The organism is Streptomyces sp. NPDC058457 (assembly GCF_042720695.1).
Lineage (GTDB): Bacteria > Actinomycetota > Actinomycetes > Streptomycetales > Streptomycetaceae > Streptomyces.
This window is the reverse complement of record NZ_JBHXLU010000080.1, coordinates 1-56,489: the sequence shown is the minus strand read 5'-3', so window position 1 is coordinate 56,489 and position 56,489 is coordinate 1. Positions and strand designations below refer to the sequence as shown.

The 56,489-nt window shown below is 73.8% G+C and carries 7 protein-coding genes and 2 pseudogenes; all 9 read right to left on the bottom strand.

The genetic code is table 11. The features are described from left to right. A partial coding sequence (locus ACFWPS_RS41060) for an acyltransferase domain-containing protein (RefSeq protein WP_383715566.1) occupies window positions 1-4,865 on the bottom strand: 4,865 nt, incomplete at its 3' end. 127 nt (window positions 4,866-4,992) lie between these two features. Further along, window positions 4,993-6,177 carry an FAD-dependent oxidoreductase gene (locus ACFWPS_RS41055; protein ID WP_383715563.1) on the bottom strand — a complete coding sequence of 395 codons (1,185 nt, stop codon included), beginning with the start codon at window positions 6,175-6,177 and terminating at the stop codon, window positions 4,993-4,995. Window positions 6,178-6,250: 73 nt separating this feature from the next. Beyond that, window positions 6,251-12,079, bottom strand: a pseudogene (locus tag ACFWPS_RS41050) (SDR family NAD(P)-dependent oxidoreductase); the annotation flags it as partial. Window positions 12,080-12,082: 3 nt separating this feature from the next. Beyond that, window positions 12,083-23,380, bottom strand: coding sequence for an SDR family NAD(P)-dependent oxidoreductase (locus ACFWPS_RS41045; RefSeq protein WP_383715561.1), 11,298 nt, complete (start codon window positions 23,378-23,380; stop codon window positions 12,083-12,085). A 12-nt stretch (window positions 23,381-23,392) separates the two neighbouring features. After that, window positions 23,393-32,941 (bottom strand): SDR family NAD(P)-dependent oxidoreductase, encoded by a 9,549-nt coding sequence (locus ACFWPS_RS41040; RefSeq protein ID WP_383715568.1) that lies wholly within the window; start codon window positions 32,939-32,941, stop codon window positions 23,393-23,395. An 88-nt stretch (window positions 32,942-33,029) separates the two neighbouring features. Continuing rightward, window positions 33,030-34,118 carry an arylcarboxylate reductase gene (locus tag ACFWPS_RS41035; RefSeq protein ID WP_383715557.1) on the bottom strand — a complete coding sequence of 363 codons (1,089 nt, stop codon included), beginning with the start codon at window positions 34,116-34,118 and terminating at the stop codon, window positions 33,030-33,032. After that, on the bottom strand, window positions 34,112-35,074 hold the full coding sequence (locus ACFWPS_RS41030; RefSeq protein ID WP_383715555.1) for an ACP S-malonyltransferase: 963 nt from the start codon (window positions 35,072-35,074) through the stop codon (window positions 34,112-34,114). The genes ACFWPS_RS41035 and ACFWPS_RS41030 overlap by 7 nt, the downstream gene beginning before the upstream one ends. A 139-nt stretch (window positions 35,075-35,213) precedes the next feature. Then, window positions 35,214-41,123, bottom strand: a pseudogene (locus ACFWPS_RS41025) (type I polyketide synthase); the annotation flags it as partial. A gap of 60 nt (window positions 41,124-41,183) precedes the next feature. Continuing rightward, window positions 41,184-56,489: SDR family NAD(P)-dependent oxidoreductase (locus tag ACFWPS_RS41020; protein ID WP_383715552.1), on the bottom strand; the 15,306-nt coding region annotated here is incomplete at its 5' end.

Here is a 56,489-nt window from a genome sequence, read left to right as displayed (position 1 = left end):
CGCACACCCAACCCCGCATCCAACACCCCCTGAAACACCCCCAACACAAACCCCAACCCCCCACCACCACCCGGCACCAACACCACCACCCCCGCCGGCGACAAACCACCCGCCGCCAGATCGGCCAGTTCCCGGGCGACGGTGACGCGGTCCGGCTCATGGAGGCGCAGCACCGCGGTCCGTTCCCCGAAGGCCCCGACCACGGCCGACGTCCACGAGTCCTCCGCTGCCCCGTCAAGCAGCACGAGCAGCCACGTGCCAGAGCTCTGGCCCGTGATCCGCAGCGGCGTCCAGGTCTCCCGGTAGTGCCACCCGTCCACGGTCGACTTCTCGGTGCGGCGTGCCCGCCACGACGAGAGCGCGGGAAGCACGGGCGACAACGCCTCGTCGGCCACGCCGAGCGCGGCGGCGACGGCGCCGAGGTCCTCCTGCTCCACCGTTTCCCAGAACTCGGTGTCGACGACGTGGTGCCGCGGCACCACGCCCGCCTCGGGCCAGTAGCGGCGGTGCTGGAACGCGTAGGTGGGGAGCTCGACCTCACGAGCGTCGCGGAAGAGGGCCTCCCACCGGACGCCGACTCCGTGGGCGTACAGATGGGCCAGCGACAGCAGGAGCCGACGTGGTCCGCCGTCGTCCCGGCGCAGGGTGCCGAGGGCCGTGCGACCCGGTCGGGCGGGAGCGGCTGCTTCGAGGGTCTCCTGCAGGGCGGTCACCAGCACCGGGTGCGGGCTCACTTCCAGCAGCACCGACACGCCCGCGTCCACCATGGCCCGGCTCGCGGACGCGAATCGGACCGTCTCCCGGAGGTTGCGGTACCAGTACCCCGCGTCCCAGGTCCGGGTGTCCGCCTGCTCGCCGGTGGTGCACGAGTACACGGGTACGGACGACGCCCTGGGCGCCACCGGCGCGAGGTCGGCCAGCAGCCGGTCGCGGATCCGCTCCACCTGGAGCGAGTGCGAGGCGTAGTCCACCGGTATCCGGCGGGCCCGTATCCCCGCCGTCTCGCAGGCCACGAGCAGTTCGTCCACGGCTGAGGCCTCACCCGAGACGACCGTGGAGAAGGGACCGTTGACCGCCGCGAGCGACAGGCGCCCCGCCCACCGGCCGAGCAGGTCTGTCGCGGCATCCTGGGACAGGGGCAGGGCGACCATGCCGCCGAGTCCGGCCAGGGATTCCGCGATGGCCCGGCTGCGCAGGGCGACCACCCGGGCGCCGTCCTCCAGCGAGAGGACGCCGGCCACGCAGGCCGCCGCGATCTCGCCCTGGCTGTGGCCCGCCACCGCGGCCGGTTCGACTCCGTACGACCGCCACAGCCCGGCCAGCGACACCATGACCGCCCACAGCACCGGTTGGACGACGTCGACGCGCTCCAGCGCCGCGGAGTCGTCGACGACGTCGAGCAGCGACCAGTCGACGAACGGGGCGAGCGCGGTGTCGCATTCGGCCATCGCGCGGGCGAACACCGGTGAGGTGTCGAGGAGTTGCCGCGCCATGCCGGCCCACTGGGAGCCCTGCCCGGGGAAGACGAACGCCACCTTCGCGGCGTCGTCCGCCCGGCCCTCGACCATGTGGGCGGCCGCCTCGCCGGCGGCCAGGGCCCGCAGTCCGGTGAGCAGTTCGCCGGGTGCCGCGCCCACCACGGCGGCCCGGTGCTCGAACGCCGGGCGGGTGGCAACCAGCGACCAGCCGATGTCGGCGATATCGGCGATGTCCTGCGCGGGCCCGGCCTCCAGGTGAGTCAGCAGCCGGGCCGCCTGATCACGCAGCGCCTCCGGTGTCCTGCCCGACAGCACCCACGGCACCGCGTCGGCGGAGGGCTCCGGCGCCGCGGCGGCAGAGGGCCCCGGCGCCGCGTCGGCCAAGGTGTCCCGTGGTGCGGCGGACTCCAGGACGACGTGCGCGTTCGTGCCCGAGATACCGAAGGACGACACGCCGGCCCGCCGGGGGCGATCCGTATCCGGCCACGGCGTCTCCCGCGCCAGCAGTTCCAGGCGGCCCTGCTCCCAGCCCACCCGGGACGACGGCCGGTCCACATGCAGGGTCCGGGGCAGCGACCCGTGGCGCATCGCCAGCACCATCTTGATCACACCGGCCACGCCCGCGGCGGCCTGGGTGTGGCCGATGTTGGACTTGAGCGAGCCGAGTCGCACCGGCGGCCGCCCGTCCCGGTCCTGACCGTAGGTGGCCAGGAGGGCCTCCGCCTCGATCAGGTCACCCAGGGTCGTCCCCGTGCCGTGCGCCTCCACCGCGTCGATGTCGCGTGCGGCCAGTCCTGCGGCGGTCAGGGCGTCGCGGATGACCCGCTGCTGCGACGGACCGTTGGGCGCGGTCAGCCCGCTGGACGCGCCGTCCTGGTTCACCGCCGAGCCGCGTACCAACGCGAGTACCCGGCGGCCCTGGGCACGTGCGTCCGACAACCGCTGCAGCACCAGTACGGCCGCGCCCTCGGCCAGACCGAAGCCGTCCGCCGTGTCCGCGAACGCCTTGCACCGGCCGTCCGGGGCGAGCGCGCCGAGCTGGGAGAACTCCAGGAACATGCCGAGCCCCGGCATCACGGTCACCCCGCCGGCCAGGGCCAGGTCCGACTCGCCGGACCGCAGGGACTGTGCCGCGAGGTGCAGCGCGACGAGCGACGACGAGCAGGCCGTGTCCACCGTGACCGCCGGCCCCTGCAGACCGAGCGCGTAGGCCACCCGCCCCGAGGCGACGCTTCCCGTGGTGCCGGTCAGCAGGTGACCGGCGAGGTCCGAGACGTCCTCCAGCGCCGGTCCGTAGCCCAGTGCCATCAGTCCGGTGAAGACGCCGGTCCTGCTGCCGTGCAGCGCGTCCGGCCGGATACCGGCGGCTTCGAGCGCCTCCCAGGAGGTCTCGAGGAGCAGCCGCTGCTGCGGGTCCATGGCGAGGGCCTCGCGCGGGGAGATCCCGAAGAACTCCGCGTCGAACAGCGGGGCGTCGTGGAGGAATCCGGCTTCGCGCTGGTAGTACCGTCCGGCTGTCCTCGGCCGGGCGTCGTATGCCCCGACCGTGTCCCAGCCCCGGTCCGCGGGGAAGGCCGAGACGGCGTCCCGGCCCTCGTCCAGCAGCAGCCACAGCTCCTCGGGGCTGCGCACCCCGCCAGGCAGCCTGCATCCCATGCCCACGATGGCGACGGGTTCGTCGGCCGGGGCGGGACGGCGGGACGGCCCGGCGCCGGAAGCGGGTGAGGGGGCGGCGGCGGGGGCCACCAGTACGGTGTCCAGATGCTCGGCGAGCAGCGCGGGGGTCGGATGGTCGAAGACCGCCGCGGCGGTCAGGGGAAGGCCGGTGGCCTCGATGATCCGGTTCCGTACCTCGATCGCGGTGACCGAGTCCAGCCCCAGTTCCAGGAACGGACGCCGCCGTTCGGGCGACTCCAGGCGGTCGCGGCCGAGGATCGCGGCCACTTCGGCGCAGACCAGATCCGCCAGTGCGGTGCGACGCTGCCGGGCCGGGAGACCGGCGAGGGCGGCGGCCGTGCTCGCGGACGCGTCCGCGGCCGGCTCGTCGGAGTCCGCGGCCGGCTCGTCGGGATCCGGGGCGGGCCGGTCCACCAGTGCCGCGAGATCCGCCGGTGCGGGCTCCGCCGGGGCGGACGGCCAGTCGGCTCGCGCTCCGGCTGCCCACAGTTCGCCCAGGGCGGCCGCCATGCGATCGGGTCCGCCGTGCTGACGGCGGAGGGTTGCCACCACGGAGCCGGGGGCCCGGAGGTGCTCGACGGTGTCCTGCATCGCCGAGGTGAGCACCGGGTGCGGGCTGACCTCCAGGAGGACGTGGCGGCCCGAGGCCAGCAGGCCCCGGACGGTCTCCTGGAAGCGGACCGGTCGGCAGAGGTTGTCGCACCAGTGGTCGGCGTCCAGCGGGTGCCCGGACACCTGTCCCGCCATCAGCGAGGAGTGGAACGGCAGACGGGGCGCGCGGGGCCGCAACACTGCCAGGTCCGCCCGGAGCCGGGGCCGGATCGCCTCGATCTGCGGTGAGTGGGCGGCCAGGCCCACGGACGTCCGCCGCGCGGACACCCCGTCGGCTCCCAGTGCCTCGACCAGTTCGGCCGCCGCCGCGGTCCCGCCGGAGACGAGCACCGAGGAGGGCCCGTTGTCGGCGGCGAGCACCAGTTCGCCGCCCCAGGCGGGCAGCCGCTCCCGGACCTCGTCCGCCGAGGCCCGCACGGACACCATGTCGCCCCGGCCCGCCAGAGTTGCCTGGGCCTTGCTCCAGAGAGCGGCGACCCGGGCCGCGTCGTCCAGGGACAGGGCCTCGCTCACCGCGGCCGCCGCCACCTCTCCGAGGCTGTGGCCGACGACGGCGGCCGGTTCCACGCCGTACGAACGCCACAGGTCCGCCAGCGAGACCATGACGGCGAAGAGCACCGGCTGGACGACATCGGTGCGCGCGAGTTCCGCGCCCGCGTCGGGATTCCGGGCCAGGTCGATCAGTGACCAGTCGACGTGGGGTTCCAGCGCCTGGGCGCAGTCGTCCATCCGGGCCCGGAAGACGGGCGAGGAGTCCAGCAGTCCGGCGGCCATGCCCGGCCACTGGGATCCGGCGCCGGGGAAGACGAACGCGACGTCGCCCGGCGCCCCCCTGCCGGTGTTCAGGCCGTTCGATCGACCGCCCTTCGCCAACGCGGCCATTCTCTCCAGCAGTTGCGTCCGGTCGCGGAAGCTCACCGCCGCCCGGTGGGGGCCGTCGATGACCGCGTGCCCCGTCAGCCAGCGCCCGACGTCTTCGAGGGCGGGCTCGCGGCCTTGAAGGTAGGCGTCGAGCCGGCGGGCCTTCTCCCGCAGCGCGTGGGCGCTGTCCGCCGACAGCAGCCAGGGCAGAGGTGTGCGGTCCGAGGTGTGCGACATGCTTGCGGAACCTTCCGAGCGTCAGGTGCTGCCAGTGGGTGGTGGCGGCCGACCGGAAACGGCTGGTGCCCCGTCCACCACGGACGGAGCGCCGGTCACAGGGGCCTGCAGCCCCTGGTGGGAGGTCTCAGTCCTGGGGGCGGACCGTCTGCTGCCAGTCGATGTGGTGTCCGTAGAGCCAGTCCATGGAGACCAGCGAAGGCATCCACTTCATGAGCAGCGGGCCGAAGAAGTCGCGCAGGTGCATGCCCCATGGGGTGCGCACCTTCACCGGTTTGGCGTTCATCTCGCCCCACTTGACGACCTTGTCGACCCGCGGGGTGCGCAGCGCCTGGTAGGTGGCGAAGGCACGCTGCGGAGATTCGATGTCCCGCAGGCACTGGGCGAGGACCACGGCGTCCTCCATCGCGAGAGCCGTGCCGGCGCCGATCCGCCCGGTGATCGCGCACGCGTCGCCGATCAGCACGGCCCGCCCCCGGTGGCGGGCCGGGGGCTTGGGCAGTCGTTCCATGAGGCGGACGTCGATGGGGCCGGTGGCGTTGGCGAGTATCTCGCGAACGACGGGCATGTCACGGCCGTAGACGTCCAGCAGCCACTCCTGCCACTCCTTCTCGGTGGTGCTGTCATCCGGCCCGACCGGCTCCCGCCTGGGCGCGAACGCCAGCCACTGGACGCTTCCGTCGGCCTCGACGTGGTAGTTGAAGTGCCCCTCGTACCCGAAGGAGGTCACGCACACCCCGGGTGTCGGTTCGACGGTGCCCGGGCGGGAACGGCCGCCCAGTCCGAGGACGCCGGTGTAGGTCGCGTCCGCGGTCTGCGGGAACAGGGACCGCCGGACGCGGGAGTGGGCGCCGTCGGCGCCGACGATCACGTCCCCCTCAGCGGTGGTCCCGTCGGTGAACTCGGCCGTGGCGCCGTCGTCGTCGACCGTGCACGATGCCAGTTCCCTGCCGTACTCGATGCGGATCCCCCGCTCGACGCACAGGTTCCGCAGGGTCCGCTCCAGCGTTCCCCGGCAGATCAGCAGGCTGGTGGGGGCCGTTTCGGAGACGGCGTTGTTGTACAGCGTGCCCATGTACTTCCCGCTGCCGGTGTACATGGGCAGGTTGGGGATGGGAAAACCGTCCAGTTCGACCCCGAGAGCGGCCAGGGCGTCAAGACCGTTGGAACCGACGCTGAGCAGGTGTCCTTCGTAGGTGTGGGAGTCGCTGTCGCGCTCGTACACGACGGCCTCCACACCGATCCGGTGCAGGGCCAGGGCCAGCGTGGTACCTCCGGCGCCGCCGCCGATGATGAGTGTCTTCAGGTTCATGGATCACTTTCCGCAGTCGTGAACGAGTGGGGTCGGCTGTTTCAGAACGCATGGGGTTCAGATCTCATGAGGTTCAGAACGCATGGGGGAATTCGGCACGCAGCCATGCGTGCACGGCCAGCGCCGTGGACTCGGCATGCCTCTCCACCATCGTGAAGTGATCACCGGGAACGGTCCGTTCGGCGTGTTCGGGGCGCCACCGTGCCCGCTGCCACTCCGGTCCGTCACCCAGCGGGTCCGCGGCGTGGACGAAGAGGGTCGGAACCGAGAGGGGTCCGGGCTCCCATTCCTGGAACAGGCGCAGGTAACCGCCCATCGCGGTGAGCTGTTCGCCTGTCAGCAGACCGTCGGTGATCTCGCGGCGCGCCACATGACCTTCGTCGATCAGCCTGGTGACCATGGCGTGGCCCATCGGGCCGGCCGGTTCGTAGGTGTCGAGGAGTACGACGGCCAGGGGCGCGGCGCCCGCCGCCTCCAGGGCGCTCGCCGTGGCGTGCGCGAACCAGCCTCCCGCCGAATGTCCGGCCAGTACGCAGGGCGTGTCCCCGGCCGCCTCCCGGACTGCGGCCGCCATGGTGCTGATCGAGACCCCGGCGCCGGCGGGCAGCGGTTCCTCCCGCCCGTATCCCGGCAACGGCAGGACCGTCACGTCGCACACGCCTCGCAGGCCCGCGGCGAACCGCGTGTACTGGTGGGCTCCCGAGGGAGCCACGACCGACGGGAAGCAGAGGATCCGCGGGCCGGTGGTTCCCCGCACCAGGTGTACCGGCTGGGGTGGGGTGACGGGTTCGGTGAACACGGTCCGGAACGTGGCCGCCGTCCTGAGCAGTTCCATGGCCTCGACCGCCCGGTTCCCGGCCACGGCGTTGCGGTACATGGACACCAGCAGGTCGGAGGGGGCCGGGCCGGCAGCCGGTCGGTCCCCGGTGGCCAGTGCCTCGGCCACGGTGGTCGCCAGGGCACGCGGCGACCTGTGCTGGAGGACCACGCCGGCGGGGAGGCGCAGGCCGGTCTCCGCGTTGAGCAGGTTGCGCAGATTGATCGCGGCCAGCGAGTCGAGGCCCAGCTCCGGGAAGTTCCGGTCGGGGGCGACATGCTGGGCATCGGCGTGGCCCAGAACCGTGGCGGCCAGCCCGGTCACCAGCGCGAGGGCCAGGTTCTCGCGGTCGGCGGGCGGCGCGTCGAGGATGCGGGACAGGCGTCCGGCGCGGGCGGGACGTGTCGGAACCCGGCTCGGGACGAGGTCGTCGAGCAGCGCGGGCACCTGTTGCCCGGCGAGGGCCGCCGGGTCGAAACGCATCGGTACGAGCTGAGGTTCGTCGGCCGCGAGGGCCGCGTCGAACAGGGCGAGGCCCTCCTCGGCGGAGAGGGCACCGATCCCGGCCTGGTCGAGCCGGTGCCGGTCCGCCTCCCCGGCCATGTCGCTCTCCGACGCCCACAGGCCCCAGGCCAGGGACTGGGCCGGCAGGCCGAGGTCCCGGCGGTGCTGGGCGAGGGCGTCGAGGAAGGCGTTGGCCGCCGCGTAGTTGGCCTGGCCGGCGCCGCCGAGGACACCGGCGGCCGAGGAGAACAGCACGAACGCCGACAGGTCGGCCTCGCGGGTCAGCTCGTGCAGGTTCCAGGCGCCGTCCGCCTTGGGGGCCAGCACCGCCGCCAGGCGGGCCGGGGTGAGCGACGCCACGAGTCCGTCGTCCAGGACCCCGGCGCAGTGCACCACGGCGCCCAGCGGGTGTGCCGGTGCGATCGCGCCCAGCGCGCCCGCCAGTTGTCCGCGGTCGGTGACATCGCACGCCACCGAGGTCACCGCCGCGCCGAGGGCGGTGAGGTCCGCCTCCAGTCCGGCGGTCGCCGTCGGGCCCCGGCGGCTCACCAGCAGCAGGTGCCGCACGCCGTGCTCGGTGACCAGGTGGCGGGCCACCAGCCCGGCCAGGCCGCCCGCCGCGCCCGTGATCAGTACCGTCGCCTCGCCGGGGAACTCCACGGGCCGGCCGGCCGCGGGGGCGGTACGTACCAGACGCGGTACGCGCAGTTCGCCCCCGCGGATCGCGACCTCGGGTTCACCGGTGGCCGCGGCCGCCCTGACCAGGTCCGGATCGGCGTCCTCCGGGCACTCCACGACGGTGAAGCGGCCGGGGTGTTCGGCCTGGGCGGAGCGCAGCAGACCACGGGCCGCCGCGCCGTCGAGGCCTGGCGCCACGCATACGGCCAGCGGTGCCGGCCGGTCCGTGTCGAGCCGCGTGCGGACCGCGTCGAGCGCGTCGAACGCCGAGCCGACGCGCACGGTCTCGACCGCCGCGCCCTCGGTGACGGCGGACGGGACCCAGTGGACGCGGAACAGCCGGTCGGCCACGTTCGGGCGCAGCAGACGTGGTGGGAGCGGACGGGTCTCCAGCGTGTCCACGGACGCGATCAGCGTCCCCGCGCCGTCTGCGACGTGCAGGCTCACCGCTTCGGGGCCCTGCGGCGTGATCCGCACCCGGACCCGCCCGGACGGCGCGGCGCCGTGGGAGACGCCCGACCAGACGTACGGCAGCCTGACCTCCTTGGCGTCCAGGACGAGGGGATGCAGAGCGGCGTCCAGCAACGCGGGGTGCACGGCGAATCCGCCGGCCGGTACCTGCTCCGGCAGCTCCACCTCGGCGAACAGCTCGTCGCCGGACCGCCAGACGGCACGCAGCCCGCGGAACGCCGGGCCGTAGCCGACTCCGGCCTCCGCACTGCGTTCGTAGAGGCCCTCGATGTCGACCGGCCGCGCGTTCGGAGGCGGCCACGACCGCGGCTGTTCCGGGGCGCGCCGTGCGGGCCCCGCGGCGTCCAGGGTGCCGTCGGCGTTGCACAGCCACTGCCGGGCGCCCGCGGGCCTGGACGACACGGTCACCGCGCGGCCGTCGGCGCTCACCCGTACCCGGAGTGCGACAGCGCCGTCCTCCGGCAGCACCAATGGTGCGTGCAGGGTCAGTTCCGCCAGGCGGGGGCGCCCGACCCGGTGTCCCGCGGCCAGCGCGAGGTCCACCAGCAGCGTGCCCGGTACCAGGACGTTTCCGAGGACACGGTGATCGGCGAGCCAGCTGTGGGTGGCCGGGGAGAGCCGCCCGGTGAGGACCAGGCCGTCCTCACCGAGGTCGACCTCGGCCTTCAGCAGGGGGTGCGGGTACGTTTCCCAGCCCAGGCCCGCGGCGTCGGCGGTCGCCGGAACGGCATCGAGCCAGTAGCGGTCACGCTGGAACGGGTAGGTGGGCAGGGCGATCGGGCGTGCGTCGCCCGGGGCGTGCACGGCCTGCCAGTCGACGGGCACGCCGTGTACGTGGGCCTCGGCCAGCGCGCGCAGGAAGCCGTGTTCGTCACCCTGACCGCGCCGCAGCGTGGCGAGGACCGCGCCACCGCCCGCGGGGCCCTCGTCCAGCACCTCCTGCATGCTGGTCGTCAGCACCGGGTGCGGGCTGACCTCGACGAACGCCCCGAAGCCGTCCTCGGCCATCGCCTGGACCGTCTGCTGGAAGACGACCGTACGGCGCAGGTTGGCATACCAGTGGTCGGGACCGAGGTCGGAGCCCGCCACCCGTCCGCCCGTGACCGTGGAGTACATCGGAACGGAGGTGTCGCCGGGCCGGATTCCCGCGAGCTTCCGGACGAGGTCGTCGTGCAGGCGGTCCATCTGGTGGGAGTGGCTCGCGATATCCGTACCGGGGACCGGCCGGTGGAAGACTCCGGCGGCGGTGAGTCGCGCGCCCAGTTCCGCCAGCGCGGCCGGCTCACCGGAAACGACGGCAGAGGACGGCCCGTTGACAGCGGCGACGCCGATCCGGCCGTCCCAGGCGGTGATCCGCTCGCGCAGCGGCACGGCCCCCGTCGCCACGAACATCATGCCGCCCTGGCCGGCCACCTCGACGAGGGCCTGGCTGCGCAGCGCGACGATCATCGCCGCGTCCTCCAGGCTCAGCGCCCCGGCCACACACGCGGCGGCGATCTCACCCTGGCTGTGCCCGACCACCGCGTCGGGCTCGACGCCGCAGGACCGCCACAGCGCCGCCAGGGACACCATCACGGCGAACAGCACGGGCTGGATGCGGTCCACCTGCTCGTACTCGCCGCTGCGCAGCACCTCGGTCAGCGACCAGTCCAGGTGGGGGGCCAGCGCCCCTTCGCACGCGGCGAAGCGCTCGGCGAACACCGGGGCCGTATCCAGCAGTTCCACCGCCATGCCCGTCCACTGGCTGCCCTGGCCCGGGAACACGAAGGCGACCTTGCCGGTGCCCTCGGCGCTGCCGCGGACGAGTGCGTCGGACGTGCCGCCCTCGGCCAGGGCGCGCACCGCCTCGGCCGTCTCGGCGCGGGTGCGGCCGCAGGCGGCGGCGCGGTACTCGAACGCGTCGCGGTGCAGCGCGAGAGTGCGTGCGATGTCGTCCCAGCGGTGCCGGGCCAACTCGGGCAGCAGGGCACGCGCCTGAGCGCGCAGCGCCTCGGGGTCGCGGGCGGACAGCAGCAGGGGAAGCAGACGTGCGTTGTCGGGTGCGGGCTCCCGGGCCGGTACGGCCGGCGGAGCCTCCAGAACCACATGCGCGTTGGTACCACTCACCCCGAACGACGACACCCCCGCCCGCCGAGGCCCCTCCCACACCTGCTCCCCCGTCAACAACCGCACCGCACCCGACGACCAGTCCACCCGCGACGACGGCTCCCCCACATGCAACGTCCGCGGCAACACACCATGCCGCATCGCCAACACCATCTTCATCACACCCGCCACACCCGCCGCAGCCTGCACATGACCCACATTCGACTTCAACGACCCCAACCACAAAGGCCGCTCACGACCCCCACCAAAAACCGCCGACAACGCACCCGCCTCGATCGGATCACCCAACCGCGTCCCCGTCCCATGCCCCTCCACCACATCCACCTCCGACGGCCCCAGACCGGCATTCGCCAACGCCTGACGAATCACCCGCTCCTGCGCCACACCACTCGGCGCCGTCAGACCGTTCGACGCACCGTCCTGATTCACCGCACTACCCCGCACCACCGCCAACACCGGATGCCCCAACCGCTCCGCATCCGACAACCGCTCCAGAAGGACCATGGATCCGCCCTCGGCGAAGCCGGTGCCGTCGGCGCCCTCCGCGAACGCCTTGCACCGCCCGTCACGGGAGAGCGCCCGCAAGCGGCTGTACTCCACGAGGGCGCCCGGGGTGGACATCACCGCCACGCCTCCCGCCAGAGCGAGCGTGGACTCCCCAAGGCGCAGCGACTGGCAGGCCAGATGGAGGGCGACGAGCGAGGAGGAACACGCGGTGTCGATGCTCACCGCGGGCCCTTGGAAGCCGAAGGTGTAGGCGATCCGCCCGGACGCGATGCTGGCCGAACTGCCGTTGCCGAGATAGCCCTCGAAGCCGTCGGGCGCGGTGGAGTGACGGGACCCGTAGTCGTTGTACATCAGTCCGGCGAACAGCCCGGTAAGGCTGCCGCGCAGCGAGCGGGGTGCGATGCCGGCGCTCTCCGCCGTCTCCCAGACCAGTTCCAGCAGGAGCCGCTGCTGCGGGTCGACGGTCAGCGCCTCGCGGGGGGACATTCCGAAGAAGCCGGGATCGAAGTCGGCGACGTCGCGCAGGAATCCGATGTCGCGCACGTAGAGGGTGCCCTGTCGGCCGGGATCCTCGTCGTACAGTGCGTCGATGTCCCAGCCGCGGTCCTCCGGGAGTCCGCCGACCGCGTCCCGGCCTTCGCGGAGCAGCTCCCACAGCCCGTCCGGGGTGTGGACTCCGCCGGGGAGCCGGCACGCCATGCCGACGATCGCGACGGGTTCGGCCAGACGTGCCTCCGCCTGGTCCGCGCGCGAGCGGGCCTCGTGCAGTTCCAGGGTGACCCGCTTGAGGTAGTCGAGGAGTTTCTGGTCGTTGCTCACGCGTCACCCGAGTTCCGTGTCGATGAGAGCGAAGATGTCGTCGGCTGTCGCGGCCAGCACCCTGGCCCTGAGATCGTCGCCCCCGGCCGGGGCCGCCGCGGCGGGCTGCTCGGACCGGAGCAGCAGTGCCTGCAGCCGCTCGCGCAGCTGCCCGCGCACCGGGTCGCCGGGTGACAGCCCTGCCAGTACCGCGCCGACCCGGTCCAGGTCCCGCAGGGCCGCCTGGTGCACGGCGGGCACGACCAGGCCCGTCAGGTGCTCGGCGAGGCCCGCGGGGTCGGGGTGGTCGAACAGCAGCGTCGCGGGCAGGTCCTGGCCGATGGCGGCGGCCAGGGCGTTGCGCAGTTCGACGGCGGCCAGCGAGTCCAGTCCGGCGTCGGTGAACGACTGGTGCGCGTCGATGCGCGTCCCGGCCCGGTGGCCGAGTACCCGGGCCGCTTCGCTCCTGACCAGGTCCAGCAACGCACGTTCGCGTTCCGCTTCCGGGAGGGCCGCGAACCCTTCCGCCCGGGCCGCTCCGCCGGGTTCGGCGGCCGACGGCGGGCCGGACGGGAGGACGTCGCGCAGCAGATGCGGAACGCTGTCGGCACGGGGGGTGGCCCGGTTCAGGTGGACCGGTGCCAGTACGGGGTGGTCCAGCGAGAGCGCGTCGTCGAGCAGGGACAGGGCGTCGTCGGCGGGCAGCGGCAGGAAGCCGGAGCGCCGCAGCCGCAGTTCGTCGGTCCGGCCCAGGTGAGCGGTCATGCCGTCCGTGGTCTCCCAGGGACCCCAGGTCAGGGAGTGCGCCGGCAGACCCAGACGGTGCCGGTGTTCGGCCAGGGCATCGAGGAAGGCGTTCGCCGCGGCGTAGTTGGCCTGCCCCGGGCCGCCCAGGGTGGCGGCGAGCGAGGAGAACATCACGAAGGCGCTCAGGGGCAGGTCCCGGGTCAGCTCGTGCAGGTACCACGCGCCGTCCGCCTTCGGCGCCAGCACCGCGTCGAGGTTCTCCGGCGTCATCGCCGTGACGGTGGCGTCGGCGAGGAGGCCCGCGCAGTGGACGACCGCGGTCAGCGGGTGCCCGGCGGGCACGGATGCCAGCAGGCGGGCGAGCGCGTCCCGGTCGGAGACGTCGCACGCCGCGGTGCCGACGGTCGCGCCCAGCTCCTCCAGTTCCCCGGCCAGGGTGCCGGCCGGTGCCCGGCGGCCCACCAGAAGCAGTCGCCGTACGCCGTGGTGCGCGACGAGGTGGCGGGCGACGGTGCGGCCGATCGCGCCCGCCCCGCCGGTGATCAGGACCGTGCCCTCCGGGTCGAACGGCCGGTCTGAGCCGTCCGGGTCGAACGGCCGGCCTCTGCCCTCCGGGTCGAACGGCCGGCCTGTGCCGTCCGGGAGCCCGGCCGGCGTCCAGCGCGGCACGCGGACCGCGTCACCGTGCACGGCGGCCTCGGGCTCGCCTGTGGCCACGGCGGCGGCGAGCCGGTCGTGCGGACCGTCGAGGTGCACGAGGACGAACCGGCCGGGATGCTCGGACTGCGCGGACCGGACCAGGCCGGCGACCGCTCCGCCGACCGGATCCGCGATGCCGGGGACCGCCACGGCCAGCGGCGAGGTGCGGGTGCCGTCGGCGAGCCTCTCCTGAACGGCTGCCAGGACGCGCCGGGTCGCGCGGCGGACGGCGGTGGGGACATCTCCGGTGTCCGGGGCGATGACCAACTGGTCCTCGGCGGCCAGTGATCCGGGGGCGGTGGCCTCGGGGGCGGCGGTCTCGGGGGCGGCGGTCTCGGGGACGGCGGTCTCGGGGACGGCGGTCTCGGGGACGGGGACCCACTGCGTGCGGAACAGTCCGCCGACGGGACGCGCACCCGTCGTGACCCCGCCTGTCACCTCTCTCGTGGTCAGCGACAGCGTTGTCACCGGCCGGTTCTCCCTGTCGGCGGCGACGATGCGCACGGCCCCCGAGTCCGACGGCGAAAGGCGGACCCGCAGCGCCGTCGCGCCGCGCGCGGTCACCGACACCCGGGACCAGGTGAACGGCAGCCGCAGGCCTGTGGCGTCCAGGGCCAGGGCATGCAGGGCGGCGTCCAGCAGCACCGGGTGCAGGGTGAAGCCGTCGGCATCGGAGCGGGCCAGGGCGACCTCCGCGCAGACGTCCCGCCCGTCCCGCCAGGCGGCGTGCAGCCCCCGGAACGACGGGCCGTAGGCGAGGCCGGCGTCGGCGAGCCGGTCGTAGAGGCCGGTCAGTTCCAGCGGCACGGCCCCCGCCGGGGGCCACGGCCCGGACACCACCGGCTCGTCCGGTGCGTCGGTGCCGGCGGCGGCCAGCGTGCCCTCGGCGTGCAGCGTCCACGGGTCCGCGTCGGCGCCTTTGGCGCGGGAGGAGATCGTCAGCGCGCGCCGTCCGGCGTCGTCGGGCGGGGTGACATGCACCCGGAGCAGGGCCGCGCGGCGGTCGGGCACCACCAGGGGCGCGCGCAGCACGAGTTCGGCCACCTGGCCGGCGCCGGCCTGGTCGGCCACGTGCAGCGCCAGATCGAGCAGGGCGGTGCCGGGGACCAGGGTGGTGCCGGCGACGACGTGATCGGCCAGCCACGGGTGAGACGCCGTGGACAGGCTGCCGGTGTGGACGCGTCCGCCGTCGGGCAGGTCCACCGCTCCGGCCAGCAAAGGGTGTCCGGCCGGTGTCAGACCCGAGTCGGCCGGTCCGCGCCCGGCGCCCGAGTCCCTCAGCCAGTACCGGTCCCGCTGGAACGCGGTGGTGGGCAGGTCGACGGGGCGCGCGCCCGGCAGGAGTGCCGTCCAGTCCACGGCGGCACCCCGTACATGGAGCCGCGCGAGAGCGGTCACCGCGTCCCGCGGCTCCGTCAGGCCGCCGCTGGGCCGCAGGGCGGGGACGAACACCGCGTCCGGCACGCACTGCGGTCCCATGGCGCTCAGTACCGCGTCCGGCCCCAGTTCGGCGAAGGTGCGTATGCCGCGGGAGCGCAAAGTGCGCAGGGTGTCCAGGAACCGGACGGGCTCACGGACCTGGCGGACCCAGTACTCGGGGTTGCCGACGTCGCCGGGCAGGGCGATCACGGGCGGGGAGAAGGTCAGCTTCCGTACGGCATCGGTGAATTCGCCGAGCATGGCGTCCATGTGGTGCGAGTGGAACGCGTGGCTGACCCGCAGCCTCTTCGGGCGGGGCCAGTTGTGGGCGTACGCCGCCACCGCCCGGGCGTCACCGGAGAGGACGACGGAGTCCGGTCCGTTGACCGCGGCCAGGCACACCCCGTCGGGCAGTCGGGCCGTCACCTCCGCTTCCGAGGCGCGCACGGCGATCATCGCGCCGCCGGCCGGCAGCGCCGCCATCAGCCGGCCGCGTGCGTCCACCAGCGCGCACGCGTCGGCGAGTGAGAGCACACCGGCCACGTGGGCGGCCGCGATCTCGCCGACGGAGTGCCCGGCGACGGCCCGCGGCTCGGCTCCCCAGGACTCGTACAGCCGGAACAACGCGACTTCGAAGGCGAACAGGGCCCGCTGGGCGTGATCGGTGCGGTCCAGGAGTTCGGCCGTGTCCGGGATGTCCTCCGCCCAGTGGGCGGTCACCGCGTCATGGGCGGTCGCGAACACGGGACAGGCCGCGTACAGCTGGGCTCCCATGCCGGGCCGCTGTGCGCCCTGGCCGGTGAAGAGGAAGGCGAAGCCGCCGGGCGCGGGTTCACCGGTCACCACCGCGGCGGAGGGCTCGCCGGCCGCCAGTTCCCGCAGGGCGTCCGGATGGTCGGCCAGGACGACCGCCCGGTGCTCCCAGGTGGCGCGGGAAACGGCGAGGGCGTGTCCGATGTCGGTCCGGTCGCGGTCGCCGACGGCGGCCAGCAGGGAGCGGGCCTGCGCCCGCAGTTGCCCGGGCGTCCGGCCGGACAGCGGCCACGGTACGACCGGCGGCGCCGCGGGGCGTGCGTTGTCGGGTGCGGGGTCCCGGGCCGGTACGGCCGGCGGAGCCTCCAGAACCACATGCGCGTTGGTACCACTCACCCCGAACGACGACACCCCCGCCCGCCGAGGCCCCTCCCACACCTGCTCCCCCGTCAACAACCGCACCGCACCCGACGACCAGTCCACCCGCGACGACGGCTCCCCCACATGCAACGTCCGCGGCAACACCCCATGCCGCATCGCCAACACCATCTTCATCACACCCGCCACACCCGCCGCAGCCTGCACATGACCCACATTCGACTTCAACGACCCCAACCACAAAGGCCGCTCACGACCCCCACCAAAAACCGCCGACAACGCACCCGCCTCGATCGGATCACCCAACCGCGTCCCCGTCCCATGCCCCTCCACCACATCCACCTCCGACGGCCCCAGACCGGCATTCGCCAACGCCTGACGAATCACCCGCTCCTGCGCCACACCACTCGGCGCCGTCAGACCGTTCGACGCACCGTCCTGATTCACCGCACTACCCCGCACCACCGCCAACACCGGATGCCCCAACCGCTCCGCATCCGACAACCGCTCCAGCAGCAGGACGCCCACGCCTTCGGCGAAGCCGGTGCCGTCGGCGCCCTCCGCGAACGCCTTGCACCGCCCGTCGAACGCCAGGCCGCCCTGCCTCTCGAACTCTCCGAAGACGGCCGGTGTGGCGAGCACGGTGGCGCCGCTCACCAGGGCCATGGAGCTCTCGCCCTGCCGCAGGGACTGCGCGGCCAGGTGCAGCGCCACCAGGGACGAGGAGCAGGCGGTGTCGACCGTGACCGCCGGTCCCTCCAGGCCCAGGGTGTACGCCACCCGTCCCGACGCGACGCTCACCGCACTGCCGTTGCCGAGATAGCCGCGCAGGTCGTCCGGAACGTGGTGGAGCCGCGCCAGGTAGTCGTTGCCCCAGACGCCGGCGAAGACGCCGATCGCCTGGCCGCGTACCGAGGACGGGTCGATCCCGGCTCGCTCGATCGCCTCCCAGCTGGTCTCCAGCAGGAGTCGCTGCTGGGGGTCCATCGCCAGCGCCTCACGCGGCGAGATCCCGAAGAACCTGGCGTCGAACTCGTCCGCCGCGTCGAGGAATCCGCCCACCCGCGCCGGGTCGTCCAGCTCCCAGCCACGGTCGGTGGGAAAGGGGGTCAGGGCGTCACGGCCCTCGGCGACCAGGTCCCACAGCTGCTCCGGCGTCGTCACACCGCCGGGCAGCCGGCAGGCCATGGACACGATGGCGATGGCCTCGCCCCCGGCGCCCGACCCGGTCGCCTGTGCTGTCGCGACGGGCGGACGGGCCGCCTGGGCACCGCTGATCGCCCCGTGCAGATGGGCCGCCAGGGCGGTGGGGGTGGGGTGGTCGAAGACCAGCGTGGCGGGGAGTTTGAGGCCCGTGAGGGCGGCGAGCCGGTTGCGCAGTTCGACGGCGGTCAGTGAGTCGAAGCCGAGTTCGCGGAAGGCCTTGCCGTCGGCCAGTGCGTCCGGTGATGCGTGGCCGAGAACAGCCGCCGCCTCGGCCCTGACCCGATCCGTCAGGTGCCTGAGCCTCTCCGCGTCCGGCAGTGCGCTCAGCGAGCGGACCAGCGCCGGCCGTGCGCCGCGACCGCGAGCCGGACCCAGGGCGCTGAGCAGTGGAGGGATCACCGTCATCCGGCTCGGTGCCAGGTGGGCCGGCACCAGCAGGGTGTCTCCGGCCGCCAGCGCGGCGTCGAAGGCGGCCAGCCCGTCGGCCACGGACATCGGCAGCATGCCGCTCCTGGCCATACGGTCGACGGCGGCCTCGTCGTATCCGCCACGCATGTCGCTGGCGCCCGACCACACACCCCAGGCGAGCGACTGGGCGGGCAGCCCGGCGGAGCGCCGGCGGACGGCCAGCGCGTCCAGGAAGGTGTTCGCGGCGGCGTAGTTGCCCTGCCCCGGGGAGCCGAGGACACCGGCACCCGCGGAGAACAGCACGAACGCGGCGAGGTCCAGGTCCCGGGTCAGCTCGTGCAGGTGCCAGGCCGCGTCGGCCTTCGGCCGGAACACGGGGGCGAGCCGGTCCTCGGTCAGCGACTGCACGAGCCCGTCGTCCAGCACGCCGGCCGCGTGCACCACGGCGGTCAGCGGATGCCCGGCCGGGATCCGCGCCAGGGCCGCCTCCAGTTGCCGGCGGTCGGAGACGTCGCAGGCGGCCACCGTCACGTGGACGTCGGGGCCGTCCAGTCCGGTCAGGTCGGCGCGCCCCCGGCGGCCGAGCAGCAGCAGGTGCCGCACGCCGTGGACGGCGACCAGGTGACGGGCGAGGTGTCCGGCGAGGACACCCGTGCCGCCGGTGATGAGTACGGTGCCCTCCGGGTCCAGGGGACGCGGCATCGTCAGTACCACCTTGCCGACATGCCGGGCCTGCGCCATGTGGCGGAACGCCTGCCGCGCCGAGCGGACGTCCCAGGCGCGGTGGGGCAGCGTGCGCAGGGCACCCGAGTCGAAGAGGGCGACCAGTTCGTCGAGCATCGCCCGGATGCGGTCGGGGCCGGCCTCCATCACGTCGTACGCCTGGTACGTCCCGGCGGGCAGGCCGGTGCGGATGTCGAGCTTGCCCATCTCCAGGAAGCGCCCGCCGTCGGCCAGCAGGTTCAGTGAGGCGTCGGTGAACGCGCCCGCCAGGCTGTTCAGTACGACGTCGACACCCCGGCCGCCGGTCGCGTCCCGGAAGCGTTCGGCGAAGTCGAGGGCGCGGGAGGAGGCGATCCGCGCCTCGTCGATCCCCGCGGCGCGCAGCACGTGCTGTTTGGCGGGGGCCGCCGTCGCGTACACCTCGGCACCGAAGTGCTGAGCGATCTGCACCGCCGCCATGCCGACTCCGCCCGCGGCCGAGTGGATCAGTACGGACTGCCCCGCGCGCAGTCGGCCGAGGTCGGTCAGGCCGTAGTAAGCGGTGAGGAACGCCGTGGGCACGGCGGCGGCCTCGGTGAAGGACCAGGCGGCGGGCATCCGCCGCACCAGTCGGTGGTCCGTGACGGCGGTGGGACCGAAGGCGTCGGCGAACAGGCCGAACACCCGGTCGCCGACGGCGAGTCCGGGCACGTCCGGTCCGGTCTCGACGATCACTCCGGCGCCCTCGTTGCCGATGCCGGCGGCCCCCGGATAGGTGCCGAGAGCGATGAGGACATCGCGGAAGTTCAGTCCGGCGGCGCGCACCGCGATGCGGACCTCACCGGAGTCCAGTGGTGCGAGGGCTCCGGGCGCGGACTCCAGTCTCAGACCGTCGACCGTGCCCGTTTCCGCGGCGGACAGCCGCCATGCCGCCCCGTCCGGGGGTGCCAGTTCGGCGCTGTTCCGGGTGAGCCGGGGCGCGAACATCGAGCCGGCCCGGATGGCGATCTGCGGCTCTTCCGTCGCGGCGGCCGCGGCGGCGAGCCCGGCGGACTCCGCACCGCCGTCCACGTCGACCAGCACGAGACGGCCCGGGTGTTCGGCCTGGGCGGCCCGCAGGAGTCCCCAGACCGCGGCGCCGGCGCAGTCGGGCATGTCCTCGCCGGAGGCGGCCACGGCGTTCCGTGTCACCACCACGAGCCGCGCGTCGGCATACCGGTCGTCGGCGAGCCAGGAACGCACCAGGTCCAGGGCGCGCGCGGTGAGGGTGTACGCCCCCTGGACGGGATCCGCCGCATCGGAATGGCAGGACGCCAGTACCGCGTCGGGCACCGTTCCGAGCGCGGCGAGCCCTGGCAGCAGTTCGGCGTGTGCGCCCGCGTCCGCGAGGCCGAACGGGTCGGGCGCGAGCACGGCGAAGGCGGGGCGCCGGTCCGGGAGCGGGACGGGTGTCCAGGAGATGCGGTACAGCCGGTCCGGGCTGGTGGCCGGTGGACGGGTGACGAGCGAGCCCACCGAGGCGACGCGCGCTCCTGAGGCCGCGTCGAAGGCCCGGAGCGTCACGGCGTCCGCACCGCTCCGCGAGAGGTGGACGCGCAGGGCGCGGGCCGCGCCGGGCTCCAGGGTGACGTCACGCCAGGAGTACGGCACCGACAAGCCGTCGGCGCCGGTGGCCAGCGCGTGCAGAGCCGCGTCCAGCAGCGCGGGGTGCACGCCGAAGCCGGAGGGCTGCTCGGTGTCCGGCAGTTCGACCTCCGCGAAGACGTCGTCGCCTCGCCGCCAGGCCGCGCGCAGGCCGCGGAAGCTGGGCCCGTAGCCGTATCCGGCGTCCGTGAGCCGGTCGTAGAAGCCCTCCAGGTCGACGGCCGACGCGCCTGGCGGTGGCCATTCCGGTGCGGGTGCTGCCGGAGCCGGCCGGGTGCTCAGCGATCCCTCGGCGTTGCGGACCCAGTTCCCGTCACCGGTCCTGGTGGAGACCGACACGGTGCGGGTGCCGTCCTCGGCCGGTCCCACCCGCACCTGAACCGCCGCCTCGCCCGCGGGCGACAGCGTGCACGGGGTGGTCAGGGTCAGCTCCGCCACCTGCGGGCTCCCGGCCAGGCGGCCGGCATGGGCGGCGAGTTCCAGCATGGCCGTGCCGGGCAGCAGGACGCGGTCGGCCACGACGTGGTCGGCGAGCCATGGCTGGGTCTGCGGGGACAGGAGGCCGGAGAGGACGCAGCCCTCCTCGCCCAGATCCAGGAAGGCGGCGGCGAGCGGGTGCCCGGTGACGTCCATGCCGAGCCCGGTGACGTCCGCGGCGTGTCCCCGGGCGGGCCGGGCCCAGAAGCGACGGCGCTGGAAGGCGTAGGTCGGCAGGTCGAGACGCCGGCCGCCGGCCAGGAACCGCCCCCAGTCCACTTCGACGCCGTGCACGTACGCCCCGGCGGCCGAGTGCAGGAACCGGTCGAGGCCACCGTCGTGCCGGCGGAGGGTACCGGTCGCACCGGTACCGGAACCGACCGCCTCGGCCGTGGCCGCGATGTCGACGGTGAGAATCGGGTGCGGGCTGACCTCGATGAACGCGTCGTAGCCGGAGTCGATCAGCTGGTGGACGGCCTGGCCGAACTCGACGGTCCGGCGCAGGTTGCGGTACCAGTACGCGGCGTCCAGATCTTCTCCGGTGGACCACCCGGTGTCCACCGTGGAATAGAGCGGGACGGTGGCCCGCCGGGGCGAGATCCCGTCACAGGACCGCAGGATCTCCTCTCGGATCTCCTCCACGTGCGCCGAGTGCGACGCGTAGTCCACGGGCACCCGCTTCGCCCGCTCCACCGACGCCAGCACCGCGTCCAGACCGGTCGGGTCACCGGAGACCACCACCGACGACGGACCGTTCACCGCGGCGATGGACACGCCCTCCGGCAGCAACTCCCGGACCTCGTCCACCGGGAGCGGCACCGACACCATCCCACCCCGACCCGCCAGCGCCGTGATCGCCCTCGACCGCAGCACGACCACCCGCGCACCGTCCTCCAACGACAACGCACCCGCCACCACCGCGGCAGCGATCTCACCCTGGGAGTGACCCACCACCGCGTCCGGCCGTACGCCTACGGACTCCCACAGTGCGGCGAGGGACACCATCACCGCCCAGAGCACCGGCTGCACCACATCCACCCGGCCGAACTCACCCGACCGCACGACCTCCGTCAGCGACCAGTCGGCATACGGGGCCAGCGCGCGCTCGCATTCGGCGAACCGCTCCGCGAACACCGGCGACGACTCAAGGAGTTCCACCGCCATCCCCGCCCACTGCGACCCCTGCCCCGGAAAGACGAACACCGTCCGGCGCGGTACGGCCGCCTCGGTTCCCACGACCAGACGGGGAGTGGGGTTGCCCTGGGCGAGTGCCGTCAGTCCGTCGCGGAGTTCGGTCTCGGTGGCACCGATGACCACGGCACGGTGCTCCAGTGCGGAACGGGTCGTCGCCAGGGAGAAGGCGACGTCGCGGGGGTCCCGGCCGGCGGCGAAGTCGGCGAGTCGGCGGGCCTGTGCGGCCAGCGCCGCCTCGCTGCGCGCGGACACCGTCCAGGGCAGCGCCGGCGGCACCGGCGGCACCGGCTCGGGGTCCCGAGCGGGTTCGGGTGCGGGCTGGGGGGCCGCTTCCAGCACCACGTGCGCGTTGGTACCGCTCATGCCGAACGAGGACACGCCCGCCCGCCGTGGTCCCTCCGGCCAGGGCCGTGCTTCGGTCAGCAGCCGGACCGCGCCCAGGGACCAGTCCACGTGCGGGGTGGGCTCGTCCACGTGCAGGGTCCGCGGCAGCAGGCCGTCGCGCATGGCCATGACGGCCTTGATGACGCTACCCACCCCGGCGGCGGCCTGGGTGTGCCCGATGTTGGACTTCAGCGATCCCAGCCATGCCGGACGTTCTCTGTCCTGGCCGTACGTCGCCAGCAGGGTCCGTGCCTCGATCGGATCGCCCAGCGTGGTGCCGGTGCCGTGCGCCTCGACGAGGTCGACCTCCGCGGCCCGCAGGCCCGCCGCGTCCAGCGCCTGACGGATCACCCGTTCCTGGGCGGGCCCGTTGGGCGCGGTCAGACCGTTGGAGGCGCCGTCCTGGTTCACCGCGCTCCCGCGCACCACGGCCAGCACCTGACGACCGTTGCGCCGGGCGTCCGACAGCCGCTCGACCAGCAGCATCCCCACCCCCTCGGACCAGCCGGTACCGTCCGCCGCCGCCGCGAACGCCTTGCACCTGCCGTCCTCGGCGAGCCCACGCTGCCGGCTGAACTCGACGAACGCGTTCGGTGTCGCCATGACCGCGGCCCCGCCGACGAGCGCCAGCGAGCAGTCGCCCTGCCGCAGTGACTGCGCTGCCAGATGGAGGCCGACCAGCGAGGAGGAGCAGGCCGTGTCGACCGTGAGTGCGGGGCCGGTGAGGCCGAGGGTGTAGGCGATACGTCCGGACAGCACGCTCGCGGAGATGCCGCCCGCGGCATGGCCGTCCAGCCCCGCGGAGGCGTGGACGACCAGGCCGTAGTCCTGGCCGTTGGACCCGACGAACACCCCGATCCGCTTGCCGCGCACGGTGTCCGGGCGGATGCCCGCCCGCTCGAACACCTCCCAGGAGGTCTCGAGGAGCAGCCGCTGCTGCGGGTCCATCGCCGTCGCCTCGCGCGGGGAGATCCCGAAGAAGTCGGCGTCGAACCCGGCCATGTCGTCGATGAATCCGCCGGTGCGCACATAGCTGGTGCCCGGCACGTCCGGGTCGGGGTCGTACAGGGCGGGCAGGTCCCATCCGCGGTCGTCGGGAAAGGCGGACATGACGTCCCGGCTGTCCCGGACCACCTGCCACAGCTGCTCCGGTGTGGTGATGCCGCCCGGGTATCGGCAGGCCATGCCGACGATGGCGACGGGTTCGTGCCAGGCCGCGGCCAGTTCCCGGTTGCGGGTTCTGAGCTGTTCGTTCTGCTTCATCGACTCGCGAAGAGCTTCGATGAACTGCCCCGAGGAGTCCGTGCGCATGTGGATCAGTCCTCACGAGGTCTGGTCGAGGACCCGGCGGAGCAGGTCCTCCGGGGAAAGGGAGTCGATGTCGGATTCCGTGGCGCCGGTGGGGGGAGCGGACGGTGCGTCGTTCGTGGCCAGCGCGAGGAGGGAGTCCAACAGCCCTGACACGCGCAGACGGCCGAGGGGGATGGTGGCGAGGAGTTCCCGCAGGCGCGCCTCTTCTCCGGCCTCGGCCGTTTCCTGACGGTCCTCGGTGAAGAGGGCGAGCCGCAGATGCTCGGCCAGCTCGGCCGGGGTGGGGTGGTCGAAGACCACCGCCGCGGACAACTGGAGCCCCGTGGCGGCACCCAGCCGGTCGCGCAGCTGCACGGCGGCCAGCGAGTCGAATCCCAGCTCGCGGAAGGCCGTCCCGGCGGGCACCTCCTCGGGCCCGGCGTGTCCCAGCACCACGGCGGCCTCGGTCCGCGCCAGGGTCAGCAGCGCCGGCCCGCGTTCGGCCGCCGGGAGCCCGGTCACCCGCCGCAGCCACGCGGACCGGCCGCGGGACGAGGAGCGGTCCTGGGTGAAGCCGGCCAGCAGAGGGCTCGGACGCTGGACGGTGAACCCGGCGGTGTAGGTGTCCCATCGGACGTCGGCCACCAGGGTGCAGGCGTGCTCTCCGCCCACCGCCGCCGCCAGTACCGCCACGGCGTGTGCGGGGTCAATCGGCGGCAGGCCGAGGCGCTCGTTGCGTGTTCCGCTCTCGCCCGACGACATGCCGTCCCCGGCCCATGGCCCCCAGGCGAGGGACGTCGCGGGCAGGCCCTGGGCGCGGCGCTGCCGGGCCAGCGTGTCCAGCAGGGCGTTGGCGGCGGCGTAGGCGCCCAGGCCCGTGCTGCCCACCGTGCCCGACATCGAGGAGTAGAGCACGAACGCCGAGACCTCCCCGCACAGTTCGTGCAGGTTGCGGGCGCCGTCGACCTTGGCTCGGAGCAGGTGTTCGAGCCGCTCCGGGGTGAGTTCCGTCAGGGTGGTGTGGTCCGCGGCGCCCGCCGCGTGCACGACCGCGTCGGCCGGGTGGTCGGCCAGCAGACGGCGCAGCGCGTCGCGGTCGGCGACATCGCACGCCGCGAGAGTGACCGTGACTCCGGCTTCTTCCAGCTCGGCGGTGAGTGCGCGGGCACCCGGGGCGTCCGGCCCCTGTCGGCTGGTGAGGACCAGGTGGTCCGCACCGTTGCGCGCGAGCCAGCGGGCGGTGTGCGCGCCCAGGGCGCCGGTCCCGCCGGTGACCAGAACCGTGCCGCTCGGCCGCCAGGCGGCACCGTCCGGCGTGGCCGGGCGCAGCCGGTGTCCGTACGTCCCGTGGCGGCGGAGGGCGACCTGGTCCTCGGTGCCGTCGGCGAGGATGCCGGCCAGTCGCCGGGCGGCTTTCTCGTCGAACTCTGCCGGCAGGTCCACCAGTCCGCCCCAGCGGTGCGGGTACTCCAGTGCGGCGGTACGGCCCAGGCCCCACACGGCGGCCTGCTCCGGCGAGGTGACGTCATCGGCGTCGTCCACCGCGACGCTCCCCCGGGTGAGACACCACAGGGGCGCGTCCGTACCGGCCTTGAGGAGAGCCAGCGTGTCCGCGAGCTGTCCTACCGCGGCAGCCGGCTGCGTGAGCAACGACACCACGCCCGCCGGGCGCGTGCCGGGAACCTCCTCCGGGGAGTGCACCCGGCGCACCTCGGCACCGTGGGCGGCCAGTGCGCGGTCCACGGCGGTGTCGTGGTCCCCGGACTCGGCCACGACGATCCAGGTGCCGGTCAGCCGCGGGGCGACGGGCTCGGGCAGCGGTTCCCAGCCCGCCCGGTACCACCAGCCGTCCTGCGGCGACGGTCCTTCCGCGGCGAGCCAGTGACGCTGGCGCTGGAAGGCGTACAGCGGCAGGTCCTGCCGGCGCGCGCCGGGGAACATCCGGCCCCAGTCCACGGCCTCGCCCCTGACGTGCAGCCGGGCGAGTGCCTCCAGCAGGGTTCGCCGCTCCCCGGGGTCACGGCGGTGCGCGACCGCCACGAAGGCGGCGTCGGGGAGCGTCTCCGGGCCCAGCGCGGTGAGCGCCGCGTCGGGACCCACTTCCAGGAACGTCGTGGCTCCCGCCTCGTCCAGACGGCGCAGGGCGTCCATGAACCGCACGGGTTCGCGGACCTGGCGCACCCAGTACTCGGGATCGCCGACCGCTCCCGGTATGACGATGGCGGGCGGGGAGAAGGTCAGGCCCCGCACCACGTCGGCGAAGGCGTCGAGCATGCCGTCCATGTGGTGCGAGTGGAAGGCGTGGCTGACGCGCAGTCGCCTCGGATCCGGCCACCGCTTCGCATACCGCTCGACCGCCCCCGCGTCCCCGGACAGGACGACGGAGTGTGGTCCGTTCACCGCCGCGACGCAGACGCCTGGCGGGAGGTCGCCCGCCACCTCGGCCTCCGCGGCCCGGACCGAGAACATCTCGCCGCGGGCGGGCACCTCCTCCATCAGCCGGCTCCGCGCCTCCAGCAGGGCGCAGGCGTCGTCCAGGGTGAGTACGCCGGCCGCGTGAGCCGCCGCCACCTCGCCCACCGAGTGCCCGGCCACGGCGGCCGGTTCGACCCCCCACGACTCCAGCAACCGGTGGAGCGCGACTTCGAACGCGAAGATCCCCCGCTGCGCGTTCACCGTGCGCTCCAGGGCGTGCGGGTCGTCCAGCGGCACACCACCGAGCCGGGCGGACACCGCGTCGAAGGCCGCCGCGAACACCGGATGGGCGGCGTGGAGTTCGCGCCCCATGCCGGCCCGTTGCGCGCCCTGGCCGGTGAACAGGAGTGCGAGTCCGCCTGTCACCGCCGTACCGGTGACGGCGCCCCGGGGTGTCTCCCCGCGGGCCAGCGCCTCCAGGGCAGGACCGTGTTCTCCGGGCTCGGCGACGACGACCGCGCGATGGCGCAGAACAGCTCGCGTGGTGGCGAGCGACAGGGCCACGTCGGCTGTGTCGGCCGCGTCGCGGCCCCGCATGTGCAGCGCCAGACGGCGGGCCTGGGCCCTGAGCGCCCCCTCCGACCGGGCGGAGAGCAACCACGGCACGGGGCCGGGCGCGGTGGGCGCCCGGTCCGGCCGCGCTACCGGCTCGGGCGCCTGCTCAGGGGCTGGCTCGGGCGCCTGCTCAGGGGCTGGCTCGGGGGCCCGCTCGGGGGCCTGCTCCAGCACGAGGTGGGCGTTGGTGCCGCTGATCCCGAACGACGACACGCCCGCCCGCCGCGGACGGCCGGTGTCCGGCCACTCCTCGTGGCCGGTGACCAGGCGAACGGAGCCGCTGTCCCAGTCCACCTGCGGGGTGGGCGCGTCCACATGAAGTGATGCGGGCACCTCTCCGCGTTGCAGGGACAGCACCGTCTTGATCACGCCGGCCACTCCGGAGGCGGCCTGGGCGTGTCCGATGTTCGACTTCAACGAGCCGAGCAGCAGGGGTCGTTCGCGCTGCTGCCCGTATGCCGCCAGCAGTGCCTGCGCCTCGATGGGGTCGCCGAGGTGGGTGCCGGTGCCGTGCGCCTCGACCACGTCCACCTCGGACGCGGCGAGTCCGGCGGCTTCCAGTGCCTGCCGGATCACCCGCTGCTGTGCGAGGCCGTTCGGTGCCGTGAGGCCGTTGGAGGCGCCGTCCTGATTGACGGCCGAGCCGCGCACCACGGCCAGCACCCGGTGCCCCAGGCGTTCGGCGTCCGACAGCCGCTCGACCAGAAGCATGCCCACGCCCTCGGACCAGCCGGTGCCGTCGGCCGCCTGGGCGAACGACTTGCAGCGGCCGTCCGGGGAGAGCCCTCCCTGCCGCGAGAACTCGACGAAAGCGCTCGGGGTGGCCATCACCGTCACCCCGCCGGCCAGCGCCTGCGTGCACTCGCCACGGAGTACCGCCTGCACCGCCAGGTGCAGGGCGACCAAGGACGAGGAGCACGCGGTGTCCACGGTGACCGCCGGGCCTTCGAGCCCGAAAGTGTACGAGAGACGCCCCGAGGCGAGGCCGCCCGCGTTGCCGTTGCCGAGGTAGCCCTCATAGCCGTCGGGGGTGACGGAGAAGCGGGCCGCGTAGTCGTGGTGCATCACCCCGACGAACACCCCTGTTCGCGTGGCGCGGGCGGACAGCGGATCGATGCCCGCGCTCTCGAACGCCTCCCAGCCGGTCTCGAGGAGCAGCCGGTGCTGCGGGTCCATCGCCGTCGCCTCGCGCGGGGAGAGTCCGAAGAAACCGGCGTCGAAGTCCGCCGCCCCGTAGAGGAAGCCGCCTTCGCGGACCGTGCTGGAGCCGGTGCGTTCACCGGTCGGGTCGTAGAGTTCCGCCACGTTCCAGCCCCGGTCGGCGGGAAAGCCGGAGACGGCGTCGCGGCCGTCCTTGAGCAGCTCCCAGAGCTCCTCGGGGGTGGCGACCCCGCCCGGGAGGCGGCAGGCCATACCGATGATCGCGACCGGTTCGTCACTGGCGGACCTCGGGGGTACGGACGCCACTTCGGGCCGGCTCCCGGCGAGTCTGTCGGCCAGGTGAGCGGCGAGCAGCTGCGGGGTGGGATGGTCGAACACCGTGGTGGGCGGCAGGGTCAGGGCCGTGGCGGCGGCGACGCTGTTGCGCAGTTCGACGGCGGTCAGCGAGTCGAAGCCGCTGTCGAGGAAGGAGCGCTCCACGGCGATGCGGTCGGGGCCGGGGTGGCCGAGGACCGCGGCGGCGTGCGCGCGCACCACCTCGGTCAGCAGGCGCAGGCGCTCGGCCGCCGTCGCACGGGCCAGCCGGTCCCGCAGGGCACCGTCGGCGCGGGCCTCCGACGCCGGGCGGCGGCGGGCGGCGGACCGGACGAGTCCGCGCAGCAGAGGCGGCGTTTCGGCGGCGGGAGCGGTCCGGTCGAGCCGGAGCGGTACCAGGACGGGCTCGTCGCTGAGCAGTGCGGCGTCGAGCAGTTCCAGTCCCTCCCGCGCCGTCATCGGGGCGAGACCGCCGCGGGCGAGCCGGGCCCGGTCGCCCTCCGCGAGGTGTCCGGTCATACCGCTGGGCGGGGCCCACCAGCCCCAGGCCAGTGACTGCCCGGCCAGGCCCTGGGCTCTGCGCTCCCGCGCCAGGGCGTCTACGAACGCGTTCGCGGCCGCGTAGTTGGCCTGCCCCGCACTGCCCAGGACGCCGGCGGCCGAGGAGAACATCACGAACACCGGTACCTCGCCGCACAGGGTGTGCAGGTTCCAGGCGCCGTCGGCCTTCGACCGGAGGACCTCGGAGACCCGGTCGGGAGTGAGGGAGGTGAGAACTCCGTCGTCCAGGGTTCCGGCCGCGTGCACCACCGCGCCCAGCGGGCGCCCCTTCGGAACACGCGCCAGGACGGCGGCCAGCTCCGCACGGTCGGCGACGTCACAGACGGCCGTGCCGACCTCCGCGTCGAGATCGCCGAACCCCGTGACGGCGTGTCGCCCCACGAGGAGCAGGTGCCGTACGCCGTGCGCGGTCACCAGATGCCGGGCGACGAGCCCGCCCAGCAGTCCCCCCGCGCCCGTGATCAGCACCGTGCTCGCCGGGTCGATCCCCGTGACCCGCCGGGAACCGGGCGCCGGCAGCAGCCGTGGCGCGTGCAGCCCGTCCGGACCGACGACGACCTGCGGTTCGTTCGACTGCTCCGCCGCGGCCACGGCGGCCGGGAGCTCGGACAGGCCGTCGTCGGGGCATTCGACCCACAGCAGCCGTCCGGGGTGCTCGACCTGTGCGGACCGCACCATCCCGCCGATCGCGGCGGCGGACATGTCGCCGGGTTGCGCGACGAACACGAGCGGTACCGACAGCAGCCGTTCGTCCGCCAGCCACGTGTGGAGCAGGCCCAGTGCCCAGCGCGCGGCGTCGTGGGTGCCGACGACCGGGTCGGCATGCCCCTGGGGTACCCGGACGGCCACCACGTCGGGGGCGGCCTCGGCGGCGGAACGGACATCCGGCACCGTCCAGTGGGCGCCGACCGCCTCGGCCAGTTCCCGGTGCTTCTCTCCCAGGACGGCCCACCGCCGGGACGGCACCGGCACATACGGCAGGGCCGTCGTCGCGGGCCGCAGGAGCGAGGTGGGCGCGGGCTTCAGCACCGCACCGGTGACGGGCCTGGCCGTCACCGCCGCGATAGACGCCACCGGGGTCCCGGAGTCGTCGGCGACCAGGACCGATACCGCGCCGTCGGCTGCGGGAGCGACGCGCGCCCGCAGCCGGGATCCGGTGTACGGGCCGAACCTCGCGCCGCTGAAGGAGAACGGCAGCCGCACACCCTCGTCCCGCCCGTGCGAAGCCGTCGCCTGCAGTACGGCGTCCAGCAGCGCCGGGTGCAGGGCGAAGCCTTCCCCGGACGCCTCGTGCTCGACCTCGGCGAAGACCTCGTCCCCCTTGCGCCACAGGGCCCGCAGGCCGTGGAACGCCGGGCCGTAGTCGATGCCGGCGGCGGACCGGTCCTCGTAGAACCCGGTCAGGTCGACGGGTTCCGCGCCCGGCGGCGGCCAGGCCGAGAGTGCCTCGCCGTCGGGCGGTTGTTCGCCGACCAGTACGCCCTCGGCGTGGTACGTCCAGTCCGCCTGCCCGTCGGACCGCGAGGACACGGTCACCGGTCGACGGCCCCCGGCTTCGGGGCCCACTTGTATGCGCGCGGCGACCCCGCCTGACGCGGGTATCACGAGAGGGGTGCGCAGGGTCAGTTCGGCCACCTGGCCGAAGCCCGTGCGGCGGCCTGCGGACACCGCGAGTTCCAGCAGTGCGGTGCCCGGCAGCAGCACGGAACCGAGCACCGCGTGATCGCCCAGCCAGGCGTCCCGTTCCAGGGACAGCCGGCCCGTCAGGACACAGCCGTCGTCGAGTTCCACCACCGCGCCGAGCAGCGGGTGCCCTGGCGATTCCAGTCCGGCACCTGCCACGTCCGTGCGGCTCCCGGTGTCCCGCAGCCAGAACCGGCGGCCCTGGAAGGCGTACGTGGGCAGGGCCACCCGGCGCCCGCCGAGTACCGAGGGCCGTACGGGAAGGCCGCGAACGTACGCCTCGGCCGCGGAGCGCAGGAACCGGTCCGGCCCGCCCTGGTCCCGCCGCAGGGTGCCCATGGCCACGGCACCCGGGCTGTCCTCGATCGCCACGCTGAGCACGGGGTGCGGGCTGACCTCCACGAAGTGCCGCATGCCGTCCGCGAGCAGGGCCCGGATCCCGGCTTCGAACTGCACGGTCTGCCGCAGGTTCCGATACCAGTACCCGGCGTCCAGTTCGGTGCCGGTCACCCACCCGGTGTCCACCGTGGAGAAGAAGGGGACCGTAGCCTCGCGCGGCGACACGCCTTCCAGCACCCGCAGGATCTCCTCACGGATCTCCTCCACGTGGGCCGAATGCGACGCGTAGTCCACCGGCACCCGCTTCGCCCGCTCCACGGACGCCAACACCTCATCCAGACCCGCAGGGTCACCGGACACCACTACCGATGACAGGCCGTTCACCGCCGCGACGGACACCCCCTCCGGCAGCAACTCCCGGACCTCGTCCACCGGCAACGGCACCGACACCATGCCACCCCGACCCGCCAACGCCGTGATCGCCCTCGACCGCAACGCCACCACCCGGGCGCCGTCCTCCAACGACAACGCACCCGCCACCACCGCGGCGGCGATCTCACCCTGCGAATGACCCACCACCGCGTCCGGCCGCACCCCCACCGACTCCCACAACGCCGCCAGCGACACCATCACCGCCCACAACACCGGCTGCACACGGTCGACAGGGTCGAAGTCACCCGACCGGACGATGTCCGTCAACTGCCAGTCGACGAACGGGATCAGCGCCCGCTCACACTCCGCGAACCGCTCCGCGAACACCGGCGACGACTCCAGCAGCTCCACCGCCATACCCGCCCACTGCGACCCCTGCCCCGGAAAGACGAACACGGCGGAGGGACTGTCCGCCGCCTCGCCGAGAGCCAGGTGACCGGCGGGCTCACCGGCCATGAGCGCGGCCAGGCCTCGGCGGAGATCGTCCGTGGTGAAGCCGACGACGGCGGCACGGTGGCGCAGCGCGGCGCGGCCTGTGACGAGTGAGTGGGACAGGTCGGCCGGGTCGAGGCCGCTCGCGGCATCGGACAGGCGTCGGGCCTGTTCTTTCAGGGCCTCGGGGCTCTGTGCCGAGAGAGGCCACAGGAGGCACTGGCCGGACGGAGGTGCCTCGGCCGGTGCCTCGGCCGGCGGGGCTTCGAGGATGACGTGCGCATTGGTCCCGCTGACTCCGAACGAGGACACGGCCGCCCGGCGCTCCCCGGCCCACGGTACTTCCTCCGTCAGCAGCCGTACCGCGCCCGAGGTCCAGTCCACCCGGGTGGTGGGAACCTCGGCGTGCAGCGTGCGCGGCAGTACACCGTGCCGCATCGCCAGCACCATCTTCATCACACCGGCCACGCCGGCGGCGGCCTGTGTGTGGCCGATGTTGGACTTCAACGACCCCAGCCACACCGGCCGTTCGCGTCCCTGGCCGTACGTCGCGAGCAGGGCCCGCGCCTCGATCGGGTCGCCCAGTCGCGTCCCCGTCCCGTGCCCCTCCACCACGTCGATGTCCGGGCCAAAGAGCCCGGCGGACGCCAGCGCGTCCCGGATCACCCGTTCCTGCGCGGCACCGTTGGGCGCCGTCAGGCCGCTGCTCGCACCGTCCTGGTTGACCGCGGAACCCCGGACGACGGCGAGGACCTCGTGTCCGTTGCGGCGGGCGTCGGAGAGCCGTTCGAGAAGGAGGAGGCCCACTCCCTCGGCGAAGCCCGTGCCGTCGGCGCCTTCCGCGAACGCCCTGCACCGCCCGTCCGGCGAGAGTCCGCGCATGCGGCTGAACTCCACGAGGCTCAGCGGCGACGCCATGACCGACGCCCCGCCCGCCAGGGCGAGCGAGCACTCCCCCTGGCGCAGGGCCTGCGCCGCCAGGTGCAGGGCCACCAGGGACGAGGAACACGCCGTGTCCACCGTGACCGCCGGGCCCTGCAGGCCCAGCGTGTAGGCGACCCGACCGGACGCGACGCTGCCGGCGCTCCCGTTGCCCAGGTAGCCCTCCACCTCTCGGGGAATCCCACGCACGAGCCCGGCGTATTCGTGGTGCATCAGGCCGAAGAAGACTCCGGTGCGGCTGCCCTTCAGCGTGTGCGCGTCGAGCCCGGCCCGTTCGACAACCTCCCAGGAAGTCTCCAGGAGCAGCCGCTGCTGCGGGTCCATCGCCAGGGCCTCCCGGGGCGGGATACCGAAGAAGTCCGCGTCGAAGCGGGTCGCGTCGTGGAGGAAGCCACCCCCGAGCGCGTAACAGGTGCCCGGCTTCTCGGAGTCGGGGTCCCGGAGGGCCTGAAGGTCCCAGTCCCGGTCCGTGGGGAACGGGGTGATGGCATCGCGGCCTTCGGCGAGCACGCTCCAGAGGTCGTCGGGAGTGGCGATCGCGCCGGGCAGCCGGCAGGCCATGCCGATGATGGCGACCGGCTCGTGTTCCCCGGCCTCGGCCGCTCTCAGCCGCTCCTTGGTGCGGCGCAGATCCGCGGTCAGGCGCCTGAGGTAGGTGAGCACCTTCTCGTCCGTCGGTTCCGGCATACCAGCCATCAGTTCCCGGTCCTCCACCGTGTATCGGGAGAGCGGGCCTCCCGACCGGGTACCGGCTCGGGAGGCGCGCGCAAGCAGATCAGTAGAGCCCTTCGACCGCGGTGCCGGCGGTCTCCAGCGGGCGCACGTTGGCGACACCGTCCGTGGGGAAGCGGTCGCCGGTGTCGTAACGCACCGCCTCGTCGCGCTCCAGCACGTTGGGCAGGAAGAGGTCCTCGTGGAGCACGGTCAGCCGGACCCGGCCCACCGATCCGTACGGCACCGGTGCCATCGGGTCGGCCTTGTCGACGACCGCCATCGTCACCTGCGGGAAGTTCGGCAGATACGGCATGAGTTCGCCGTCCCGCTCCACGGGCAGACCGGCCGCGTTGCCGAAGGTGTTGCCGTAGCTCAGGCCGCAGATGCCGCCGTCCAGGGCGGCCACGATCTGCCGGTAGACGGAGGGGACCAGGTGGGTACCGCTCAGCCGGACGCCGCGCAGGGCCGCGACCTGCTCGGGGGCCCGCTTGATCAGCGCCACCATCAGCGCCGGGGTGGTGTTGAGGTAGTCCACCTCGCGGGTCTCCAGCACGTCCAGGATCTGGTCGAGCAGGTGCTCGGTGTAGTCCCGCGCGACGGGCATGCGCGCGGTGCGCAGCAGCCGCTTCACCCAGCGGGGGTCCATGTCGATCGCGTACACGACCCCTTGGTGCAGGTCCCCGGCCTCCCAGACTCCGTTGCCGATCAGGTGCGGTCCGGTGGGCGTCGCCTGGAGCCAGGTGCGGTGCGGCTCGAAGCCCTCGGTCGTGAACGACCAGCGGCGCCACACACCCCGCTGGACGATCATCTCCGGGGTGTAGAAGACCCGGCACGGCGCGCCCGTGGTGCCGCCCGACTCCCACACCCTGCCGGTGAGCGGGCGGTCCACGGCCAGCGGTACGAAGTCCCGCGGGTCGCGCGTGCGCAGCACGTCCAGGTCGAACGGCCCGAACGTGGTCAGGTCGGCGTGGCGCGTGATGTCCCTCGGGTCGAACGGCAGTTCCTTCGCCCGCTCCAGCCAGTACGGGCTGCCGGTCTCCGGGTCGAAGTGCCGCCGGACCACCCGCCGGGTCCACTCGTCGAGATCCGTGTCCAGCCAGCCGTCTACGAGTTTGTCGCAGTCGGCCGCGGACAGGCCCGAGCTCAGCACGGCGCGAGTCCGGTCTCGGGGTACTCGATGCCGAGCTCGAACACGGTGGAGACGACCTTCTCGATGTGCTCGGGCTGCTCGACGTGGACCACGGGGAAGGGTATGCGCAGCAGTCCGGCGGGGATCGCCGGGCCGACCACCACACCGAGCTGGACGCCCAGTTCGTGCATGCCGTCGTACACGTACGGCAGGCTGATCGGGGTGGTGGGGTTGCGCTTGAACAGGTCCCGCACGTCCTCGCCCGAGGCCAGCTGCCTGGGATCCAGGCAGGACAGCACCGGCAGCTCGGGGGCGCCGAAGTCGATGGCGTCGATGTGCGGCTCGACGAACTTCCGGAACGGGGCGCGCAGCGGGGTGTGCTGGGCGATGCCCCGGCCCGGCATCAGCGTCACCAGGCCCTCGGGCAGCGAGCCCGCCAGCGCGGCCATGGGCTCGTGCAGACCGCCCAGCATGTAGATGCGGAGCGCGCCGTCGGCGGTGTCGCCCATGTCACCGGCGACGTACACGCCCTCGGCGCCCCCGACGAACGCCTCGATGGTCTGCCCGGCCGGGACGGCGGCGATGGCGAGGGCGTGCGCCGGCTCCGACGGGTCCGGGTCGGGGCACAGACGGGTGCTGCGGAGCAGGCCGAACAGCTCCTGGCGGGTGAGGGCGCCGGCCAGGCAGCTGCTGGTCATGGCGCCCAGGCTCAGGCCGCCGAGGGCGGAGGGGTGCACGCCCTGCTCGGCGAGGATGTCGTGCACGGCCAGGGCGAGCGCGGTCTCCCTGATGGAGCCGGCGCTCTGCCGCTCCTCCTGGGACTCCGGCAGGTCCTCCTCCAGGATCTGACCGACGGTCAGGCCGGTCCAGTCGGCGATCTGCTCGTACAGCCGCTGCATCACGGGGTACGCGCGGTGCAGTTCGATGCCGTGCGGCTCGGTGCCGACTCCTCCGCCGAGCAAGTAACCCAGTGCCATGGGAACCTCCATACATCGTGTGCCGGACGCGGCAGGTCCGGCCGTCCAAAGGGGGGAACTTCGCCTCGACGGCGCGCGGGACGGTGTCGAGGGTGGATCGTGGTGCGCGGGGCCCGCCCGGCCGGGCGGGCCCCTTGCGTCAGAGGGCCGCCAGCCAGTCCTTGACGGCCTGCGTGGTCGTCTCCAGGTGGTCTTCCATGACCGTGAAGTGGTCGCCGGGGATGTCCTGCACGTCGGTGGCGGGCCATACCGCGCGCCACTCCTCGCTCGACGGGTCGTCCGTCATGCCCTCCAGGGGAACGGTGGCCCGCAGCAGCAGCGTCGGCGTCCGCACGGCCCGCGGCTCCCAGAACTCGTACATCCCGCAGTACCAGCCCATGGCCGTGAGGCGGGTGCCGTCCAGGCTGACGAACCGCTCCTCGCGCTCGAACATGCCCTTGAGCAGCTGGTCCTGGACCCGGTTGATGTGCGGGCTGGTCATCGGATAGCCGTCGATGACCACGACTCCGGCGGGGGCGACGCCGCGCCGGCTCATCCGCTCGCCGGTCGCGTGCGCGAGCACGCCTCCGGAGGAGGAGCCGAGCAGGACGAACGGGTCGTCGCCGACCAGCTCCGCGATCATGTCGCAGTACACGTCGGCCAGCGCCTCCGCGTCCGCGGCGAGCGGCTCGTCGTTCTGGAAGCCGGGGACGTCGAGCGCGGCGACGTCGTACTCGTCCCCGAAGAACGAGGCGAACCGGACGAACTGGTGGGCGCCGCCCAGGGCGACGAAGGCGGAGAGGCAGATGATCCTCGGCCGCTTGGCGCCGGTGGTCAGCCGCAGCGGTCCCGGTATGCCCTCGCGGCCCTCCGCCGCCGTGAACATCGGCCGCAGCTGGGCGGCCTGGTGCAGCAACTTGACGCCCGTCTTCAGCCGGCCCCGCTCGGCGGCGTACCGGAAGAGCTCGCCGGCCGCGTCCAGCGGGCCGGCGCGGCGGGACGAGACCGCCGGCGCCGCCGGCTCGGCCGCGGGCGCGGCGAGCAGCGCGGTGCGCAGGAACCGTGCGAGTTCCTGGGGGGTGGCGCAGTCGAAGGCGACGGTGGGGCGCAGCCGCAGCCCGGTGACCGCGGTCAGCCGGTTGCGCAGTTCGACGGCGGTGAGCGAGTCCAGGCCCAGCGCGAGGAACGCGGCGGTCTCGTCGATGTCGTCGGCCGAGGCGTGGCCGAGCACGGTCGCGAGGTGGCCCCGCACGATCTCGCCGAGCAGCGCGTCGCCGCCCTCCTCGTCCAGACCGGCGAGGGTGCTCCGCAGCTCGTCGGCGCCCCGCCGGTCGGGGCCGGCCCCGGAACGCCGGGCCGGGGCGCGCACGAGGTCCCTGAGCAGGGCCGGGGCCTCTTCGGGTGTGGTGTCCAGCGTGGCAGCCGCCAGGGTCACCGGGGCGAGCGCGGGCGCGTCCGTGCCGCGCGCCAGGTCCATGACCGCCAGCCCCTGCTTGGTGTCGAACGGCACCACTCCCCCGCGTGAGATCCGCGCCACGTCGGCCTCGTCCAGGTTCTGGGTGAGGCCGCTGCTGTGCTCCCACAGGCCCCAGGCGAGGGACTGGGCGGGCAGGCCCTGGGCGCGCCGGTGGTGGGCCAGGGCGTCGAGGAAGGCGTTGGCCGCCGCGTAGTTGCCCTGGCCGGGTGCGCCCAGGACGCCGGCGACCGAGGAGAAGAGGACGAACTCGCGCAGCCCGAGGCCGCGTGTCAGCTCGTGCAGGTGGAGCGCCGCGTCGACCTTGGGCCGCAGCGCGGTGTCGACCTGCGCGGGGGTGAGCGAGGCGAGGACGCCGTCGGAGAGCACGGCCGCGGTGTGCACGACCGCGGTCAGCGGCGACTGCTCCGGTACGGACGCCAGCAGCTCGGCCACGGCGTCCCGGTCGGCCATGTCGCAGGCGGCGCCGATGATCTCGGCGTCGAGGTCCGCGCCCAGCCGCTGGATCTCCGCCGCGTCGGGGCCCCGCCGGGAGGCCAGGACGATCCGGCGGACGCCGTGCTCGGTGGCGAGGTGGCGCACCACCAGGCCGGCCAGGCCGTCGGCGCTGCCGGTGACGAGAACGGTGCCGTCCCGGTCGAGTTCCCGCTCGGTGCTCTCGTGGGTGGAGCGGTGCAGCCGGGGCACGCGCAGCTCTCCGCCGCGCAGCGCCAGTTGGGGTTCGTCGCAGGAGAGCGCGGCGTCCAGCAGGTGCTCGCTCTCCTCGTCGGTGTCGACGACGACGAAGACGCCGGGGTTCTCCGACTGGGCGGACCTGAGCAGCCCCCACACCGGGGAGCCGGCCAGGTCGGTCACGTCCTCGTCGGCCGCGGTGGCCACCGCGCCCCGGGTGACGACGACCAGGCGGGCGCCGTCGGCGTGGTCGGCGGCCAGCCACTCCTGCAGCCGGCCCAGCATCCGGCCGGTGGTCTCGTGAGCCGCCGCCGCGGTCGGCGGGCCCGGCTCGACGCGCACCACGGTGTCGGTGCGCTGCACGGCCTGCGGCAGCGGGCGGGTCACCCAGGACACCTGATACAGCGAGTCGTGGCGGACCAGGCCGGTGAGGCGGCGCAGCGCGAGGGAGTCCATCGTGAGCACGGGCCGGCCGTCGCGGTCGGTCGCGCGGACGGACACCTCGTTCTCGCCCCGCACCGTGGTCTCGACCCGCAGGTCGCCGCCGGCCTCGCCGTGTACGACGACACCGCCGAAGGAGAACGGCAGGACGGGCCCGCCCTCGTCCCCGTCGCGGGACAGGCCGACGGTCTGCAGCGCCGCGTCGAGGAGCGCGGGGTGGACGCCGAACCGTCGCAGTCCGGACCGCTGCTGCTCGGGCAGCGCCACCTCGGCGTAGATCCGGTCGTCCAGGCGCCAGGCGGCGGTCATCCCCTGGAACGCGGGGCCGTACTCGATGCCGCCCTCGGCGAACCTGCCGTAGAGGTCGTCGATGTCCACCGGTTCGGCGCCGACCGGCGGCCAGTGGGCGCCGGTCTGGTCCGCGGCCGGGTCCTCGGCCCCGCCGGGCGCGAGCCATCCGGTGGCGTGCCGGGTCCAGGGTTCCCCGCCGGACGTGGCGTGGACGGCGAACGGGCGCCGCCCCGCCGGGTCGGGGCCCTCCACGGACAGCTGGACGGTCAGCGGCTCGGCGGGGTCGAGGAGCAGCGGGGTCTCCACGGTCAGTTCTTCGAGCAGGCCGCACCCCAGGTCCCGGCCGGCGTGCAGCACCGACTCCACCAGGGCCGCGCCGGGCAGCACCACGGTGCCTCCGACGGCGTGGTCGGCCAGCCACGGGTGGGTGCGCAGCGACAGGCGGCCGGTGTGCAGCAGGGTGCCGCTGTCGGCGACGGGCTGCGGCCGTCCGATCAGCGGGTGGCCGTCGGCCGCGCCGCCGAGGTGCTCGATGGCCGGGTCCAGCCAGTATCGCTTGTGCTGGAAGGCGTAGGTGGGCAGTTCGACCCGTCGGGCGGCGGGGAAGGCCGCGCTCCAGTCGACGGGCACGCCGGTCACGTGGAGTTCGGCGAGGGAGAGCAGGAACCGGTCCCAGCCGCCCGCGTTCCGCCGCAGCGTGCCCACCACGGTCCCGCCGACCGTCTCCTCGATCGCCGAGGTCAGCACCGGATGCGGACTGACCTCGACGAACACACCGTGTCCCGCGCCGCCGAGCGCGCGCACGACGGTCTCCAGCTCCACGGTCTGCCGCAGGTTGCGGTACCAGTACTCGGCGTCGAGCGCCGCGGTGTCCAGCAGACCCCCGGTCACCGTCGAGTGGAAGGGGACCTCACCGCTGCGCGGCGAGACCGCCGCGAGCGCGCTCAGGATCTCCTCGCGGATCTCCTCCACATGCGCCGAGTGCGACGCGTAGTCCACCGGAACGCGCTTCGCCCGCTCCACCGACGCCAGCACCGCATCCAGACCGGCAGGATCACCGGACACCACCACCGACGACGGACCGTTCACCGCCGCCACCGACACACCCTCCGGCAGCAACTCCCGGACCGCATCGACCGGGAGCGGCACCGACACCATCCCACCCCGACCCGCCAGCGCCGTGATCGCCTTCGACCGCAGCGCCACGACCCGCGCACCGTCCTCCAACGACAACGCACCCGCTACGACAGCGGCAGCGATCTCACCCTGCGAGTGACCCACCACCGCAGCCGGTTCGACACCGTACGACCGCCACAGCGCAGCCAGCGACACCATCACCGCCCACAACACCGGCTGCACACGGTCGACAGGGTCGAAGTCACCCGAACTCACGATGTCCGTCAACTGCCAGTCGACGAACGGAGTCAGCGCCCGCTCACACTCCGCGAACCGCTCCGCGAACACCGGCGACGACTCCAGCAGCTCCACCGCCATCCCCGCCCACTGCGCCCCCTGCCCCGGAAAGACGAACACCCTCTTCCCTGCGGGTGCCGTGGTGCCGCGGACGGCGTGGTCGGAGATCTCGCCGCGGGCCAGCAGGTCCAGCTCGTGGCCGAGGGTGCCGCGGTCGGCGCCGACGACGACCGCGCGGTGCGGCAGCGCGGCCCTGGAGGTCGCGGTCGAGAACCCGATGTCGGCCGGCACGAGGCCGGGCCGTGCCGCCAGGTGGGTCCGCAGCCGGTCGGCCTGGTCGCGCAGGGCGTCGGCCGTCCGCCCGGACAGCAGCCAGGGAACCGCCGTGACGGGCACGGGCGGCGCCGCCCCGGCGGCCTTGCCGTCGGCCTCGGGGGCCTGCTCCAGGACGAGGTGGGCGTTGGTGCCGCTCACCCCGAAGGACGAGACGCCGGCACGCCGGGGGTGCCCGTACTCTGGCCAGTCGACGGCCTCGGAGAGCAGCCGGACGTCGCCCTCCGACCAGTCGATGTGGGTCGACGGCGCGTCGACGTGCAGGGTCCTGGGCAGCACGCCGTGCCGCATGGCCTGCACCGTCTTGATCACACCGGCCACACCGGCAGCCGCCTGCGTATGACCGATGTTGGACTTCAACGACCCCAACCACAAAGGCCGTTCCCGCTCCTGCCCGTACGTGGCCAGCAACGCCTGCGCCTCGATCGGGTCACCCAGCGTCGTGCCCGTCCCGTGCGCCTCCACCGCGTCCACCTCGGACGGCCTCAGACCGGCGTTCGCCAACGCCTGCCGGATCACCCGCTGCTGCGAAGGACCGTTCGGCGCCGACAGGCCGTTGGAGGCACCGTCCTGGTTCACCGCACAGCCACGGACCACCGCCAGCACCGGATGACCGTTGCGCCGCGCGTCCGACAACCGCTCCAGCAGCACCACACCCACGCCCTCACCGAAACCGGCACCGTCGGCACCCTCCGCGAAGGACTTGCAACGGCCGTCGGCGGCGACGCCGCCCTGCTGGCTGAGGCCCACGAACAGGCCGGGACCAGCCATCACGGTCGCGCCGCCGGCCAGGGCCAGAGTGCTGTCGCCCGCGCGCAGGGACTGCACGGCGAGGTGGATCGCCACCAGGGAGGAGGAGCAGGCGGTGTCGACGGTGACGGCCGGGCCCTCCAGGCCGAAGGCGTACGCGATCCTGCCGGAGCCCACGCTGGACTGGGTGCCCATGCCCAGGAACGCCTCGACGCCGTCCGGGACGTGGTGCAGGGGACCGCCGTAGTCGGTGCCCATCAGGCCGACGAAGACGCCCGTCCTGCTGCCGCGCAGAGTGCCCGGGTCGATGCCCGCGCGTTCGAACGTCTCCCAGCTGGTCTCCAGTAGCAGCCGCTGCTGCGGGTCCATGGCCAGCGCCTCACGCGGGCTGATGCCGAAGAAGCCGGGGTCGAAGTCGGCGGCCTCGGCGAGGAAGCCGCCCTCGCGGGCGTGGGACGTCAGCGTGTCGGGCGCGCCCTCGCCGAACAACCCGCGGGTGTCCCAGCCACGGTCCTCCGGGAACGGGGAGATGGCGTCCCTCGCCTCGCTGACCAGGGTCCACAGGTCGTCGGGCGAGGCGACCCCGCCGGGGTAGCGGCAGCCCATGGCGACGATGGCGACCGGCTCGTCGGTCCGCTTCGACAGACGCTGGTTGGCCTCTCTGAGGCGCTCGTTGTCCACCAGTGCGCTGCGCAGGGCAGTGATCACCTGGTCCTGAGGGGCAGTCATCATGAGCTCCACACACGTCGATCCGGATCAGGATTCGTCATTACCAAGGGCACTGGCCCAGCGGACGAGATCGTCCACGTCCATGTTCTGGATGTGGTCGATCCGGTCGGCCGTCGTCTGCTGCCGCCCCGCTTCCGCCAGCCGCAGGATCACGTCGAGCACGCCGGCCGCACGCAGCTGTTCCACGGAGACGGACGCGACGGCCTCGCGGATCTCGTCGTCGTCCGCGTCCCCGCCCGGCTCCGCGGGAGATACGGGAGATGCGGGAGATGCGGGTGCCACGGCCGGGGCCAGTCCCAGCTTGTCGTAGAGGTAGCCGGCCAGCCCCGAGGCGGTCGGGTAGTCGAACACCAGGGTCGGCGTCAGCCGGGTGCCGACGGCGGCGGAGAGCCGGTTGCGCAGTTCGACGGCCATCAGCGAGTCGAAGCCGAGGCTCATGAACGTCACGTCCGGGTCCACGGCGGCGGGCCCGTCGTAGGCGACGACCGCGGCCACGGTCGAGCGCACCAGATCCAGCAGGCTGTCCCGCTGCGCCTCCTCCGGCAGCCCCTCCAGCCGTTGCCGGAACGTCGTCGCGTCCGCCGATCCCTCGGCCACGGCCGGGGTCCGCCGCACGGCTGGCCGCACCAGGTGCCGCAGCAGCGGCGGGATCTCCCCGCCGCGGGGCGACAGGTCCAGGTGGATCGGCACCAGCACGGCGTCGTCCATGGCGGACGCGGCGTCGAACAGCGCGAGTCCGTCGGCCGAGCCGATGGGCCGCACACCGCCGCTGGTCAGCCTGGCCACCTCGCGGTCGCCGAGCCCGCCGGTCATGGCGCTGCGCTGCTCCCAGAAGCCCCAGCCCAGCGACTGGGCCGGCAGGCCCGCGGCGCGTCGGCGCTCGGCCAGCGCGTCGAGGAAGGCGTTGGCCGCGGCATAGTTGGCCTGGCCGGCCGCGCCGAAGGTCGCCGACGCCGAGGAGAACAGCACGAACGCGGTGAGCCGCAGGTCACGGGTCAACTCGTCGAGCAGCAGCGCCGCGTCGGCCTTGGGCCGCAGTACGCGGTCGACCTGCTCCGGCGTCAGCGACATGACCGGGGCGTCGTCGAGCACCCCGGCCGCGTGCACGACCCCGGTCAGCGGCCGGTCGGCCGGGATGCCGGCGACGACGTCGGCCATCGCGGTCCGGTCGGCGGCGTCGCAGCCGACGGCCACCACCCGGGCACCCGCGGCCGTGAGTTCCTCGACCAGCTCCGGGTCCGGCCCGGAGCGTCCGACCAGTACGAGGTCGCGTACTCCGTGCCGGTCCACCAGGTGTCGCGCGGTCAGTCCGCCGAGGACGCCGCCGGCTCCGGTGATGAGCACCGTGCCGTTCGGGTCCCACTTCGGCTCCTCGCCGCTCGGCGCGGCCCGCACCAGCCGGGCGGCGAGTACGGCACCGTCCCGGACCGCGAGCTGCGGTTCACCGCAGGCCACGGCGGCGGGCGCCCACCGGGTGACGTCGTCGGCCGGGCCGAGGTCCAGCAGGACGAACTGGTCGGGGTGCTCGCTCTGCGCCGTCCTGACCAGCCCCCACACCGCCGCATGGACCGCGTCCCGTGTGTCGGGCCCGGCCGCACCGCGGGTGACGAACACCAGACGCCGGTCGTCCTCGTGCTCCGCGGCCAGCCACTCCTTGACCCGGGCGAGCGCCCGATGCACGACGGCGTGCACGTCGTCGCCGGATCCGGTGAGGTCCGCCACCTCGTACGGCGTCACGGGAGCGCCGTCGGCTGTCACCGGATGCCAGTCGACCCGGTACAGCGACCGCACCCGGGCGGCCTCCAGCTGCCCCGCCACGAGCGGGCGCATCACCAGCGACTCGACGGCGGCGACCGGGGATCCGGCAGCGTCGGCGACGGTGATCGCGACCTCGTTGGTGCCCGTCGTCGTCAGCCGCACCCGCAGGGTCGTCGCGCCCGACGCGTACAGGCTCGTCCCGCCCCAGCTGAACGGCAGCCGGACCCCGCCGGCGTCGCCCGCGGACGGTCCGGCCTCGACGGCGGCCAGCCACAGCGCGTGCAACGCCGCGTCCAGCAGCGCCGGGTGGAGACCGAACAACTGCGCGTGATCACGGTGTGCCTCGGGCAGGGCGACCTCGGCGTACACGTCGTCACCGCGGTGCCAGGCCGCCCTGAGTCCCTGGAAGCCGGGCCCGTATTGGTATCCCTGCTCGGCGAAGCGGGAGTACAGGTCGGTGGTGTCCAGGGGTTCGGCACCGGCCGGGGGCCACTGTCCGCCCAAGGCGTCCGCCGTTGCGGCGCCGGTGGCCAGCGCGCCGGTCGCGTGCCGGGTCCACTCCTGGTCGGCGGGTGCGTCCTCCTCCCGTGCGTACAGGTTGAGCGAGCGCCGCCCCGACACGTCGGGCGCGCCCACCGACAGCTGGATCGAGAGTCCGCCGCGGTCGGGCAGGACCAGCGGCGTTTCCAGGGTCAGTTCCTCGACCGTGCCGCAGCCGAGCTGCGCGCCCGCGTGCTGCGCCAGCTCCAGGAACGCCGTCCCCGGCAGCAGCACCGTGCCGTTCACCGCGTGATCCGCCAGCCACCGATGCGACCGCAGCGACAGCCGCCCGGTGAACAGACACCCCTCCCCATCCGCCAACGGCAACGCCGCCCCCAGCAACGGATGCCCCGCACTGCGCAGACCCGCCGCACTCACGTCACCACGCGCCGCCGACGCCTCCAGCCAGTACCGCTGCCGCTGGAAGGCATACGTCGGCACATCCCCGTACGCGGGCGTCCCGCCGAACAACGGCGTGAAGTCCACCGCGACACCCCGGACGAACAACTCCCCCGCCGACAACAGGAACCGGCGCAGACCGCCCTCGTCCCGCCGCAACGTCCCCGACACCACCGACTCGTCACCGACAGCCTCGTCGATGCCGACCGTGAGGACGGGATGCGCACTGACCTCGACGAACGTGGTGTGACCGGCCTCCGCCAGGCCACGCACGGCCGCCTCGAACTCCACCGTCTGCCGCAGGTTCCGATACCAGTACCCGGCGTCCAGACCCGTGCCGTCCGCCCACTCCACGTCGACGGTGGAGAAGAACGGGACCGTAGCCTCGCGCGGCGACACGCCTTCGAGTACGTGCAGGATCTCCTCGCGGATCTCCTCCACATGCGCCGAGTGCGACGCGTAGTCCACCGGAACGCGCTTCGCCCGCTCCACCGACGCCAGCACCGCATCCAGACCCGCCGGATCGCCGGACACCACCACCGACGACGGACCGTTCACCGCGGCGACGGACACGCCCTCCGGCAGCAACTCCCGGACCGCATCCACCGGCAGCGGCACCGAGACCATCCCACCGCGACCCGCCAACGCCGTGATCGCCCTCGACCGCAGTACGACGACCCGCGCACCGTCCTCCAACGACAGCGCGCCGGCGACCACGGCAGCAGCGATCTCACCCTGCGAATGACCCACCACCGCGTCCGGCCGCACCCCCACCGACTCCCACAACGCCGCCAGCGACACCATCACCGCCCACAACACCGGCTGCACACGGTCGACCCGGCCGAACTCACCGGATCTCACAACCTCCGTCAACTGCCAGTCGACGAACGGGATCAGCGCCCGCTCACACTCCGCGAACCGCTCCGCGAACACCGGCGACGACTCCAAGAGCTCCACCGCCATACCCGCCCACTGCGACCCCTGCCCCGGAAAGACGAACACCGTCTTCCCCACCGGCGAAGCAACACCGGACACCACACCCGCCAACGGCCCACCCTCCACGACCGCCTGCAGACCTGCCCCCAACTCCCCAGCCGAATTACCCACCACCACCGCACGATGCTCGAACACCGACCGGCCCACCAAAGCCGCACCCACCGCAGCCCGATCCTCACCCACCAGCCCCACCAGCCGACCCGCCTGCGCACGCACCGCACCCACCGAACGACCCGACACCACCCACGGCACCACAGCCGAGGACACCACCCCCGACACCACCGGAGCCTCCACCGGAGCCTGCTCCAGGATCAGGTGGGCGTTCGTACCGCTCAGACCGAACGACGACACACCCGCCCGGCGCGGACCGTCCCAGGGCCGTTCCTCGGTCAGCAGACGTACCTGGCCCGTGGTCCAGTCGACGTGCGGCGAGGGCGCGTCCACGTGCAGGGTCCTGGGCAGCACGCCATGCCGCATCGCCAGCACCATCTTGATCACACCGGCCACACCGGAGGCGAGCTGTGTGTGGCCGATGTTGGACTTCACGGAGCCCAGCCAGAGCGGCTCCTCGCGGCTCTGGCCGTAGGTGGCCAGCAGGGCCTGCGCCTCGATCGGGTCGCCGAGTGTCGTACCCGTCCCGTGTGCCTCGACGGCGTACACGTCGGACGGCTCCAGCCGGGCATTGGCCAGCGCCTGCCGGATCACCCGCTGCTGGGCGAGGCCGTTCGGCGCGGACAGGCCGTTGGAGGCACCGTCCTGGTTGGTGGCGCTGCCGCGGATCACGGCGAGCACCCGGTGCCCGTTGCGCCGGGCGTCCGACAGCCGCTCCAGCACCACCACGCCGACGCCCTCGGACATGCCCATGCCGTCGGCGGCGGCGGCGAACGCCTTGCAGCGGCCGTCGGCGGCCAGGCCGCGCTGCCGGCTGAAACCGATGAAGCCCTCAGGGTTGGCCATCACGGTGACACCGCCGGCGAGGGCGAGCGAGCACTCGCCCGAGCGCAGCGCCTGGCCCGCCAGATGCATCGCCACCAGCGAGGACGAGCACGCCGTGTCGACGCTGACCGCGGGCCCTTCGAGACCGAGGGTGTACGCGATCCGGCCGGACGTCACACTGGCGGAGCCGCCCGTGACCATCTGGCCCTGGAGTCCCTCGGGCACCTCGGCGTTGGCGCCGTAGCCCTGGTAACCGGTGCCGACGAAGACGCCGGCCCGCTCGCCCCGCTGGCTCTCGGGGTCGATGCCGGCCCACTCCAGCGCTTCCCACGCGGTCTCGAGGAGCAGCCGTTGCTGCGGGTCCATGGTGAGTGCCTCGCGTGGGCTGATGCCGAAGAACACGGGGTCGAAGTCGCCCGCCGCGTCCAGGAAGCCACCGTGCCGGGTGTACGACGTGCCGGGCCGGTCGGGGTCCGGGTCGTAGAGGCCGTCCAGGTCCCAGCCGCGGTCGGCCGGGAAGTCCGAGATGACGTCACCGCCCGAGCGCAGCAGCTCCCACAGCTCCTCCGGGCTGTTGACGCCGCCCGGGAACCGGCAGGCCATCCCCACCAGTGCGATCGGCTCGTCCTCGGCCGCGACCACGACCGTGGCCGCCGGGGCCGCGGTGCCCTGGGTCAGCTCCGTACGGAGGTGGCGGGCGACGGCGTGGACGGTGGGGTGGTCGAAGACGACCGTGGTGGGCAGCCGGAGGCCGGTCGCCGCGTTGAGCCGGTTGCGCAGTTCCACCGCGGTGAGCGAGTCGAACCCGATGTCGCGGAAGGCGCGCCTGGGGTCGACGGCGTCGGCGCCGGAGTGGCCGAGGACCGAGGCGACCTGTTGGCGGACGAGCGTGACGAGCTCGGTCTCGGACAGCTGGGCCGCCACCGGCGCGGCGGCGGGAGTCTCCTCCCGGGCCAGGGCCGCCACCTCCGGTATCTCGTCCAGCAGGGGACGGGGGCGGGCGGAGGTGAAGACCGGCGCGAAGCGCGACCAGTCCACTTCCGCGACGGCGAGGCACGTCTCGTCGTCGTCCATGGCCCGCTGGAGGGCCGCGACGGCCTGCTGCGGGTCGATGAACGGCAGGCCCTGGCGGCGTACCCGGTCCATGTCCAGGCCGCCGGGCATGGCGGCGGTCTCCGCCAGGTTCGGGGTGTTCCAGATGCCCCAGGCGATGGACGTGGCCGGGACACCGCGGCCGCGCAGGTGCTCGGCGTAGGCGTCGAGGAAGGCGTTGGCCGCGGCATAGGCACCGTGGTCGCCGCTGCCCCAGACGCCGGCGATCGAGGAGAAGAGGACGAACGCGTCCAGGTCGGGGAGCAATTCGGCCAGGTGGACCGCGCCCGCGACCTTGGCGTGCACGACGTCCTCGACCTCTGTCAGCGAGGTGTCCGCCAGTGACGCGATCTGGATGAGGGCCGCGGCGTGGACGACCGCGCGGACGGGGGTGCCGTCCGCGTCGAGCCGCGCCACCAGTTCCGCCACCGCCGTACGGTCGGTGACGTCGCAGCCGGTGTACTCCAGCCGCGTCCCCGACTCGCCGAGTTCCGCGGTGAGCGCGGCGGCGCCGGGCACGTCCGCGCCACGGCGACTGGCCAGGACCAGGTGCTCGGCTCCCGCGGCGGCCAGCCAACGGGCGATGTACGGGCCGACCGCGCCCGTGGCGCCGGTGACCAGGACGGTTCCCCGCGGGCGCCAGGCCCGCCGGGCCGGCCGGCCGTCGGGCAGCGCCCGGGTGAGGCGGCGTACTCGGGCGGTGCCGCCGCGGACCGCCCACTGGTCCTCGTCGCCGCCGCCGGCGAGCACGTCGCAGAGCACGGCGGCGGACACCTCGTCGTGGTCGGCGGGCAGGTCGACCAGGCCGCCCCAGAACTCCGGGTGCTCCAGGCCGATGACCCGGCCGAGGCCCCACACCGCCGCCTGCGCGGGGTGCCGCAGTTCCTCGTCGCCGACCGCGGTGGTGGCGCCCTGGGTCAGGCACCACAGCGGCCCGGTCCAGTGTGTGTCGTGGAGCGCCTGGGTGAGCACGGTGGTGAGCGCCAGTCCGGCGGTCAGGCCCGGGTGTGCCGGGTCCGGCCGCTCGGCCAGGGCCAGGAGCGACAGCACGCCCTGCGGCTGCGGCCGGTCGGCCAGGGCCGCGGCCAGTTCCTCCCGGCCGGTGCCTGCGGGGACGACGTACTCCTCGACCCGGGCGCCGCGCTCGGTGAGCGCGCGGAGTGCACCGGCCGCCCAGACGTCCTCGCGGTGTCCCTCGGGGACGACCGCCAGCCAGGTGTCCGGCAGCGGCCGGGCCGGGGGCGTGGCCGGGCGCCAGGTGACGCGGTAGCGCCAGGAGTCCGTGGAGACCTCCGGGGACGGCGGTGCCAGCCAGTACCGCTCGCGCTGGAACGGGTAGGTGGGCAGGGCCGTCCGCCGGCCGCCCGGGTACAGCGCGGCCACGTCCACGTCCACGCCGTGCGCCCATGCGGTGCCGAGCGAGGTCATGAAGCGGCGCAGGCCGCCGTCGTCGCGGCGCAGGGTACCGACCGCCAGGACCGCGGCGTCGCCGTCGGCGTCGGCGTCCTCGGCGGTCTCCTCGATGGGCATGGTGAGGACGGGGTGTGCGCTGACCTCGACGAAGGCGCGGAAGCCTGCGGCGGTCAACCTGCGCACGGCGGCTTCGAGTTCCACGGTCTGCCGCAGGTTGCGGTACCAGTAGTCGGCGTCCAGTTCGGTGCCGGTCACCCACCCGGTGTCCACCGTGGAGAAGAAGGGGACCGTAGCCTCGCGCGGCGACACGCCTTCGAGCACGTGCAGGATCTCCTCGCGGATCTCCTCCACATGCGCCGAGTGCGACGCGTAGTCCACGGGCACCCGCTTCGCCCGCTCCACGGACGCCAGCACCGCATCCAGACCCGCCGGGTCACCGGACACCACCACCGACGACGGGCCGTTCACCGCGGCGACGGACACGCCCTCCGGCAGCAACTCCCGGACCTCGTCCACCGGCAACGGCACCGACACCATGCCACCCCGACCCGCCAACGCCGTGATCGCCCTCGACCGCAACGCCACCACCCGGGCGCCGTCCTCCAACGACAACGCACCCGCCACCACCGCGGCAGCGATCTCACCCTGCGAATGACCCACCACCGCAGCCGGCTCGACACCGTACGACCGCCAAAGCGCCGCCAACGACACCATCACCGCCCACAACACCGGCTGCACACGGTCGACTTGGTCGAAGTCACCGGAACGCACGATGTCCGTCAACTGCCAGTCGACGAACGGAGTCAGCGCCCGCTCACACTCCGCGAACCGCTCCGCGAACACCGGCGACGACTCCAGCAGCTCCACCGCCATCCCCGCCCACTGCGACCCCTGCCCCGGAAAGACGAACACCGTCCCGCCCAGTGGACCGGCGGCGACCGGGCGGTCGAGGGCGGACAGGCCGGCCGTCCAGTCGTCGGCGTCCCGGCCGACGACGACCGAGCGGTACTCGAACGCGGTGCGGGTCGCCAGGGTGTGGCCGACGTCCACCGGGTTCTCGCCGGCCAGCGGCCGCAGTCGCGCGGCCAGGGCCGGCACGGCCTCCGGTGTCCGGCCCGAGAGCAGCCACGGCACGACCGTGGCGGGCGGGGCGGCGGGCGGGGCGGCCGGGGGCACCGACTCGATGATCGCGTGCGCGTTGGTGCCGCTGATGCCGAACGACGACACACCGGCCCGGCGCGGGCCGTTCCCGTCGGGCCACGCACGGGCCTCGGTCAGCAGCTCCACCCGGCCGGTGGACCAGTCGATGTGCGGAGACGGCTCGTCGGCGTGCAGCGTCCTCGGCAGTGTGCCCTGCTGCATGGCCAGCACCATCTTCATGATGCCGGCGACACCCGCGGCGGCCTGGGTGTGGCCGAGGTTCGACTTGACCGAGCCCAGCCACAACGGCCGGTCGGCGTCCCGGTCCTGTCCGTAGGTGGCGAGCAGTGCCTGCGCCTCGATCGGGTCGCCGAGCGACGTACCCGTGCCGTGTGCCTCCACCACGTCCACGTCGGACGGCTTGAGACCGGCGTTGGCCAGCGCCTGCCGGATCACCCGCTGCTGCGAGGGGCCGTTGGGGGCGGTGAGCCCGTTGGAGGCGCCGTCCTGGTTGACGGCGCTGCCCCGCACGGTCGCCAGTACCGGGTGCCCGTTGCGCCGCGCGTCCGACAGCCGCTCCAGCAGCAGGACGCCGATGCCCTCCGCCATGCCGAAGCCGTCGGCGTCCGCCCCGAAGGACTTGCACCGGCCGTCCGCGGCCAGGCCGCGCTGCCTGCTGAACTCCACGAACCCGCCCGGCGTGGCCATCACCATCACGCCGCCGGCGAGCGCGAGCGTGCACTCGCCGGAGCGCAGCGCCTGGCTCGCCAGATGGACGGCGACCAGGGAGGAGGAGCAGGCCGTGTCGACCGTGACCGCGGGCCCCTCCAGGCCGAAGGTGTACGAGAGCCGGCCGGAGACGACGCTCGCCGAGTTGCCGGTGGCGATGTAGCCCTCGCCGACGTCCGGCGCCCCGGCCAGCAGCGTGATGTAGTCCTGGCTGTTGGTGCCCATGAAGACACCGCCGGGCGTGCCCTTGAGCGAGGCGGGGTCGATGCCGGCCCGCTCGAACGTCTCCCAGCTGGTCTCCAGGAGCAGCCGCTGCTGCGGGTCCATGGCCAGCGCCTCGCGCGGCGAGATGCCGAAGAAGCCCGCGTCGAACTCGCCCACGGCGTCGAGGAAGCCGCCCTCGCGCACGTACGAGGTGCCCGGGCGGTCGGGGTCGGCGTCGTAGAGGCGGCTGACGTTCCAGCCGCGGTCGGTGGGCAGCCCGGTGATCGCGTCACCGCCCGCGGCCAGCAGCTCCCACAGCGCTTCGGGGGTGCTGACGCCGCCGGGAAAGCGGCAGCCCATGGCGACGATGGCGATCGGCTCGTCGGAGGCCGCGGCCACCGGGGCGGCCACGGTGCTGCGGGTGCCCGCCAGTTCGGCGAGGAGGTGGGCGCCCAGGACCGAGGGGGTCGGGTAGTCGAAGACCAGGGTGGCCGACAGCTTCAGGCCGGTGGCCTTCGTGAGCCGGTTGCGCAGCTCCACCGCGGTGAGCGAGTCGAAGCCCAGCTCGCGGAAGGCCTTGCCGGACTCGACCAGGTCCGGGGAGGCATGGCCGAGGACGAGGGCCGCGGCACCGCGCACCAGGTCGAGGACGTACCGCTGCCGTTCCGGCTCCGGCATGGCCGCGAGCCGGTCACCGAGGGACGACCCCGCGCCTGCTCCGCCGGCCGCCCGCCGCGCGGGCGCACGCACCAGGCCGCGCAGCACGGCGGGCAGGGTCTCCTGCCGGCGCAGCGCGTCGTGGTCGACGCGGACCATGACCGGCGCCGCCAGGTCCGTCGCCAGGGCGGTGTCGAACAGGGCGAGGCCCTGCTCCGAGGAGAGCGGTGTCATGCCGGAGCGGGCCATCCGGGCGAGGTCGCCGTCGTCCAGCCGCGCGGTCAGGCCGCTGCGCTCCGTCCACATGCCCCAGGCCATGGACTGCGCGGGCAGTCCCGCCGCCCGCCGGTGCTGGGCGAGCCCGTCCAGGAAGGCGTTGGCGGCAGCGTAGTTGCCCTGGCCGGGGGCGCCGAAACTGCCGGCGGCCGACGAGAACAGCACGAAGGCGGCCAGGTCCTGGTCCTGCGTCAGTTCGTGCAGGTGGAGGGCGGCGTCGGCCTTGGCTCGGAGGACCCGGTCGAGGCGTTCGGGCGTGAGGTCGGCGAGGACGCCGTCGTCGAGGACTCCCGCGGTGTGCACGACCGCGGTCAGCGGCCGGTCCAGCGTGTTCAGTACCTGGGCCAGCGCGTCCCGGTCGGAGACGTCACAGGCGACGGAGCGGACGTCGGCGCCGGTGATGTCCGGGGCGGCGCCGCTGCGGCTGAGCATGACGAGATGGCGGATGCCGTGCTCTGCCACGAGGTGTTCGGCGACGAGCCCGGCCAGCACGCCGCTGCCGCCGGTGACCAGGACGGCACGGTCGGGGTCGAGCCGGCGCGGCGGGGTGAGGACGAGCTTGCCGACGTGCTTGGCCTGGCTGAGGAAGCGCATCGCCTCGGGGGCGCGGCGCAGGTCCCAGGCGCGGGTCGGCAGTGGCGTGAGCACGCCCCGCTCGAAGAGGCCGAGTACGTCGGTCAGCATCTCGTGGATCCGGTCGGGGCCGGCGTCCATCAGCTCGAAGTCCCGGTAGCGCACGCCCTCATGCGCGGCCGCCACCTGCTCGGGGTCGCGGAGGTCGGTCTTGCCCATCTCGATGAAGCGTCCGCCGCGGGGCAGCAGGCGCAGCGAGGCGTCGATCAGCTCGCCGGTGAGGGAGTTCAGGACGACGTCCACGCCCCGGCCGTCGGTGGCGGTGCGGAAGACGCTCTCGAACTCGGCCGTCCGGGAGGAGGCCAGGTGGTCGGCGGCGAGTCCGGTCGCCTCCCACTTGCCGGTACTGGCCGTGCCGTAGACCTCGGCGCCGAGGTGGCGGGCGAGCTGGACGGCGGCCATGCCGACGCCGCCCGCGGCGGCGTGCACGAGCACGGTCTCGCCGGCGCTGAGGCCTGCCAGGTCGACCAGTCCGCGGTAGGCGGTGAGGAAGACCACGGGCACGGCCGCGGCCTGCTCGAAGGTCCAGCCGTCGGGTATCCGGGCCAGCAGCCGCCGGTCGGCGACCGCGACCGGCCCGTAGCAGCCGGCGAACACACCGCAGACCCGGTCTCCGACCGCGAGGCCGGTGACGCCCGGCCCGGTCCCGGTGACGACACCGGCGCCCTCGATGCCCATCGGGCCCGGCTCGCCCGGGAGCAGGCCGAGGGCGTTGAGTGCGTCGCGGAAGTTCATGCCGGCGGCGCGGACCTCGACGCGCACCTCGTTGTCGGCGAGCGGGGCGGTCAGCTCGGGCGCGGGCAGCAGCGCCAGGTTCGCCAAGGTGCCGCGTTCCGTGGTGCCGAGCAGCCACGCGGGCGTGCCGTCGGCGGGCGGCAGCAGGGTGTCGCCGGTGCCGAAGCGGGCCAGTCGCGGCCGGTGGGCGACGCCGTCGCGGAGCGCGAGCTGCGGTTCGCCGGTCGCCGCGGCGGCGGCCAGGAGGGGGGCGGACGCCTCGTCGGAGTCGATCAGTACGAACCGGTCGGGGTGCTCAGCCTGTGCGGAGCGGACCAGGCCCCACACCGCGGCGTGCGCGGGATCCACGTCCGCGCCCGGCTCGGTGGCCACGGCCGCCGTGGTCCGGACGATCAGGGTGGCGTCCTCGGCGAGGGCGTCCTGCAGCCGGGCGAGCACCCTGGCGGTCACCTCGTGCACCGGGCCGGAGCCTACGGCGAACACCTCGGGCTCCGGGTGCGTGCCGTCGGTGTCCAGCGCCAGAACCGGCCACCGGAAGTGGTACGGAAGCTCGCGGGAGGTCTGGAACAGGGCGGGGTTGAGCGGGCGGACCACCAGGGAGCCTACGGTCACGACGGGCTCGCCGGACTCGTCGGCCGCCGCGATGGCGATCGAGTCCGGCCCGTCCGGGCGGATCCGGACCCGGAGCACGTGCGCGCCGGACGCCAGCAGGGAGACCCCGCGCCAGGCGAACGGCAGCCGTGCCTCGTCGCCCGGGAAGAACGCGCCCAGACCCGCGGCCTGGAGCGCCGCGTCCAGCAGTGCGGGGTGCAGACCGTACGCGTCGGCGTCGTCGGCCTGCTCCTCGGGGAGGGCGACCTCCGCGAACAGGGTGTCGCCCTGCCGCCAGGCGGCCCGCAGTCCCTGGAAGGCCGGCCCGTAGACGAAGCCGTTGCCCGCCATGCGGTCGTAGTAGCCGTCGAGGTCCATCGCCTCGGCTCCGGCCGGGGGCCAGGTGCGGGAGGTGAAGTCGGTGACGGCGGCCGCCTCGGCGAGCGTGCCGCCCGCGTAGCGGGTCCACTCCTGGTCGGCGGGTGCGTCCTCGGCCTTGCCGTGCACCGTGAGCCGTCGGCTGCCGTCCGCGTCGGGTGCGCCGACCACGACCTGGATCGCGAGTCCGCCGCGGTCGGGCAGGACCAGCGGCGTTTCCAGGGTCAGTTCCTCGACCGTGCCGCAGCCGAGTTGCTCGCCCGCGTGCTGCGCCAGTTCCAGGAACGCCGTCCCCGGCAGCAGCACCGTCCCGTTCACCGCGTGGTCCGCCAGCCACGGATGCGTCCGCAGCGACAGCCGCCCGGTGAACAGGTGCCCTTCCGCGTCCGCCAACGGCAGTGCCGCACCGAGCAGCGGATGCTCCGCGCTGCGCAGACCCGCGGCACTCACGTCCCCATGCGCCGCGGACGCCTCCAGCCAGTACCGCTGCCGCTGGAAGGCGTACGTCGGCAGGTCCCGGTAGGCCGGCGTACCGCCGAAGAACGGTGTGAAGTCCACCGCCGTACCCCGGACGAACAGTTCACCCGCCGACAACAGGAACCGGCGCAGACCACCCTCGTCCCGCCGCAGCGTCCCCGACACCACCGACTCGCCGCCGACGGTCTCGTCGATGCCGACCGTGAGGACGGGGTGCGGGCTGATCTCGACGAAGGTTCCGTGTCCGGTGTCCGCAAGGCCACGCACGGCGGCTTCGAGCTCCACGGTCTGCCGCAGGTTGCGGTACCAGTACCCGGCGTCGAGCGCCACGGTGTCCAGCAGGCCACCGGTCACCGTCGAGTGGAACGGGACATCACCGCTGCGCGGCGTCACCCCGGCGAGCGTGTTCAGCAGCTCCTCGCGGATCTCCTCCACCTGCGCCGAGTGCGACGAGTAGTCCACCGGGACTCGCCTGGCACGTTCCACGGACGCCAGCACGGTCTCCAGACCCGCCGGGTCACCGGAGACCACCACCGAGGACGGCCCGTTGACCGCGGCCACGGACACGCCGTCGGGCAGCAGGCCGCGGACCTCGTCCACCGGGAGCGGCACCGACACCATGCCGCCACGCCCCGCCAGCGCCGTGATCGCCTTCGACCGCAGGGCGACGACGAGGGCGCCGTCCTCCAGCGACAGTGCGCCGGCGACCACGGCGGCGGCGATCTCGCCCTGCGAGTGACCCACCACCGCGTCCGGACGGACACCGGCCGACTCCCACAGCGCCGCCAGCGACACCATCACCGCCCAGAGCACCGGCTGCACCACGTCGACCCGGCCGAACTCACCGGAGCGCACGGCCTCTGTCAGCGACCAGTCCACGAACGGCGCCAACGCCCGTTCGCAGTCCCCGAACCGTGCCGCGAACACCGGCGAGGACTCCAGCAGCTCCACCGCCATCCCCGCCCACTGCGACCCCTGCCCCGGAAAGACGAACACCGTCTTCCCCGGCACCGAGGACACACCGGACACGACACCCGCCGGCGACTCGCCGTCCGCGACCGCCCTCAGGCCAGCCCCGAACTCCCCCGCCGAACCACCGACGACCACCGCACGATGCTCGAACACCGACCGGCCCGCCAGAGCCGCACCCACCGCAGCGTGATCCTCACCCACCAGCACGCCGAGCCGATCCGCCTGCGCACGCACCGCATCCGCCGAACGACCCGACACCACCCACGGCACCACACCCGAGGACACCACCGGCCCGCCGGCCACCGGCCGCGCCACCGGAGCCTGCTCCAGGATCAGGTGGGCGTTCGTACCACTCAGACCGAACGACGACACGCCCGCCCGCCGCGGACGGTCCCCGTCCTGCCAGTCACGGGACTCGGTCAGCAGTTCCACCTGGCCCGCGGTCCAGTCGACGTGGGTCGACGGCGCGTCGACGTGCAGGGTCCTGGGCAGCACGCCGTGCCGCATGGCCTGCACCATCTTGATCACACCGGCCACACCGGCAGCCGCCTGCGTATGACCGATGTTGGACTTCAGCGAACCCAGCCACAACGGCCGGTCGGCCTCGCGCTCCTGGCCGTAGGTGGCCAGCAGGGCCTGCGCCTCGATCGGGTCACCCAGCGTCGTGCCCGTCCCGTGCGCCTCCACCACATCCACCTCGGACGGCCTCAGACCGGCGTTCGCCAACGCCTGCCGGATCACCCGCTGCTGCGAAGGACCGTTCGGCGCCGACAGGCCGTTCGACGCACCGTCCTGGTTCACCGCACTGCCACGGACCACCGCCAGCACCGGATGACCGTTGCGCCGCGCGTCCGACAACCGCTCCAGCAGCACCACACCCACGCCCTCACCGAAACCGGCACCGTCGGCACCCTCCGCGAACGCCTTGCAGCGGCCGTCGGCGGCCAGGCCGCGCTGCCGGCTGAACTCGGTGAACAGGGCGGGGGTGGACATGACGGTGACACCACCGGCGAGGGCGAGCGAGCACTCGCCCGAGCGCAGCGCCTGGCTCGCCAGATGCATCGCCACCAGGGAGGAGGAGCAGGCGGTGTCGACGGTGACGGCCGGGCCCTCCAGACCGAAGGTGTACGCGATCCTGCCGGACAGCACGCTGGGCGAGGTGCCGGTGCCGAGGAAACCCTCGATCTCCTCGGGCACCTCGGTGAGGCGCGCCGCGTAGTCCTGGTACATCACACCGGCGAACACACCGGTGGCGCTGCCCTTGAGGTCCTGCGGGCGGATACCGGCGCGTTCGAACGCTTCCCAGCTGGTCTCCAGGAGCAGCCGCTGCTGCGGGTCCATGGCCAGCGCCTCACGCGGGCTGATGCCGAAGAAGCCGGGGTCGAAGTCGGCGGCCTCGGCGAGGAA

Bases quoted from the DNA above. Each gene is read 5' to 3' on its own strand.
- ACFWPS_RS41055 (WP_383715563.1), bottom strand. From the start codon at position 6,177: ATGAACCTGAAGACACTCATCATCGGCGGCGGCGCCGGAGGTACCACG.
- ACFWPS_RS41045 (WP_383715561.1), bottom strand. From the start codon at position 23,380: ATGCGCACGGACTCCTCGGGGCAGTTCATCGAAGCTCTTCGCGAGTCG.
- ACFWPS_RS41040 (WP_383715568.1), bottom strand. From the start codon at position 32,941: ATGCCGGAACCGACGGACGAGAAGGTGCTCACCTACCTCAGGCGCCTG.
- ACFWPS_RS41030 (WP_383715555.1), bottom strand. From the start codon at position 35,074: ATGGCACTGGGTTACTTGCTCGGCGGAGGAGTCGGCACCGAGCCGCAC.